The sequence below is a fragment of the Rugamonas sp. GW822-FHT03B10 genome, from assembly GCF_058801745.1.
Genome location: NZ_JBXANP010000007.1, coordinates 227,413 through 282,778, shown reverse-complemented (window position 1 = coordinate 282,778; position 55,366 = coordinate 227,413). Strand labels below are relative to the sequence as shown.

Genomic DNA, 55,366 nt, shown 5'->3' with positions numbered 1-55,366 from the left:
ATGAAGGTGTTGGCGATGCCGCCGCCGACGATCAGGTTGTCGACCTTGTCGGCCAGCGCCTTCAGGATCGACAGCTTGGACGACACCTTGGAGCCGGCCACGATGGCCAGCAGCGGACGGGCCGGGGCGCCCAGCGCCTTGCCCAGCGCATCGAGCTCGGCGGCCAGCAGCGGACCGGCGCAGGCGATGGGGGCGAACTTGGCGATGCCATGGGTCGAGGCTTCTGCGCGGTGGGCCGTGCCGAACGCGTCGTTCACGTAGACGTCGCACAGGGCGGCCATCTTCTGGGCCAGCGCGTCGCTGTTCTTCTTCTCGCCCGGGTTGACGCGCACGTTTTCGAGCAGCACCACCTGGCCATCCTGCAGCTGGTCGAGGCCGGCGCCGTCGACCCAGTTCTGTTTCAGTTCCACGCCCTGGCCCAGCAGTTCGGCCAGGCGCACGGCGACCGGCGCCAGGCTGTCTTCCGGCTTGAACTCGCCTTCCGTGGGACGGCCCAGGTGGGACGTGACCATGACCTTGGCGCCGGCGTCGAGCGCGGCGCGGATGGCGGGCACGGAGGCGCGGATGCGGGTGTCTTCCGTGATGCGGCCCGCATCATCTTGCGGCACGTTCAGATCGGCACGGATAAAGACACGTTTGCCGCGCAGCGCATCGCGCGCGACGAGGTCTTGCAGGCGGAGAAAGTTCAGAACAGCTTGCATGGCTACCCAAGGAGGAAAGTTGAAAGAAAGACCGCTATTTTACCGCAAGGCCGCGCCCACTTGACCGTTTATGAGAACACGTGCAACAAACGCAGGGCCGTGAAACAGCCCATGCCGAACACGATGGTTTGCAACATATTGCGGCGCAGCAAATAAAACACGATGGCGGCGATGCCGGCCACCAGCTTCAGGTTGGCCGGCGCCAGTTGCAGCTGCCCGTTGTTGAGCAACAGGTCGGGCGCGATGATGGCCGCCAGCGCGCAGGCGGGCGCGTAGCGCAGCATGTCCTGCACCCGGCGCGGGATGGTGATGTGGTGGCCGATCAGCCAGAACGAGCTGCGGGTGCAGGCCGTGGCCAGCGCCAGCGCGCCTATCGTGACCCAGATTTCCCAGTCGGCCATCATGGCTCCTTCTTGTCGGTCAGTTCTTCCGCCAGCATGGCGGCCGCCATGCCCAGCAACACGGCGGCCAGCAGGCCCAGCTTGTACGGCAGGCCGGCGGCCAGCACGGCCACCGCCCCGGCCACCAGCACCCCGCACAGGGCCGGGCGGCTGGCCACCAGCGGCACCGTGATGCAGATGATGGCCAGCGTGCCGGCGAAGCCGAGGCCCCATTCGGGCGGCACGGCGCTGCCGAGGAAGATGCCGGCGATCGAGCCGACCTGCCAGGCGGCCCAGTTCGGGTACAGCAAGCCCTTCAGGTAGGACAGCTTGCCCACCTGCGGCGCCTCGCTCGGGTATTTTTGCAGGAACAGCGCCACCGTCATGTCGCCGGCCACGTAGCCGAGCAGGAAACGGTTGCGCAGCGGCAGGTTGGCGAAATGGGGCGCCAGCAGCGCGGAAAAGATCACGAAACGCAGGTTGACCACCAGCGCGGTGGCGAAGATGACCCAGATCGGGGCGTGGGCGGCGATCAGCGGCAGCGAGGCCAGCTGGGCCGAGCCGGCGAACACGATCAGCGTCATGGCCAGCGCCTGCGGCACCGTCAGGCCGGTCTTGACCATGGCGATGCCCACCACCAGGCCCCAGGCGCCGATCCCGAACAGGGTGGGCATGCCCGTCTTCAAGCCTTCGCGCCAGGACGGCTCGTCATGCTCGGCGACGTAGGGGGTGGCGGCGCGGGTCAATTCGGTCATGTGGTTTTCTCGCCACAGCGGCGCCGGCGCGCCGGCCTGCGGCGCGCCGCGACCACGGCCATCGGCGGCGTGACGGGGATGGCGGTGGCGGTCGACAGGTCGGCTGGTGGCGTCATGTGGAGTGCGGCGCCGGCATTGTCTGAATGAAAACACGCGCCGGCGGCAGGGGAATAATGAAGGCGCTATTTTACCGATGAATTTTGTCCGTTGCGCGAATCCGTTAAAATCGCAGTTTGTTTGGCGGTTTCCAGCCGGGAGCCGTCGTGTCCCTTAGCCTCACGGAGAACCCGCAGATGACCCACGCCACCACCCCCGCCGCCGCCAACGCAGTCGAGCTCGAAGGCAAGGATTTGCCCGCCCACTGCCCCAACCCGGCCATGCCGCTGTGGTCGTCCCATCCGCGCGTCTTCCTGGAATTCAACCATGACGGCGTGGCCAAGTGCCCGTACTGCGGCACGGCCTACCGCCTGAAGCCGGGCACCGTCGTCCCGCACCACTGATCGCCCCCCATCCGCCCGGCCCGGAGCCCGCATGAAACGCAGCAAACAACTCAATGGCAGCGCCGCCGAAGTGGAAGCGGCGTTCTACGATGCGCTCAACCGGGCCGATCTCGACGCCCTGATGGCCCTGTGGGCCGACGACGAGGAGATCGTCTGCATCCATCCGGGCGGGCCGCGCCTGATCGGCCACGCGGCCATCCGCGAAGCATGGGCCGCCATCCTCGAACATGGCGGCCTGCACATCCGGCCCGCGCAGCTGCACGAAACCCATAACCTGATGAGTTCGGTGCACACGGTGGTCGAGGGCACCACGGCCGGCACCGGCGAGCCGGCCCATTTGCTGGCCACCAACGTCTACGTGAAAACGCCGCGCGGCTGGCGCATCGTGCTGCACCACGCGTCCGTGGCGCCGGGCGCGGCGCCGGCCGAGGCGCCGGGACAGATCCTGCACTGAGGCCGCATGCACTATCCCGCCCCGCGCTGGCTGCCCAACGGCCACCTGCAAACCATCTACCCGGCCATCTGCATCCCCAAGCCGGCCGTCGCGTTCCGGCGCGAACGGTGGGACGCGCCCGACGGCGACTTCATCGACGTCGATTTCGTCGATGGCCAGCCGGGCCGGCCGTTCGTGGTGCTGTTCCACGGCCTCGAAGGCTCGTCCGGCAGCCACTACGCGCGCGCCCTGATGGCGGCCGTGGCCGCGCGCGGCTGGTCGGGCGCCGTGCCCCATTTCCGCGGCTGCTCGGGGGAGCCGAACCGGGCGCCCCGTTTCTACCACTCGGGCGACGCGGCCGAGATCGACTGGATCGTGCGCAAGCTGCGCGCGCGCGGCAGCGGCAGGTTCTATGTGGCCGGCGTGTCGCTGGGCGGCAACGCCCTGCTGCGCTGGCTGGGCGAGTCCCAGCACCAGGCCGACTGGGTGGACGCGGCCTGCTCCGTGTCGGCGCCGCTGGACCTGGCCCAGGGCGGCATCGCCCTGTCGCGCGGCTTCAACCTGGTCTACACCCGCATGTTCCTGCAGACGCTCAAGCCCAAGTGCGAAGCCAAGCTCAGGCAGTTTCCCGGCCTGTTCGACCTGGACGCGCTGCGCGCCGCGCGCGACCTGTACGCGTTCGACAACGTGGTGACGGCGCCGCTGCATGGCTACCGCGACACCGACGACTACTGGGACCGGGCCAGCGCCCGCCATGTGCTGGGCGACATCACCGTGCCCACCCTGGTGCTCAACGCGCTCAACGATCCCTTCCTGCCGGGCCGCCACCTGCCGCGCCGGGCCGCCGCCTGCGTGCAATTGGACTATCCTGAACATGGCGGCCACGTCGGCTTCGCCGTGGGCGGGCTGCCCGGCCGGCTCGACTGGCTGCCGCAGCGCATGCTGCACTTCCTCGAAGGCAGCGCGGCGCCTGTCCCCGCCACCCACTGACTGAAAATATGGATGACATCGTCAAGCAAGCGATGGCCAAATGGCCCAATGTGCCGCACTGCTACGGCTGGCTGGCGCTCGACGCGCGCGGCCAGTGGCGCATGCGCGACGAGCGCGCCCAGCACCTGGACCTGCCCGGCGACAAGCTGCAGCACGCGGCCCTGATCGGCTTCATCGCGCGCAACTACGGCAGCGACGAACGCGGCTGCTGGTATTTCCAGAACGGCCCGCAACGGGTCTACCTGAACCTGGAGGCGACGCCCTACATCGTGCGCACCGATCCCGCGCTGGGCTGGCGTCTGCACACGGGCGAGGCGCTGGGGCCGCTCGACGAGGCGTTGATGACGGAACAGGGGGAGTTGATCGTGCGCAGCGGCGCCGTGCTGGCCCAGCTCGACGACCGCGACGGCGCCGACGTGCTGGCCCGCCTCGAATGGCCGGACCACGCGGCCGACGACGACGCCCTGCTGGCCTGGCTGCAGCAGTCCGGCGAGCCGGCCGGTCCCGGTCCCGCGCTGCGCGACCGTGGGCAGTTGCTGCCCGTGCAGCGCGTGGCGCGCTCGGCGCTGGCGCCGCGCTACGGCTTCGTGCCCCGCCCTGCGCCCTGAGACGCCGCGGGTCAAGGGTCGGCCCCCATGGGGCTGCCCCGGTTTGCGGGTTGGGCTTCGATATGGCCCGACAGCGCGCCGCCTAAAACCAGGGTCTGACCCGAGGGTCAGACCCTTATGCCCCTGATGGCCCTTGGGCCACTTGTTCTAGCGGCCCATCATCGGCGCCAGCGCCGTATGCTCGTGCCCGGCGGCGGCCTTGTTTTCCTTCTTGCCCCTGGCGCTCAATTCCTCGCGCCGGCGCGCCTGCAAGTCGCGCTCGCGCGCGTCGATCACGGCCTGGTCGTAGAACGAGGCGTCGGGCGCCTTGCGGGCGATCACCAGCTGGTCGAGCGCCGACAACACGCCGCCCTGCAACACATACGATTCGGCCAGCGCCATGTGCTGCAACGCCACCTTGCCCTGCTTGGCGTAGGTGCTGGCCAGCAGATCATACAAGGCCGGCTCCTCGCGGTATTGCTGCACCTGGTCGCGCAGGTAGGCGGCGGCCTGCTCCAGCTTGCCCGCCGCCACCATCGCCTGCGCGTACTGGCGCGCGATGCCGCGTGACAGCGGGAACTGCTGGTGCGCCGCGTCCGCCTCGGTCAGGGCCTGGGCGATCACGGCCGGGTTGTTGTCCTGCGCCAGTTTGATGTCCAGCGCCATGCTGACGAAGATGGGGTTCGGCACCGGCGCCGGCGCCGCGCCGTACACGCCGGCCGGCGGCGGCTTGCGCATGGCGCCGCGCGCCTCGTCCAGCAGGCGCTGGGCGGTGGCCGTGTCGCCGCGCTTGAGGGCGACGAACGCCAGCCCGTACTTGGCCGACGCCACCTGCTGCCGGTTCTCTTGTTCAAGCTGGGTCTGGAAGAAGGCGGTGGCCGCGTCCAGCCCCTGGGCCGATTCGTCCTGCAGCACGCGGGCGCGGGCCCGCACCAGGTGGAAGTCGAGGCTGTCGGGCCGCTGCTTGTACGGTTGCTCGCGGATGCGGGCCTGGATGTCGGCGATGCGCTCGCTCGTCAGCGGGTGGGTTTGCAGGTAGGCCGGCACCACGTCGCTGTAGTTGCGGGTGGCCGCCTGCAGCCGCTGGAAGAAGGCCACCATGCCCGAGGTGTCGAAGCCGGCCGCGCCCATGATCTGGAAGCCGATGCGGTCGGCCTCGCGCTCGGCGTCGCGGCTGAAGTTGAGCTGTCGCTGGATGGCCAGGCCCTGGCCGCCCAGGAACACGCCCATGGCCGCGTCGCCGCCGGCCTTGGACGCCAGCGCCGCCAGGATGATGGCGGCCAGCGGGATCAGCGCGTCCTGGCGCTGCTGGCCCAGCGAGCGGGCGATGTGGCGCTGCACCACGTGGCCGATCTCGTGGCTGAGCACGGAGGCCAGCTCGGCCTCGCTCTGGGCCGCCAGCAACAGGGCCGAGTGGACGGCGATGAAGCCGCCCGGCAGCGCGAACGCGTTGAGCTGCGGATCGCGCACGGCGAAGAAGTAGTAGTCGTAGCTGGCCTCGCCGCGCGCGCCGGGACGGGCCTCGACCAGCGCGTTGCCGAAATTGTTCAGGTATTCGAGCATGGGCGCGTCGTCGAGGAAATCATGGTCGCGCCGGATGTCGCGCATGATCTCCTCGCCCAGCTTGCGCTCCATCAGCGGCGACAAGTCCTCGCGCTCGGTGTCGCCCAGGTTGGGCAGGTTGGGGATTTTCGCGGGCGGCAACGCCGTCTGCGCCATGCCCAGCGGCAGCACGCACAGCAGCGCCACGGCCAGCAGGCGCAGGCGCGGCGCGCGGCGCGGCCGGCGCTCCTGGGTGGGGGGGAGGATTCGATCTGCGTTCACGGTGCTATCATACCCGCACTTGGCCCCCGCACGCAGCGGGACCACCACCAATTGACCCATGACGGGCCGCCCCGCGCGCGGCCCACTGACGAGCGCATCCTACCCATGACGACCAGCAAAACCACGCCGCCCGCCGACGGGCTGACCCATTTCGACGCCACCGGCCAGGCCCACATGGTCGACGTGGGCGACAAGCAGGAAACCCACCGCGTCGCCGTGGCCAGCGGCCAGATCCGCATGAAGCCCGAGACGCTGGCCATCATTGTGTCCGGCAGCGCCAAGAAGGGCGACGTGCTGGGCATCGCCCGCATCGCCGCCATCATGGGCGCCAAGCGCACCAGCGACCTGGTGCCGCTGTGCCACCCGCTGGCGCTGACGCGGGTGGCCGTGGACTTCGAAACCGACGAAGCGACCTCGACCGTGCACTGCCGGGCCCAGGTCGAAACCTTCGGCAAGACCGGGGTCGAGATGGAGGCGCTGACGGCCGTGCAGATCGGCCTGCTGACCGTGTACGACATGTGCAAGGCCGTGGACCGGGGCATGGTGATGGGCGAGATCCGCGTCATGGAGAAGCACGGCGGCAAGTCGGGCGACTGGAGCGTGACGAGCTGATGGCGCCCTCGCCTCTTGTTGTTGATGCAAGTCTGCGAGTATATAATCAATAACAACCGACAATTTTTCCTGTCGGTAGACAATAAGTGGCACCGACGGCGGACAGGGGACGGGACATCCATGCAGGCAAAGAGGACGCAAGAATGAGCAGCACGGCACCGCCGAGCGAAGCCAGGACGCAGGAATACGAATTCGAGCAGATGCATTTGCAGGTCGGTGGCCGGATCCAGTTCATCACCCACCGCACCATCAAGCCGGTACAGCATTTTTCCACGTTGATCGGCTGGGTCAAGGACGAGTACATGATCGTCAAGATCCCGATGGAGAACGGGGCGCCCATCTCCCTCAACGATGGCGACAAGCTGACCATCCGCGTGTTTTCGGGCGTCAACGTGTGCTCGTTCGCCTGCACCGTGCAGCGCGTGTTCCTGCGGCCGCTGTACTACGTCCACCTGTCGTTCCCGTCCGCCATCCAGGGCACCAGTCTGCGCACGGCGATGCGGGTCAAGGTCGACATTCCGGCCCAGGTCACCACGCCGGACGGCCACACCTCGGTGTTCCTCGTCAACCTGAGCGTGTCGGGCGCGCTGATCGAATCGACCAAGCCGCTGCCCGAGGACGAGCCGACGGTGGGCCTGTCGTTCTACCTGATCGCCCAGCCGGGCAACCGCCAGGTGCGCATCAATCCCAACGCCACCATCCGCAACATCAACGTGGTCAAGCCGGCCACGGCCGACAAGGCCGAGGTGTTCACCTACGGCGTGCAGTTCATCGACCTCGACCCCATGCACTACACCATGCTGCAGAACCTGACCTACGAAGCGCTGATCGCGGACCGCCAGAAGATCGTCTGATCCGGCGCCGCTTGTTTCGTTGCCTCAATAAAAAAACGATGCAGCCTTGCGGCTGCATCGTTTTTCCTGTTACCTGTCAGCCGAGACTATCAGGTTTTTGGACGATATTTGGCAGGCAGCGTGCTGGCCGCGTCAATCGTGGTCACGCAGCTCGAGCCGGTGGTGCAGGTGATGGTGTAGATGACGGTCTTGCCATCGAAGTTGGTGGTGTCGCCGGTGCCCTGCATCGTCACGGTGACCTTGCCGACGGTCACGCCACCAGCTGGATCGGTGCCGGTGACGGCAACGTCGCTCACATATTTGCTGGTGATGGCGTTGCTGGCGGGCAGGTTAAGGCTGGCATTGTTGGTCGCGGAGCTCAGCGAGCCTTCATTGAAGGCCTGCGCGACGGCGAGGCGGGCGGGAGCGGAGATGGAGTTCGCTTCGCTGGCCTTGGCCTTCATCGTGTAGTCGCTGTAGGCAGGAATAGCAACGGCGGCCAGGATACCGATAATTGCCACCACGATCATCAGTTCGATCAGGGTGAAACCGGCTTGGGCTTGTTTCTTGATCATTTTCATCGATTTCATTTTGCTGCTCCCGAGTGAGGTAAAAAGTTTGGTGCCACGGTTTTGTATGAGCAAAGGCCGTGCCAGACCATTTTCACGACGTTTTGGGCCAGAAATCGGCGCCGGGCGCCAAATTTTGTCGATCGCGGTGACTATTTTTGTCAGTTTTCATGCCGAAATCTGTCATCCAGGCCAAAAACGGCGGTGGGCTGACAAAATTTGTCAGCTGACGGGGTTGGCCAGGCGGAACGTCATCTGGGTGCCGCCCAGGTCGATCACGTCGCCGTGCTTGAGCCGCAGCGGCTGCCGCCCCACGGCCGCGCCGTTGACCAGCGGCGGCTGCGCGCCTTCCGCGTGGGCGATGGTGTAGCCGCCGGCGTCGCGGTTGATCACCACCACCTGCACGCCGGGCCGGCCCAGCGTGGTGAGCGGCTTGGTCAGCGCCATCTGCTTGCCCGCGTTATTGCCATTCAACACTTCGATCTGGCCCAGCGGCGCCTCGGCCGCCGCGGCCGCCGCCAGCGGACGCACGCCGTCGGCGATGAACTCGACCTGGAACTTGGCGATCTTGATCATGTCCAGGTGCTGCAGGAAATGCTTGCCGATGCGGTGGCCGTTGACGAAGGTGCCATTGGTGCTGTGCAGGTCCTCGAGGAAGGAGTCGTCGAGGATGGTGACGATCACCGCATGCTCGCCGCTCACGGACGGGTGGGTCAGCACGATATCGTTGTGCCGGTGACGGCCTATCGTCATGCGCTCCTTGCTGAGCTGCACTTGCTGTTCCACCACGCCTTCGCGCGATATGATGATTTTGGCCAATCTCGATCTCCGGGATGCGGTTGTTGCGGGTCGTGCCGTGGGCGCAAAAAAAAACGGGGAGCACCAGGCTCCCCGTCATTATTCACCAACTCGTTGCCAAATTACAGCATCGCCTTCAGCAGGCGCGCCATTTCGGACGGGTTCTTGGTGACTTTGATGCCGCACGCTTCCATGATGTCCAGCTTGGCTTGCGCGGTGTCGGCGCCGCCCGAGATCAGCGCGCCGGCGTGGCCCATGCGCTTGCCCGGAGGAGCCGTCACGCCGGCGATGAAGCCGACCACGGGTTTCTTCATGTTGTCCTTGATCCAGTAAGCGGCGTTCGCTTCGTCCGGACCGCCGATTTCACCGATCATGATGACGGCGTCGGTGTCGGGATCGTCGTTGAACATCTTCATGATGTCGATGTGCTTCAGACCGTTGATCGGGTCGCCACCGATACCGACGGCGGACGACTGGCCCAGACCGAGGGCGGTCAGCTGGCCCACGGCTTCATAGGTCAGCGTGCCCGAACGGGACACGACGCCGATGCGGCCTTTCTTGTGGATGTGGCCGGGCATGATGCCGATCTTGATCTCGTCGGGCGTGATCAGGCCGGGGCAGTTCGGGCCCAGCAGCAGGGTCTTGGAGCCGGCCTTGGCCATGCGGTCCTTCAGGGCCATCATGTCGCGGACGGGAATGCCTTCGGTGATGCAGATGGCCAGGTCCATTTCCGCTTCCACGGCTTCCCAGATGGCGGCGGCGGCGCCTGCCGGCGGCACGTAGATCACCGACACGTTGGCGCCGGTTTCTTTTTTCGCTTCCGTCACGTTGGCGAAAATCGGGATGCCTTCGAAGTCTTCGCCGGCTTTCTTCGGGTTAACGCCGGCGACGAAGCAGTTCTTGCCGTTGGCGTAGTCGCGGCAGCCGCGGGTGTGGAACTGGCCGGTCTTGCCGGTGATGCCTTGGGTTACAACTTTGGTGTCTTTATTGATCAGGATGGACATGTTGATTCCTTAATTAAGCTTGACCGGCAGCGGCGGCGACAACGCTCTTGGCTGCATCTTCCATGGTGTCGGCCGAGATGATGGGCAGGCCCGATTCGGCCAGCATCTTCTTGCCCAGGTCTTCGTTGGTGCCCTTCATGCGCACCACCAGCGGCACTTGCAGGGAAACGGCTTTCGAGGCCGCGATCACGCCTTCGGCGATCACGTCGCAACGCATGATGCCGCCGAAGATGTTGACCAGGATGGCTTTCAGGCCCGGGTTCTTCAGCATGATCTTGAACGCTTCGGTCACTTTCTCGGCCGTGGCGCCACCGCCCACGTCCAGGAAGTTGGCGGGCTCGCCGCCGAACAGCTTGATGGTGTCCATGGTGGCCATGGCCAGGCCGGCGCCGTTCACCAGGCAGCCGATGTTGCCGTCGAGCGAAATGTAGGCCAGGTCGAATTTCGACGCTTCGATTTCAGCCGGATCTTCCTCGTCCAGGTCGCGGTAGGCGACGATCTCAGGCTGGCGGAACAGGGCGTTGGCGTCGAAGTTGAACTTGGCGTCCAGGGCGATGACCTTGCCGTCGCCGGTCAGGATCAGCGGGTTGATTTCGGCCAGCGAGGCGTCCGTTTCCCAGTAGGCTTTGTACAGGCCTTGCAAGTTGGCGCGCGATTGCGGCAGCGAGGCGGCCGGCACACCGATCTTGGTGGCGATGGCATCGGCGTCGGCGTCGGTCAGGCCGACGGAAGGATCGATGGCGATCGAGTGGATCAGCTCGGGGTGCTTCTCAGCCACTTCCTCGATGTCCATGCCGCCTTCGGACGAGGCCATCAGCACGACGCGCTGCGAAACGCGGTCGGTGACCATCGACACGTACAGTTCCTTCTTGATGTCGGCGCCCTCTTCGACCAGCAGGCGGCGCACTTTCTGGCCTTCAGGACCGGTCTGGTGCGTGACCAGCTGCATGCCCATGATTTGGTTGGCGTATTCTTTGACTTGTTCCAGCGACTTGGCCACTTTCACGCCGCCGCCTTTACCGCGGCCGCCAGCGTGGATCTGCGCCTTGACCACCCAGACCGGGCCGCCCAGGGTTTCGGCAGCTTTGACCGCCTCGTCCACGGACATGCACGGAATACCGCGCGGTACCGTCACTCCGTATTTTCGGAGGATTTCTTTGCCTTGATACTCATGGATTTTCATGCTGGCTTCCCTTCTGATGCTGATGTGTAAAGATCGGTTGAGATCGGTTGATATTGCGGAAAATAACTCTTGAAAAAGCAGGTGAAGCTACGCGCTATCCTGGTGCTGCTTTGACCACCCAGCGCGGGTAAAACTCGGCCACGGCCCCGCCATCGGTGCGCAGGGCATGGCATTTGTCCAGCTGGAACGGCTTATGGTGCGGCAGGTCGGCGTCGGGACTGGCGGCATCGTTGGTCGACCACACGTCGTTGGCGAACGCTTGCACGGCGGCCGTGGGCAGGATCTGCGCCAGTTCCGTCAAATGGGTGCAACCGGCGATGCCGGCCAGGCGCTGCTTGAGTTCGTGTCGGAAACCTTTCAACAGGTTCAGGCCCACCAGTTGCTGGTAGGCATGGCCGTTGGTGTCGCAGTAACCGGGATAGGGCACGGCGTCGGAAGCGGCTTCGGCCGCCACGACGTTCAGGTCCAGGTCCACGGTCAGACGCAGGGAGAGGTCATGCAGATAGGTGCCACCAGGGCGCGGGCCGGAGGCCAGCATGGTGTCCATGGCTTTGATATCGGTGATACGGGCGTCGATGTCCCACAGGCCGTCGTCGCGCTTGAACGCTTGGACGTCGATGGCACGCGTGTGCCGCAGCGCACGTCGGGAAACGGGAGTTGACAAGGACATATACCGATGCCGCTTGCGCGGCGGAAATTAATAAGCAGCCATGTGCTTGACGCACGTTGCCGCAGCTTCTACGGACAACCACCGCACCCGCGGTGCTGCAAAACCACAAAAGTGTAGCACACCATGCCCGCCGTTGCGCCAAATCATGCGGTTTGCGGCGAAAAACGGGGCCGAACCGGGGGCTTTGGAGTCATTTTTGCAAGGATTCGATGCGGTGCGCGCTGATGGCGCCGGTAATTGTCTTCACTGGGAAATGGCCGCTGGCGCGGGCTGCGGGGCCGATCCTCGGCCCCCTCAGCATGCATCGTCGGGATCGCCGCCGCCCAGGGCCGCCTGCACGGCGCGCTGGGAGAAGCCGCGCTGCAGCAGGAAGCGCATCTGCTTGTTGCGCTCGTTGCGGTCGGCGGCCACGGCGCCGAACTTGCGGCGCCACACCTCGCGGGCGCGGGCCGTCTCGTCCCCGGCCAGCGTGTTCTTGAGCTCCTGCAGCGCCTCGCCGGCCACGCCATGGCTTTGCAGCTCGGCCACGATGCGGCTGTTGCCGTAGCGGGCCGCGCGGCGGTGGATCAGGGCTTCGGAGAACCGCTCCTGCGACAGCCATTTGTTCTGTTCCAGCCAGTCCAGCAGGGCGTCCACGTCGTCGCCCTCCTCCGCGTGGCGGGCCAGCTTGCGGCCCAGTTCCAGGCGGCTGTGCTCGCGCATGGACAGGTAGCGCAGGGCGCGCGCCTTCAGGCTGGGTTGCTGTGCTGCCATAAATTCCCCTGCACGATGAACAAACCACCGGCCGCTCGCGCGGGACGGTGGTTCAGGTTGTGGTCCGCGCCGGCCTCAAGCCGGCGCCAGGCCGCGCTTAGTCGACGGCCTTGAGCTTGGCCACCGGCGCGTCGTGCTCCTCGGCCAGCGGCGGCAGCGCGCGCACGCCCAGCGATTCGCGCACCTTGTTCTCGATCTCCCACGCCAGCTGCGGACGCTCCTGCAGGAAGGCGCGCGCGTTGTCCTTGCCCTGGCCGATGCGTTCGCCGTTGTAGCTGTACCAGGAACCGGACTTCTCGACGATCTTCGCTTCCGCGCCCAGGTCCAGGATCTCGCCCTCGCGCGAGGTGCCGGCGCCGTACAGGATGTCGAAGTGGGCTTCCTTGAACGGCGGCGCGATCTTGTTCTTGACCACCTTGACCTTGGTTTCGTTGCCGATCACCTCGTCGCCGGACTTGATCGAGCCGGTGCGGCGGATGTCGAGGCGCACGGAGGCGTAGAACTTGAGCGCGTTGCCGCCCGTGGTCGTCTCCGGGCTGCCGAACATGACGCCGATCTTCATGCGGATCTGGTTGATGAAGATCACCAGCGTGTTGGTGCGGTTGATCGAGCCGGTCAGCTTGCGCAGCGCCTGCGACATCAAGCGGGCCTGCAGGCCGGGCAGCGAGTCGCCCATGTCGCCTTCGATCTCGGCGCGCGGGGTCAGGGCCGCCACCGAGTCCACCACCACCATGTCGACGCTGCCGGAGCGGACCAGGGCGTCGCAGATCTCCAGCGCCTGTTCGCCCGTGTCCGGCTGCGAGATCAGCAGTTCGTGCAGGTTCACGCCCAGCTTCTGCGCGTAGCCCACGTCCAGCGCGTGCTCGGCGTCGATGAAGGCGCAGGTGCCGCCCAGCTTCTGCATCTCGGCGATGGTCTGCAGGGTCAGCGTGGTCTTGCCCGACGACTCGGGACCGTAGATCTCGACCACGCGGCCGCGCGGCAGACCGCCCACGCCCAGCGCGATGTCCAGGCCCAGCGAGCCGGTCGACACCACCTGCACCTCCTCGATCGGGGTGCTGGAGTCCATGCGCATCACGGAACCCTTGCCGAACTGCTTTTCGATCTGCGCCAGCGCAGCGGCCAGGGCCTTGGCTTTTTCAGATGCGGGTACTGCGCCTTTTTTGTCGTCCATAATGTTCTTTCAGCCTGATGCGCAAGGGTACGCGCGGGGTTGGTGTGTCGGTACAAGCGATACTGTATAAAAAAACAGTGCTTATTGCAAGCGCGATTTTACACGAGCGTTGAAACTGATCAAATCTTGACAGCGGCCGACACAAAAACTCGCTTCGCGGGGGGAAATGTCACACAATACAGGCTTCTGCAGCCGGAGTGACTCATGCGTATTTTACTTGCCGAAGACGATAGCGTGCTGGCCGATGGACTGACCCGCTCGCTACGCCAGTCCGGTTATGCCATCGATTGTGTGAAGAACGGCCAGGACGCCGACACCGCCCTGTCGACCCAGGAGTTCGATCTGCTGATCCTGGACCTGGGCTTGCCCAAGCTGTCCGGGCTGGAGGTGCTGCGCCGGCTGCGCGCGCGCGCCTCGCTGCTGCCGGTGCTGATCCTGACGGCGGCCGATTCGATCGAGCAGCGCGTCAACGGCCTCGACCTGGGCGCCGACGATTACATGGCCAAGCCGTTCGCGCTGTCGGAACTGGAGGCGCGCGTGCGCGCGCTGACCCGGCGCGGCGCCGGCGGCGGCGCCACCGTGGTGCGCCACGGCCCGCTCAGCTACGACCAGGTCGGCCGCAGCGCCTACATCAACGACCAGATGCTGGAACTGTCGGCGCGCGAGCTGGGCTTGCTGGAGATCCTGCTGGCCCGCACCGGCCGCCTGGTCTCCAAGGAGCAGCTGGTCGACCACCTGTGCGAATGGGGCGAGGAGGTCAGCAACAACGCGATCGAGGTCTATGTGCACCGGCTGCGCAAGAAGATCGAGGTGGGCGGCATCCGCATCGCCACCGTGCGCGGGCTCGGCTATTGCCTGGAAAAATACGCTGAACCGGCCGCCACCGAGGCCGGCAAGCCCGAGGCCAAGTGAGCCCGGCCGACGCGCCAGGGGCCGCCCCGGCCGCCGACGACTACCAGCCGCCGGCCGCCGAGCGCGACGAGGAGATCCAGCATTCGCTGTTCGGCGAGATCCTCGACTGGATGCTGGCCCCGCTGCTGCTGCTGTGGCCGATGAGCATCGCCATCACCTACCTGGTGGCCAAGTCGATCGCCAACCAGCCGTTCGACCACGCGCTCGAGGACAGCGTGACCATGCTGGCCCAGCAGGTGCACGCCGTCCACGGCACCACCATCAAGCGCCTGCCGGCCTCGGCGCGCGACATGCTGCGCGCCGACGACGTCGACAACGTCTATTTCCAGGTGCTGGGGCCGGGCGGGGTCTACGTCGACGGCGACCGCGACCTGCCGCCGCCGCAGGAGGAGGACTACTTCCGCGCCGGCACCGTCCACTTCCGCAACGACGCCATGCACGGCACCCAGGTGCGGGTCGCCTATTCCTACGTCAAGCTCGACCACGAGGACCCGGACGACACCCACCAGGCCCTGGTGCAGGTGGCCGAGACGCTGGAGAAGCGCGCCAAGCTGGCCAACGAGATCATCAAGGGCGTGATCCTGCCGCAGTTCATCATCCTGCCCATCGTGCTGGCCCTGGTGTGGTTCGCGCTGGCGCGCGGGCTGTCGCCGCTGGCCCAGTTGCAGGAGCGGATACGGGCCCGCAACCCGGACGACCTCAGTCCCATCGAGGCGCGCCAGGTGCCCGAGGAGATCTCGCCGCTGGTCAACTCCCTGAACGACATGCTGGGCCGGCTGTCGCAGTCGATCGACATGCAGAAACGCTTCATCGCCGACGCCGCGCACCAGATGAAGACGCCGCTGGCCGGCATGCGCACCCAGTCCGAGCTGGCGCTGCGCCAGACCGACCACGAGGAGGTGCACCGCTCGCTCGAGCAGCTGGCCAAGAGTTCGCAGGCCGCCACCCGCCTCGTCAACCAGCTGCTGGCCCTGGCCCGCACCGAGAACCAGCCGCAGGCCGGGGTGGCGTTCGCGCCGCTGGACCTGGGCGAACTGGCGCTGAACGTGGTCAAGGACTGGGTGCCGGCCTCGTTCGCCCACCAGATCGACCTCGGCCTGGAGCCGCCGCCGGAACCGGTGCAGATCGCCGGCGACGCCACCATGCTGCGCGAGATGCTGTCCAACCTGGTCGACAACGCGCTGCGCTACACGCCGGCCGGCGGCAGCGTCACCGTGCGCGTGCACGCGACGACCGAACACGCCTTCCTCGAGGTCGAGGACACCGGGCCCGGCATCGCGCCGGCCGAGCGCGAGCGCGTGTTCGAGCGCTTCTACCGCATCCTCGGCAGCAACGTCGAGGGCAGCGGCCTGGGGCTGGCCATCGTGCGCGAAGTGGCCCAGCAGCATGGCGCCGAGGTCGACATCTACAGCAACCCGCGCAGCCAGTCGGCCAAGCTGCCCGGCAGCCTGTTCCGGCTCACCTTCCCGCTGTTGCCGCCCGCGCCGCCGGCCACCATGGACGAGACGATTTACTATGGATGAACACGCCCCGCCGCCGGCCCACTGGCAACGCACGCGCCGCCTGACCGGCCTGCTGTTGCTGGTGTGGCTGCTGACCACGTTCTGCGCCACCTTCTTCGCCCGCGAACTGTCGGGTCTGAACCTGTTCGGCTGGCCGCTGTCGTTCTATCTGGCGGCCCAGGGCGGCTGCCTGGTGTACCTGGCCATCCTCGGCGCCTACGCCTGGCGCATGCGGCGGCTCGACCGGCAATGGCGCCGCCAGCACGGCCGGGAGCGCCCATGAGCCGCTCGCTGGCGCGCCGCCTGCGCAGCACCTACCTGTGGTTCACGGCCGGCTTCGGCTGCTTCCTGGTGGCGCTGGCCGTGCTGGAGCAGGAGGGCATGCCGCGCCAGTGGATAGGCTATATGTTCATGCTGGGCACCATCGTGCTGTACGCCACCATCGGCGTGCTCAGCCGCACCTCCAACGTGCTCGAATACTACGTGGCCGGACGGCGCGTGCCGGCCCTGTTCAACGGCATGGCCACGGCGGCCGACTGGATCTCGGCGGCCAGCTTCATCAGCCTGGCCGGCGGCCTGTACCTGCGCGGCTTCGACGGCCTGGCCTACATCATGGGCTGGACCGGCGGCTACGTGCTGGTGGCGCTGCTGATCGCGCCCTACCTGCGCAAGTTCGCCCAGTACACGATCCCCGACTTCCTGGCCGCCCGCTACGACGGCGGCGACGGCGGCCGCGCCGTGCGGCTGCTGGCCGTGGCGGCCACCATCGCCGTGTCGTTCATCTACGTGGTGGCGCAGATCTACGCGGTGGGGCTGATCGCCTCGCGCTTCACCGGCGTCGACTTCTCGGTCGGCATCTTCCTCGGGCTGGCCAGCATCCTGGTCTGCTCGTTCCTGGGCGGCATGCGCGCCATCACCTGGACCCAGGTGGCGCAATACATCATCATCGTGGTGGCGTTCCTGATCCCGGCCATGTGGCTGGCCGTCAAGCACAGCGACAACCCGGTGCCGCAGCTGGCCTACGGCAAGCTGCTGTCGCGCCTGAGCGCGCGCGAGGCCGTGCTGCAGAAGGACCCGAAGGAGGCGCAGGTGCGCGCCACGTTCCGCCAGCACGCCGCCGAGTACGACGAGCGCCTGCGGCAGTTGCCGGTGTCGTGGGAGGTGGGCCGCATCGAGGCGCAGCGCCACCTGGACCGCATCAAGCAGCGCAACGCCTCGCTGCTGGAGATCCGCGCCGCCGAGCGGGCCCTGATCGCCTACCCGAAGAACGTGGACGAGGCCAGCCGCGAATGGACCGAGGCGCGCGACCAGTACCTGGCGCGGGCCGAGCCGCTCACGCCGCACGCGCAGCCGTACCCGGGCACGCCCGAGCAGTCCGACATCAAGCGCAACAACTTCCTGGCCCTGGTGTTCTGCCTGATGCTGGGCACGGCCGGCCTGCCCCATATCCTGATGCGCTCCTACACCACGCCGTCGGTCGAGGAGACCCGGGTGTCGGTGTTCTGGACCCTGTTCTTCATCCTGCTGATCTATCTGACCATCCCGGCGCTGGCGGTGCTGGTCAAGTACGACATCTACCATGCGCTGGTGGGCAGCGACTACGCCCACCTGCCCAACTGGGTGTCGTACTGGGCCAATGTGGACAAGCTCAACCCGCTGCTCAGCATCACCGACATCAACCACGACGGCGTGGTGCAACTGGCCGAGATCGCCGTCGACGGCGACGTGCTGGTGCTGGCCACGCCCGAGATCGCCGGCCTGCCCTACGTGATCTCCGGCCTGGTGGCGGCCGGCGGGCTGGCGGCCGCCCTGTCGACGGCCGACGGGCTGCTGCTGGCCATCTCCAACGCCCTGTCGCACGACGTCTACTACAAGCTGGTCGACCCCACCGCCTCGACCCAGAAGCGGGTCACCATCTCCAAGCTGCTGCTGCTGGCGGTGGCCTTCATCGCCGCCTACACCGCGTCGCAGAAGCCGGCCGACATCCTGTCGCTGGTGGGCGCGGCGTTCTCGCTGGCCGGCTCGACGCTGGTGCCGGCGCTGGTGCTGGGCGTGTTCTGGAAGCGCGCCAACCACTACGGCGCGCTGGCCGGCATGGCCACCGGCTTCTGCACCTGCGTCTACTACATGGTGCACACCAACCCGGTGCTGGGCGGCAGCGCGGCCGGCCAGTGGCTGCACATCGCGCCGATCTCGGCCGGCATCTTCGGCGTGCCGGCCGGGATGCTGGCCATGGCCGTCGTCAGCCTGGCCACGCCCGCGCCGGCGCACCGCATCGCCGCCATGGTCGACTACATTAGAGCGCCCGAACCATAGCCATTTTGGCAAGTTGATGTTATTCTGCGGAAATTATTAATTTGGCAAAGTTAGCTCGCCGCATAATTTCCCCCCATGCGTTCCCCCCTCCCCCTGTTGCGCGTCGCCCTGCTGGGCGGCGCCCTGCTGGCCGGCCGCGCCGCCGAAGCCGCCGCGCCGCCACCGCTGGAAAGCTTCTTCGAAAACCCCGCCTTCACGGGCGCCAAGCTGTCGCCGAGCGGCAAATACCTGGCGGCCCGGGTGGCGCTGCCGGGCCAGCGCGACCGGCTGGCCGTGGTCGACCTGGTCACGCTGGAGGCGCGCATCGCGGCCAACTTCACCGACGCCGACATCGGCCAGTTCGTCTGGGTCAACGACCAGCGGCTGGCCTTCACGGCCACCGACCGCGACCTGGGGCCGGGCGACGAACGCTACGCGCCCGGCCTGTACGCGGTGGACCGCGACGGCAAGCACTACCGCCAGCTGGCCGAGCGGGGCGGCAGCTTCTTCACCAACGGCGACAGCCACAAAATCCTGCCATGGAATACCTATTTGCTGGGCCAGGACGGCGCCCAGGATTCCGAATTCATCTACGTGCTCCATCCCAGCGTCGAAGGAACGGCACAGCTGGGCGACTACGAGTTGCAGCGGCTTAACACGCTGACGGGACGGGCCAAGGCCATCGCCGCGCCTGAACACAACACGGGATGGCTGCTGGACCAGCACGGCGAACCGCGCCTGACCATCACGACCGAGCAAGGCAAGTCCACCGTCCACTACCTCGACCCGGCCAGCGGCCAGTGGCGCGCGATCAATTCCTACGACCCCTACACGGGCAAAGGCCTGCGTTTCAATCCGCTGGCCTTCACGCCGGACGGCAAACTGTACGTGAGCGCGACCGGCGCCCACAGCGACAAGGCGGCCCTGTACCTGTTCGACCCGGCCACGGGCAAGCTGGGCGACCAGCCCCTGCTGCGGGTCGAGGGCTACGACTTCGCCGGCCACGTCATCACGGACCAGCATCAGCTGCTGGGCGTGCGCTACGACGGCGAAGCCCGAGACACCAAGTGGCTGACGCCGGAAATGCAGGCGCTGCAGGATGCGGTGGACGCCAAGCTGCCCTCCACCGTCAACCTGGTGAGCCTGCCGGCACAGCCGGGCACGCCATGGGTGTTGGTGGAAGCGTATTCCGACCGCCAGCCGCACGCCTTCCTGCTCTACAACCGCGACAAGCACAGCGTGCACATGGTGGGCGAGAGCTTCGCCCATCTCGCCCCCAACGACATGGGGCGCCAGAAAGTGGTGCATTACACGGCCCGAGACGGGCTCGACATTCCCGCCCTGCTGACCCTGCCCAAGGGCCAGCAGGGCAAGCTGCCGATGGTGGTGCTGGTCCACGGCGGCCCCTGGGTACGCGGCAACCACTGGGGCTTCAACCCGGAAGCACAATTCCTCGCCTCGCGCGGCTATGCCGTGCTGGAGCCGGACTACCGCGGCAGCACCGGCTACGGCTACCGCCATTTCAAGGCCGGCTGGAAGCAATGGGGGTTGAAGATGCAGGACGACCTCGCCGACGGCACGCGCTGGGCCATCGCCCAGGGCTACGCCGACGCCGGCCGCATCTGCATCGCCGGCGCCAGCTACGGCGGCTACGCCACGCTGATGGGCCTGGTGAACGATCCCGACCTGTACCAGTGCGGGGTGGACTGGGTGGGCGTGACCGACATCAACCTGATGTACGACGGCAACTGGCGCTACGCGTCCGACCTGTCCGACGGCTACAAGCAATACGGCATGCCGCAACTGGTGGGCGACCAGGCCAAGGACGCGGCCCAGTTGAACGCCACCTCGCCGCTGAAGCAGGCGGCCCGCATCAGGCAGCCGCTGCTGCTGGCCTACGGCGGCGCCGACCTGCGCGTGCCTATCTACCACGGCAACAAGTTCTACGACGCCGTCAAGGCCGGCAACCAGCAGGTGGAATGGGTGGAATATCCGGAGGAAGGCCACGGCTGGAAGCTGCCCAAGAACCGCATCGACTTCTGGGGCCGGGTCGAGAAATTCCTCGACCGCAATATCGGTCGGCACTGAGCCGGCGCCGCGCGCCCGCATCACCAACACCACAACTATCAAGGACCATCATGCCACCTCTTTCCCATCCCATGCTGCGCGCCTGCGCATTGGCCTGCGCGTTGATCATGGGCGGCGCCGCGCTGCCCGCCGTGGCCGCCGCGGCGTCGGCGCCGCCGCTGGCCGCCTTCTTCGACAACGAAACCTTCAGCGACGCCAAGCTGTCGCCGGATGGCAATTTCCTGGCCGCCCGCCTGTGCACCAAGGGCGAACGGGCCTGGCTGTCCGTGCTGGACCTGAACACCAAACAACTGAAGGTGGTGGCGCAATTGCGCGACGCCGACATCGGCCAGTTCGAATGGGTCAACGACAAGCGCCTGGTGTTCAACGCCTACGACAGCCGCAGCGCCCAGGGCGAACAGTTCTACGGCCCCGGCCTGTACGCGGTGGACCGCGACGGCGGCAAGTTCCGCCAGCTGGCCGACCGCAGCGGCGATGTGACGGAAACCACCGACATGCGCAAGATGCTGCCCTGGAACACCTTCATGCTCGACGAAACGGGGCCGCAGGACAGCGATTACTATTACGCCGTCAACAGCAAGTACGACGAGCAATACCGCTTCAGCAACCTGAGCCTGATGCGCGTGAACACGGTCACGGGCCAGTCCAGCTTCGTGGAGCAACCGAGCAAATGGCGCGACATCTGGCTCGACCAGCATGGCCAGGCGCGCCTGGCCAGCATGAGCGACAGCGAGACGCAAACGCTGTCCTACCGCGACCCGGCCAGCGGCGCATGGCGCACGCTGGCCACGTTCAAGCGCTACGAGCCGGAGGCGGCCAGGTTCTGGCCGCTGGCGTTCGGCCCGGACGGCACGCTGTATGTGATCAGCGCCAACGGCAAGGACAAGAAGGCCTTGTACACCTATGATCCGGCGGCCGGCCGCCTGTCCGGCGAACCGCTGCTGAGCCTGCCGGACTTCGACTTCACGGGCAGCCTGATCATGGACCGGCACAAGCTGCTGGGCGTGCGCTACACCAATGACGCCGAGAACACCCTGTGGTTCGATCCCGGCATGAAAGCCATGCAGGCGGCCGTCGACGCGCTGCTGCCGGACACGATCAACCTGCTGACCCCGGCCACCCGGGGCAGCGCGCCACGGGTGCTGGTGCGCGCCTATTCCGACACCAAACCCGCCGCGTTCCACCTCTACGACGGCCAGGCCAAGACGCTCACGCGGCTGGGCCTGAGCCGTCCCGGCATCGAACCGTCCCAGATGGGCGAACAGAACCTGGTGCGCTACCAGGCCCGCGACGGCCTCACCATCCCCGCCTGGCTGACGCTGCCGGCCGGTAAGAGCAAGAACCTGCCGATGGTGGTGCTGGTGCACGGCGGCCCCTATGTGCGCGGCGGCCAGTGGGGCTGGCACCCGGACGCGCAATTCCTCGCCTCGCGCGGGTACGCCGTGCTGGAACCCGAATACCGGGGCAGCACGGGCTTCGGCACCCGGCACTTCCACGCCGGCTGGAAACAATGGGGCTTGAAGATGCAGGACGACATCGCCGACGGCACGCGCTGGGCCATCGCCCAGGGCATCGCCGACGGCAAGCGCGTGTGCATCGCCGGCGCCAGCTACGGCGGTTACGCGACGCTGATGGGTCTGGTCAACGACCCCGATCTGTACCGCTGCGGCATCGACTGGGTGGGCGTGACCGACATCAACCTGCTGTACACCGACAACAGCTGGTACGACGACAGCGCCATGAGCAGCGAATGGCGGCGCTACGGCATGCGCCGCCTGGTGGGCGACCCGGACCAGGATGCCGCGCAACTGCGCGCCACCTCGCCGCTGGCGCAGGCCGCCCGCATCAAGCAACCATTGCTGCTGGCCTATGGCGGCGTCGATCACCGCGTGCCGCTGGTGCATGGCAACAAGTTCCACGACGCCGTCAGCGCCACCAACAAGGATGTGGAGTGGGTGGTCTATCCCAAGGAGGGCCACGGCTGGGTGCTGCCGGAGAACCGCATCGATTTCTGGGGCCGGGTCGAGAAGTTCCTGGACCGCAATATCGGCCAGCACTGAGGCGGCAAGACGGCCGCTGCGGCCGGTTCTGGTGTAGGCTAGCGGCTGGCCGTTCATCCACACACGAGGAGCTGCGCATGTCGTCGGGAAAAATTCTGGTCGCACAGGGAGGCGGTCCCACCGCCGTCATCAACCAGTCGCTGGCGGGGGTGGCGCTGGAGGCGCGCCGCTTCCACAACGTCACGCGCGTGTACGGCGCGCTGCACGGGGTGCGCGGCATCGTCAACGAGGACTTCGTCGACCTGACCCGCGAAACCAGCCACAACCTGGAGCTGGTGGCGGCCACGCCCTCGTCGGCGCTCGGCTCCACGCGCGACAAGCCGGACCTGGCCTATTGCCAGGAGATCTTCCAGGTGCTGCGCGCGCATGAGATCGAGCATTTCTTCTACATCGGCGGCAACGACTCGTCCGACACGGTGCGCATCGTCAGCGAGCAGGCGCGGCTGGCCGGCTATCCGCTGCGCTCGGTGCACATCCCCAAGACCATCGACAACGACCTGGTCGGCAACGACCACACGCCCGGCTTCCCGTCGGCGGCCCGCTTCGTGGCCCAGGCCTTCGCCGGCGCCAACCTCGACAACGCCTCGCTGCCCGGCGTGTACGTGGGGGTGGTGATGGGCCGCCACGCCGGCTTCCTGACGGCCGCCTCGGCGCTGGGCAAGAAGTTCCCCGACGACGGGCCGCACCTGATCTACCTGCCCGAGCGCGTGTTCGAGCTGGACCGGTTCCTGGCCGACGTCAAGGCCGCCTACGCGCGTTACGGGCGCTGCGTGATCGCCGTGTCCGAGGGCATCCACGACGCATCGGGCGAACCGATCGCCGCGCTGCTGGCCAAGGACATCGAGCGCGACGCGCACGGCAACGTGCAGTTGTCGGGCACGGGCGCGCTGGCCGACCTGCTGTGCGAGGAGATCAAGTCCAGGCTCGGCATCAAGCGCGTGCGCGGCGACACCTTCGGCTACCTGCAGCGCTCGTTCATCGGTTGCGTGTCGGACGTGGACCAGCGCGAGGCGCGCGAGGTGGGCGAGAAGGCCGTGCAGTTCGCCATGTGGGGCGAGCGCGACGGCTCGGTGGCCATCAAGCGCACCGGCTTTTATTCCGTCGATTACGACTTGCTGCCGCTGGACGCCGTGGCCGGCAAGACGCGCGTGATGGAGGACGAGTTCATCAGCGCCAGCGGCACCGACGTGACGGACGCGTTCCGGCTCTACCTGCGCCCGCTGCTCGGCTCCGGCATGCCGGACGCGTTCCGGCTGCGGCCGGCGTCGGTCGAGAAAATCCTGAAGAAATAGGCCGCCACAGCCGCAGTCCTGCCATTGAGTCTGCTCAAGCGCTCGGCCGTCCGGCTTGCGCTATCATGACGCTTTCTCCCCCGACGGCAGGACTGCCATGAATTCGCGTGCACAGCAGATGGTCGACGCTCTCGCGGCCTTGTCAACCGGCGACCGAAACCGGCTGGGCCGCCTGGCCGAGCGGGCGGGAATGCGTGCCGAGGAAATTTGGCCCGATGTCTGGCGATATGGATTCGATGACACGGAAGCAAGTGTTCAAGCCAGTATCGAAGCCGACACCGATATCGCGGCGGGCCGCACGATCCCCAATGAACAAGTCATGGCCGACATGTGGCGGATTGTGAATTCTGGTCTGCAGAAGAAAAAAGCTGGCTAGCCACATGATCCGCTGGTCATGGACAGCGGCAAAGTCACTGGCTCAAACGCTTGAGCACATCAACACACAAGATCCCAACACTGGCCACCTTGTCGCGCAGCGCGTTCAAACCGCGCTGGATTTGATTTCATTGCGTCCAGCGATAGGCACGCCGACCACCCGACCTGGCATCCGCCGGTTTGCCATACCGAAAACCGGGCATCTCATTGAATACAGGTCGGATAAAACTGGCATCACCATTACCCGCTGGATGCGCGATGCACAGCTGCGCAAACGGTAACGCCCGCACTGGCACAAGAAAAAAGCGGACGCTGCCGGGGCAGGGTCCGCTCTCTGATCAATGCCGGCGCGCCGCGTGCGGCGCGCGTGGCATTTATTTCACGATGGTCTGGTGCTCGTCACCGACGCGGGCGCGGATCACGCCGATGCGCGAGACGGTCTCGCCGGCCGCCTGCAACTGGGCGAAGGCGGCGTCCGCGTTCTCTTTCGACACGATCACGGCCATGCCGATGCCGCAGTTGAACACGCGGTGCATCTCGGCGTCGGCCACGCCGCCGTGCTGCTGCAGCCACTGGAACAGCGGCGGCATGGTCCACGATTTCGCGTCCAGCTCGGCCACCAGGCCGTCCTGCAGCACGCGCGGGATGTTCTCCACCAGGCCGCCGCCCGTGATGTGCACCATGCCCTTCACTTCCATCGCGTCCATCAGCGCCAGCAGCGGCTTGACGTAGATGCGGGTCGGCTCCATCAGCACGTCGGCCAGCTTGCGGCCGTGGAAGTCCGCTTCCAGGTCCGGTTTTGCCACTTCGATAATCTTGCGCACCAGCGAGTAACCGTTCGAGTGCGCGCCCGACGAGGCCAGGCCCAGCACCACGTCGCCCGGGCAGATCTTCTTGCCGTCGATCAGTTTCGATTTCTCCACCGCGCCCACGGCGAAACCGGCCAGGTCGTATTCGCCGGCCGGGTACATGCTCGGCATTTCCGCCGTTTCGCCGCCGATCAGCGCGCAACCGGAGATTTCGCAGCCCTTGGCCACGCCCTTGATGACGTCGGTGGCGGTCGGCACGTCCAGCTTGCCGCAGGCGAAGTAGTCGAGGAAGAACAGCGGCTCGGCGCCCTGCACCAGGATGTCGTTGACGCTCATGGCCACCAGGTCGATGCCGACCGTGTCGTGGCGGTTCAGCTCGAAAGCCAGCTTGAGCTTGGTGCCCACGCCGTCCGTTCCCGACACCAGCACCGGCTCCTTGTACTTCTTGCTGATCTCGAACAGGGCGCCAAAGCCGCCAATGCCGCCCATCACGCCTTCGCGCATGGTGCGCTTGGCAAAGGGCTTGATCGCTTCGACTAAGGCGTCGCCCGCGTCGATATCGACGCCGGCGTCACGGTAGGACAGGGAAACATTAGAAGTTTGGCTCATGGTGTATTTCGCAGCGGAGGCGGTAAAATAGAAGGCGGAGACTAATTTTGCATGGTTTTTGCCACATTTGCGGCAAAACGGTCGTCGGACCCCATGCAAATCCGGTCAATCCGCTATTTTATCAAAATGCCCCGTCCACCAGCCCTTTTTTCGCGCAGCGTACCCCAATCCATGCCATTTCCCCTCTCGGTAGAGCAAAAGCAAACGGCTTTCTGGATCGCAATCTGGCTCGCATTCGTGCTGTTACTGGTGGCGCTGGGCCCCGTGCTCACCCCGTTCATCGCCGCCGCCATCCTGGCCTACGCGCTCAATCCGGGCGTCGATTACCTGGACCGGCTGCACGCGGGCCGCTTCGGCGTGCCGCGCGCGCTGGCCGTGCTGGTGGTGCTGCTGCTGTTTTTCGCCGCCATCGGCGCGCTGGTCCTGATCGTGGTGCCGGTGCTGCAAAAGGAAATCCCCCTGCTGCAGGCCCAGATCCCGGCCTTCCTCGACAAGTTGAACACCATGCTGGCGCCGCGCCTGCAGGAGATGGGCATCACCACCCAGCTGGACGGGGAGAGCATCCGCAAGCTGGTGTCGCAGCAGCTGGCCGGCGGCGGCGACGAGATCCTGTCCGCCGTGCTGGCCTCGGCCAAGGTGGGCGGCACGGCCGTGCTGGGCTGGATCGCCACCGTGGTGCTGATCCCCGTGCTGCTGTTCTACCTGCTGCTGGACTGGCACGCGCTGCTGGCGCGCGTGGCCGGCGCCGTGCCGCGCCGCTACATCGAGCGCACGCTGGCCATGGCCGGCGAGGTCGACGGGCTGCTGGCCCAGTACCTGCGCGGCCAGTTGCTGGTGATGCTGGTGCTGGCCGTGTACTATTCGAGCGCGCTGGCCATCGCCCACTTCGACGTGGCGCTGCCGGTCGGCATCATCACCGGCCTGCTGGTGTTCATCCCCTACCTGGGCTTCGGCCTGGGCCTGGTGCTGGCCCTGATCGCGGCCGTGCTGCAATTCCCCGGCTGGAACGGGCTGGTGGCGGTGGCCATCATCTACGGCTGCGGCCAGGTGCTGGAGGGCTTCTTCCTCACGCCGCGCCTGGTGGGCGAGCGCATCGGCCTCAATCCGCTGGCCGTGATCTTCGCCCTGCTGGCGTTCGGCCAGCTGTTCGGCTTCGTCGGCGTGCTGCTGGCGCTGCCCGCGTCGGCCGTGCTGATGGTGGCCTTCAAGCACCTGCGCCGCCACTACCTGGACAGCAGCTTTTATAATGCGTGACGTGATGCAGACAACATGGACGCAAATGACAGGAACTGGGCGTAAGCCATGAAGCAACTGGTGCTCGATTTAGGCGCGGAACAGGCGCACAGCCTCGAGTCGTTCGAGGTGGGACAGAACGCCGAGGCGGCGCAGCTGATGACGCAGTTCGCCGCCCGCAGCTCGCGCGAGCACTTCGCCTACCTGTGGGGCGAGTGCGGCGTGGGCAAGACCCACCTGCTCAAGGCGCTGGCCAGCACCGACAAGGCGCGCTACATCTCGCCGTTCTCGATCGAGTCGGAATTCGTGTATTCGCCGGAGGTGGACCTGTACCTGCTCGACGACTGCGAGAAGCTGTCGCCGGTGGCGCAGATCGACGCCTTCGCCCTGTTCAACGAGATCCGCGCCAACCACGCCTTCATGGTGTGCAGCGGCGCCGTGGCGCCGGCCGTGCTGCCGGTGCGCGAGGACCTGCGCACCCGCATGGGCTGGGGCCTGATCTACCAGATCCACGGCCTGACGGACGACGAGAAGGTGGCGGCCCTGAGCGCGGCGGCGGCCGCCCGTGGCTTGACGCTCTCGCCCGGCGTGTTACCCTACCTGCTGTCGCACTTCCAGCGCGACATGCGGTCGCTGTCCACGATGCTCGATTCGCTCGACCAGTATTCCCTTGAAACCCAACGCCCGATCACCTTGCCGCTGCTGCGCGAGTGGTTGCAGGCGGAAGCGAAAGAATGATGAATCTCGCCCTGTTTGACTTAGACCATACCCTGCTGCCGCTGGACTCCGACTACGAGTGGGGGCAGTTCCTGGTCCGCACCGGCGCCGTGGACGCGGCCGAATTCGACCGCCGCAACAAGGAATTCTTCGCCCAGTACCAGGCCGGCACGCTGGACCCGGTGCAGTACCTGGAGTTCGCGCTCGGCACGCTGGCGCGCTTCCCGCGCCCGCGGCTGGACGCCATGCACCGCCAGTTCATGGACGAGGTGATCCAGCCCGCCATCCGCCCGTCGGCGCTGGCCCTGCTGCGCCGCCACCAGGACGCGGACGACCTGACGGCCATCGTCACGGCCACCAACGAGTACGTGACGGCGCCCATCGCGCGCGCGCTGGGCGTGGAGCACCTGATCGCGGCCAAGCCCGAGACGGACGCGGCCGGCAACCTGACGGGCAGGCTGCTGGGCACCCCGACCCAGGGCGCGGGCAAGGTCGCGCACACGCGCGCTTGGCTGGAGAAGCTGGGCCACACGCTGGAAGGTTTCGAGCGCAGCCACTTCTACAGCGACTCGCACAACGACATTCCGCTGCTGTCCGTCGTCACCCACCCCGTCGCCACCAACCCCAACGCGACGCTGAAAACGCACGCCGCCGCCCACGGCTGGCCATCACTCGAACTGTTCAATGATTAAGAAATTTATCCGCAAAATTTTGGGTACCAAGACTAAAGGAAAGCGCGACGAGGGCACGCCCGTCGTACTGGGTCCGCAGGAGCACGGCATCGATCCGCGCCTGCTGTCGAACAACGCGATCCGCGTCACCAGCACGCTGCAGGAAGCCGGCTACGAAGCGTTCGTGGTGGGCGGCGCCGTGCGCGACCTGCTGCTGGGCGTGAAGCCCAAGGACTTCGACATCGCCACCAACGCCACCCCCGAGCAGGTGCGCAAGCTGTTCCGGCGCGCCTTCATCATCGGCAAGCGCTTCCAGATCGTGCACGTGATGTTCGGCCAGGACCTGCTGGAGGTGACCACCTTCCGTGGCACCGCCTCGGCCTCCGCGCCCAAGGACGAGCATGGCCGCGTGCTGCGCGATAACACCTTCGGCTCGCAGGCCGAGGATGCCGTGCGGCGCGACTTCACCATCAACGCCATGTACTACAACCCGGCCACCGAACAGGTGCTGGACTACCACGGCGGCATCGAGGACATCCGCGCCAAGACGCTGCGCATCATCGGCCAGCCCGAGGCGCGCTACCGCGAGGATCCCGTGCGCATGCTGCGCGTGGTGCGCTTCGCGGCCAAGCTGCATTTCCACATCGAGCCGACGACGGCCGCGCCGATCCGCGCCATGGCGCCGCTGATCGACAACGTGCCGGCCGCCCGCGTGTTCGACGAGATGCTCAAGCTGCTCATGAGCGGCCAGGCGCTGGCCTGCCTGCAGCAGCTGCGCAAGGAAGGCCTGCACCACGGCCTGCTGCCGCTGCTGGACGTGGTGCTGGAGCAGCCGCTGGGCGTGAAATTCGTGACCCTGGCGCTCGATTCGACCGACGCCCGCATCCACGCCGGCAAGACCGTCTCGCCCGGCTTCCTGTTCGCCTCGCTGCTGTGGCACCAGGTGCTGGAGAAGTGGACCGCCTACCGCACGGCCGGCGAGATGCCGATCCCCGCGCTGCACCTGGCGGCCGACGACGTGCTCGAATCGCAGACCGAGAAACTGGCCCTGCAGCGCAAGATCGGCTCCGACATGCGCGACATCTGGGCCATGCAGCCGCGCTTCGAGCGCCGCAACGGCAAGAACCCGTACAAGCTGCTGGAGCATCCGCGCTTCCGCGCCGGCTACGACTTCCTGCTGCTGCGCTGCGGCTCGGGCGAGATCGACGGTGAGCTCGGCCAGTGGTGGACCGCGTTCTACGAGGGCGACGAGGCCGAGCGCGAGGAACTGGTGGCCACCGCCGGCCGCGGCCCGGCCGCCGGCGCCGGCGGCGCCAAGCGCAAACGTCCGCCGCGCCGTGGCCCGCGCAACCGCGGCGGCCAGGAGGGTGGCCAGGACAGCGGCCGCGACGAGGGCGCGCCGCGCGCCACCGAAGGCGGCGGCGAATAAGTTCGCGTGACCGTATGAGCACCACCGAATGACCACCATCGCATGAACACGATCGCCTACATCGGCATCGGCGCCAACCTGGGCGACGCGCGCGCCAACGTGGCCGACGCCATCGAACGCCTGCGCCGCCAGCCCGGCTGCACGCTGCTGGCCGCGTCGGGCCAGTACCGCACGGCCCCCATCGACTCCAGCGGCGACGACTACGTCAACGCCGTGGCCAGCATCAGCACCACGCTGGACGCGGAGGCGCTGCTGCGGGCGCTGCACGGCATCGAGCAGGCGCACGGGCGCGAGCGCCCCTACCGCAACGCGCCGCGCACGCTGGACCTGGACCTGCTGCTGTACGGCGAGCAGCAGATCGCCAGCCCCACGCTGACCGTGCCCCATCCACGCATGACGGAGCGGGCCTTCGTGCTGGCGCCGCTGCTGGCGCTGGCGCCGGACGTCGTGATCCCCGGCCGTGGCCCGGCGCGCGACTACGCGGCGGCCGTGGCCGACCAGGCCATCAGCCTGCTTGGCTGAGGGGCGCATGGTCCGCATCATCATCCGTAGCTAGAGGACTAGCTCGAAAAAAATCACGCGCCCAGCGCGCCCACCGGCAAAGGTCTACACTAGCGCCGATGTCACTCTTACCATTCGAGGAATCCCATGTCTGGATATTTGCAAGGAACCGAAATGACGGCGAGCCAAAAGCCCGCCGCCACGCCCGCGCCGTCCAAGCCGGTCGTCACCAAGGCCGTCACCATCCCCTCGCTCAACGCGCTGCGCGCGGCCGGCGAGAAGATCACCATGCTGACCTGCTACGACGCCAGCTTCGCCGCGCTGATGGACCGCTGCGGCGTGGAAGTGCTGCTGATCGGCGACTCGCTGGGCATGGTCTGCAACGGCCACAGCTCCACCCTGCCCGTCACCGTCGATGAAATCGTGTACCACACGGCGGCCGTGGCGCGCGGCAGCAAGTCGGCCATGGTGCTGGCCGATATGCCGTTCGGCAGCTACGCCACGCCGGAGGCGGCGTTCAACAACGCCGTCAAGCTGATGCAGGCCGGCGCCCACATGGTCAAGATCGAAGGCGGCGCGTGGCTGGCCGACACCGTGCGCTTCCTGACCGACCGCGCGGTGCCCGTGTGCGCGCACCTGGGACTGACGCCGCAATCGGTGCACCAGCTGGGCGGCTACAAGGTGCAGGGCAAGACCACGGAGTCCGCCGACCTGCTCAAGGCCGACGCGCTCAAGCTGCAGGCGGCCGGCGCGGCCATGGTGGTGCTGGAAGCCATCCCCACCCAGCTGGGCAAGGAGGTGACGGACCTGCTGGCCATCCCCACCATCGGCATCGGCGCCGGCCCCGATTGCGCGGGCCAGGTGCTGGTGATGCACGATTTGCTGGGCGTGTTTCCCGGCCGCAAGGCTCGCTTCGTGAAGAACTTCATGGAAGGCCAGACCAGCATCGAGGCGGCCGTCGGCGCCTACGTGCAGGCGGTGAAAGACGGCAGCTTCCCGGCGCTCGAACACTGCTTCTAAACCCGGAACCCGGTCTGTCCACGACAGGCTGTTCCGCTGATTGTCCAGGCTGTTGCGTCCTGCAACAGCCGGAATAAATCATGCCAGGCCTCCCTCCCGGGGGGCGCATTCTTTTCCCTCCCCGCCCGCCCCTGCGCCACAGGCCATGCAAGCACAGGCATGAACCTTGCTCACCTTGATGGTAATCAAATTCACCAGGGCGTGGGTTCACTCTGCCGCCCAGCCTGGTTTCTCTCTATCGTTACCGTTGGCAGGATGGCGCAAGCCGGGAGAGCATCATGGACAAGGTCAAACAACCGAGCAAGGAACAGGTCAGGCAATACATGGAACAGCGCCGCGCGGCCAACGATCCGCCGCCGTCGATGGACGAAATCCGCCGCCAGCTGGGCTGGCAGATGATCGTGCTGCCGCCGCTGTCGGACTGGAAGGTGGCGTGACGCCCCGCGCGCTCAACCGATCTGGATCCACGTGGTCTTGAGCTCCGTGTATTTGTCGAACGCGTGCAGCGACTTGTCGCGGCCATTGCCGGACTGCTTGTAGCCGCCGAACGGCACGGTGATGTCGTCGCCATCGTACTGGTTCACGTGCACGGTGCCGGCCCGCAGCGCGCGCGCCGTCCGGATCGCCTTGCTCATGTCGGCCGTCCACACGGCCGCCTGCAGGCCATACGGCGTGGCGTTGGCCTGGCGCACGGCGTCGTGGATGTCGGTGAAGCTGAGCACCGACAGCACGGGGCCGAAGATTTCCTCGCGGGCGATCTTCATGCCGCTGTCCACCTGGTCGAACAGGGTCGGTTCGACGTAGTAACCACCGCTGGCCGTGCGCGCCTGCGCCCCGCCCGCCAGCAATGTGGCGCCGTCCGCCCTGCCCGCGTCGATATAGCCGAGCACCGTCTTGAGCTGGGTGGCATCGACAATGGCGCCCATCACGGTGGCCTCGTCCAGCGGGTCGCCCGGCTGGAAGTCCGGCATCATGGCCAGCGCCTTTTCCAGGAAGCGCTCGCGGATAGAAGCTTCCACGAACAGCCGCGACGGCGCGTTGCAGCTTTCGCCCTGGTTGAAGAAGATGGAACCGATGGCCGCCGCCACGGCCGCATCCAGGTCGGGGCAGTCGGCGCACACGATGTTGGCCGACTTGCCGCCCAACTCGGTCCAGGCCCGCTTCAGGTTGGACTGGCCGGCCATCTGCATGATCTGCTTGCCGACCCGGGTGGAGCCGGTGAAGCCGATGCAGTCCACGTCCATGTGCAGCGCCAGCGCGGCGCCGGCCTCGTGGCCGTAGCCGGGCAGCACGTTGAACACGCCGGCCGGAATGCCCGCCTCCAGCGCCAGCTCGGCCAGCCGCAGCGCCGTCAGCGGCGACTTCTCCGACGGCTTGAGCACCACGCTATTGCCGGCCGCGAGCGCCGGCGCGATCTTCCACGCGGCCATGATCATCGGGTAGTTCCACGGCACGATGGCGGCCACCACGCCGACCGCCTCGCGCGTGATCAGCGCCAGGCTCGATTCGGCCGTGGGCGCGATCTCGTCGTAGATTTTATCGATCGCCTCGCCGTACCAGCGCAGGCAGTTGGCCGTGGCGCCCACGTCCACGCTCTGGCTGTATTTGATCGGTTTGCCCATGTCCAGCGTTTCGAGCAGGGACAGTTCGGGGCCGTGCTGCTGCACCAGGTCGGCGAACTTGATCAACACCCGCTTGCGCTGCGCCGGCGACTTGCCGGCCCAGCGCCGGTCCTCGAACGCGGCGCGCGCGGCGGCCACGGCCAGGTCCACGTCGGCGCCGTCGCAGCGCGCCACCTCGCCCAGCTTGCGTCCGTCCACGGGCGACAGGTTGTCGAAGCGCTGTTCCGAACTGGCCCACACGCGCTGGCCGCCGATGAAGGCGCGGCCGTCCATTTTGAGCGCGGCTGCGCGCTCATGCCACAGAGTGCTGCTCATCGTTGCTCCTCCTGTATGCGACACTTCGCTATACCCAGCCGCGCTGCTGGATGTCGGCGTAGGTCAGGTCGAGGCAATGGCGGATCAGCGCCACCATCTCGTCGATCTGCGCGCGCGTCATCACCAGCGGCGGCGCGATGATCATGCGGTCGCCCACGGCGCGCATGATCATGCCGTTGTTGAACATATAGCCGCGGCACACCATGCCGACGCTGAGCGCCTCGTCGAACGGCACGTTCTCGTGCACGGTGGCGCCCTTGCTGCGCACCAGGTTCAGGCCCGCCACGAAGCCGCAACTGCTGGTGTAGCCCACCAGCGGATGGTCGCCCAGCGCGGCGAAGCGCTGCTTCAGATACGGCCCCGTGTCCCCGCCCACGCGCTGCACCAGCTGCTCGGCCTCGATGATACGGATGTTCTCCAGCGCGGCGGCGCACGCCACCGGGTGGCCCGAGTAGGTGAAGCCGTGGTTGAATTCGCCGCCCTTCCCGATCAGCACATCGGCCACGCGGTCGCCCACCAGCACCCCGCCCAGCGGCACGTAGCCGGAGGTGACCCCCTTGGCGAACGTGATCAGGTCGGGACGGATGCCGAACAGCTCGGAGGCGAACCACTTGCCGAGCCGGCCGAAGCCGCAGATCACCTCGTCGGCGATCAGCAAAATGCCGTACTTGTCGCAGATGCGCTGGATCTCGGGCCAGTAGGTGGCCGGCGGGATGATCACGCCGCCGGCGCCCTGCACCGGCTCGCCGATGAAGGCGGCCACCTTGTCGGCGCCCAGTTCCAGGATCTTGTCCTCCAGCCAGGAGGCGGCCTTGATGCCGAAGGCGTCCTCCGTCATGCCATGGCCCGCCTCCACGTAATTGGGCTGGCCGATGTGAACGATGCCGGGGATGGGCAGGCCGCCTTGGGCGTGCATGCCGTCCATGCCGCCCAGCGAGGCGCCGGCCATGGTGCTGCCGTGGTAGGCGTTGTGGCGGCTGATGATGGTGTGGCGCTCCGGCTGGCCCATCAGGTCCCAGTAGCGGCGCACCATGCGCACATTGGTGTCGTTGCCCTCCGAGCCGGAGCCCGTGTAGAACACGTGCTGGAAGCCGGGCGGCGCGATCTCGGCCAGCTTGGTGGCCAGCTGCACGGCCGGCACGTTGGTGGTGTTGAAGAAGCTGTTATAGAACGGCAGCGTCTCCATCTGGCGGTACACGGCTTCCGAGATGCTGGTGCGGCCGTAGCCCACGTTGACGCACCACAGGCCGGACATGCCGTCCAATACCTTCTTGCCCTGCGAGTCCCAAAGATAGATGCCGTCGCCGCGCACCATCACGCGGGCGCCGTGTTCGTTGAGCTGCTTGAAGTCGGTGAACGGGTGCAGGTAGTGGGCCGAGTCCTGTTGCTGGATCGCGGCCGTGTCGAACGGTTCGTTGCGGGTGGCGGCGGCCTTCACCGATGCCACCAGTGCGGCGCTGGGCGCCAGTGGATTTGAAGACATGATGGTCCTATCTCGAATGCGTTGGATGGGCGGGCGGCCTTACACGTGCAGCAGCAAGTGCTCGCGCTCCCACGGGCTGATGACGGTCATGAATTCCTGGTGCTCCAGATCCTTGATGGCCGCGTACACGTCGATGAAACGGTCGCCCAGCACGGTGCGCAGCTTGTCCTCGGCCCGCAACGCGAACAGCGCTTCGGGCAAGCCTTGCGGCAGCTCGAACTTGAGGTCGTAGGCACTTCCCTCGGTGATCGGGGTCGGCTCCAGCTGGTCCACCATGCCCAGGTAGCCGCAGGCCAGCGTGACGGCCAGCGCCAGATAGGGATTGGCGTCGGCGCCGATGATGCGGTTCTCCACGCGGCGGTCCTGCACGCCGGACTCGGGGATGCGGAAGCCCACCGTGCGGTTGTCCATGCCCCACTGGATGTTGATCGGCGCGGCCGTGTGGCGCACGATGCGGCGGTAGGAATTCACATACGGCGCCACGATCGCCATGGCCGACGGCATGTAGCGCTGCAGGCCGCCGATGTAGTGCTTGAAGATGGGCGCGGCCGAACCATCGGGCGCGCTGAAGATGTTCTGGCCCGTCTTGATGTCCACCACGCTCTGGTGCACGTGCATGGCCGAACCGGGTTCGCCCGCCATCGGCTTGGCCATGAAGGTGGCGTACATATCGTGCTTGAGGGCCGCCTCGCGCAGCGTGCGTTTGAAGAAGAACACCTTGTCGGCCAGGCCCAGCGGGTCGCCATGCAGGAAGTTGATCTCCATCTGGCCGGCGCCGATTTCGTGGATCAGCGTGTCCACGTCCAGGTTCATCATGTCGCAGTAATCGTAGATGTCCTCGAACAGGGGATCGAATTCGTTCACGGCGTCGATGCTGTAGACCTGGCGCGTGGTTTCGGCGCGGCCGCTGCGGCCCACGGGTGGTTTGAGCGGCAGGTCGGGATCGCTGTTCTTGGCCGTCAGGTAGAACTCCAGTTCCGGCGCCACCACGGGCTTCCAGCCACGGTCGGTGTACAGCTTGAGCACGCGGCGCAGCACCGAGCGGGGCGCGAAGTCGACCAGGCGGCCGTCGGCGAAATAGCAGTCGTGGATCACCTGCGCGGTGGGGTCGGCGGCCCACGGCACCATGGTGATGGTGGTGGGGTCGGCCTTCAGGACCATGTCGCGGTCGGTGCTGGAGATGGCGCGGTCGTAGGCCATGTCCTCGGTCGGGTAATTGCCGGTCACGGTCATGCCCAGCACGGCCTCGGGGATGCGCATGCCGCGCTCCTGTGTGAATTTACCGCGCGGCAGAATCTTCCCGCGCGCCACGCCCGTCAGGTCGGGCACCAGGCATTCGATTTCCGTCACCCGTTTCTCGTTGAGCCACAGGTCCATGTCCGTATAGGTGAAGTTCTCGCGTATTGCCATTGGATTCTCTCGTCAGTCTTGATCTTGCGCGGTGCCGTCTGGTTCGCCGCGCGCCTCTGGTCATGCGTGGCCAGCGGCACTAAGGAACCCGCCGCGACCACAGTTCGTAGGTCGTCATGCGCCCCTCCCTGCTTTGCTCTGGTAGTTCCGGCATGCCTGACCGAAGGCCAGGAATATTTTCTGAGAATCGCGGTTGTGCTCCAGGCGCCACTCCGGGTGCCACTGCAGCGCCAGCGCGAAGCCGGGCGCGTCGGCCACGCTGTAGGCTTCCACCAGGCCATCCCCGGCGCGTGCCTCCACTTGCAGGCCGGGCGCCAGCGTGGCAATGCCCTGGCCGTGCAGCGAATTGACGTCGATCTCGCTGGCGCCGTCCAGGATGCGCGACAGCAGGCCGTCCGGCGCCAGGCGCACGCTGTGCGACGGCGCGTACTGCTCGTCCAGCGACAGGTGCTTCGGCTCGCGGTGGTCGCGCATGCCTTCCACCTCATGCACGGCCTGGTGCAGCGTGCCGCCCAGCGCCACGTTCACTTCCTGAAAGCCGCGGCAGATGGCCAGCAGCGGCAAACCGCGCGCCAGCGCCGCACGGATCAGCGGCAATGTGGTGGCGTCGCGCGCCGGGTCCAGCGGCAGGCTGGGGTCGCGCAACGTCTGGCCATACAGGCTGGCGTGCACGTTGGAGGGGGAGCCGGTCAGCATGACACCGTCGGCCACGGCCAGCACGGCTGGCAGGTCGGTCGCCTCGCCCAGCGCGGGCAGGATCAGCGGCTGGCAGCCGGCGCCGGCGGCCACGGCGTCGACGTATTTGCGTTGCGCCGTATGGTTGGGATGAACGCCGATCTGGTTGATGCAGGCGGGGACGATCACAATGGGGCGATGCATAAGTCTTGTCTCGCTGGTTGTCTTCACACGGGCCGCATTACCGCTGCCGGATGCCCAGTGCACGGGGACCAATCTGCCGCAACTTCTTGTTCAAATCATACCCGTTGTGCCCTGTCTTACGGATGCCCGGTGAAAATTTCTCCGTTTCGCTGTCGTTTTCATGCATTTTTATCAATCATAGCACCGGCAAATCAACGGCGCGCGGTGCGCGGCGCGGGATGTCGCACCGTACACCGGTGCACCAACCGGGCGCGATGGGCGCGGTAGAATGCAATCAGCCGGGCGCGCGACGCCGCCCAACACTGAAAGGCTGCCATGCTTACTCTGAAAGATCCGGCGCTGCTGCGCCAGCAATGCTTCATCAACGGCGAATGGTGCGACGCGGACGACGGCGCCACCGTCAACGTCGTCAACCCGGCCACCGGACAGACGGTCGGCACCATCCCCCACATGGGCGCGGCCGAGACGGCGCGCGCCATCGATGCGGCCAACCGCGCCTGGCCCGCGTGGCGCAAGAAGACGGCCAAGGAACGGGCCGCCGTGCTGCGCAAATGGCACGACCTGATGCTGGAGCACGCCGACGACCTGGCCCTGATCATGACCACCGAACAGGGCAAGCCGCTGGCCGAAGCGAAGGGCGAGATCGGCTACGCCGCGTCGTTCATCGAATGGTTCGCGGAGGAAGGAAAGCGGGTCAGCGGTGACACCATGCAGTCGCCATGGCCGGACCGGCGCATCGTCGTCACCAAGGAACCGATCGGCGTGTGCGCCGCCATCACGCCGTGGAACTTCCCGTCGGCCATGATCACGCGCAAGGTGGGCCCGGCGCTGGCGGCCGGCTGCCCCATCATCGTCAAGCCGGCCGAGCTCACGCCGTTCTCGGCGCTGGCGCTGGCCGTGCTGGCCGAGCGGGCCGGCATGCCGGCCGGCGTGTTCAGCGTGCTGACGGGCGACGCGCGCGCCATCGGCGGCGAGATGACGAGCAATCCCGTGGTGCGCAAACTGAGCTTCACCGGCTCCACGGCCGTGGGCCGCCTGCTGATGCAGCAATGCGCGCCCACCATCAAGAAGCTGTCGCTGGAACTGGGCGGCAACGCGCCGTTCATCGTGTTCGACGACGCAGATCTGGATGCGGCCGTGGAAGGGGCCATCGCCTCCAAGTACCGCAACGCGGGGCAGACCTGCGTGTGCGCCAACCGCCTGTACGTGCAGGACGGGATCTACGACGCGTTCGCCGAAAAGCTGGTGGCGGCGGTGGCCAAGCTCAAAGTCGGCAACGGCGCTGAGCAGGGCGTGACGCAAGGACCGCTGATCGAGGAGAAGGCCGTGGTCAAGGTAGAAGAGCACGTGGCCGACGCGCTGGCCAAAGGTGGGCGACTGCTGACGGGCGGCCAGCGCCACGCGCTCGGCCACAGCTTCTTCCAGCCCACCGTGATCGCGGACGTGACGCCGGACATGCTGGTGGCGAAGGAGGAAACCTTCGGCCCGCTGGCGCCGCTGTTCCGCTTCAGGACGGACGAGGAAGTGCTGGCCATGGCCAACGACACGGAATTCGGTCTGGCCGCCTACTTCTATTCGCGCGACATCGGCCGCATCTGGCGCGTGGCCGAAGGGCTGGAGAGCGGCATGGTGGGGGTGAACACGGGACTGATCTCGAACGAGATCGCGCCGTTCGGCGGGGTCAAGCAGTCGGGCCTGGGGCGCGAAGGCTCCAAGTACGGCATCGAGGACTACCTGGTCATCAAGTACATCTGCATGGGCGGGATTTAAACAATTGCCGGCCTTCAAATGGCCGGCGCCTGATATACCCAACCACGCGAGCGCGCGAAGGCAGAAAGTAGCTTGGCCTTCTTTGAAATCCGGTCGCCGTCATAGACCGAAAGCCTGTTTTTATCTTTGGGCGTGGGCCGAAACGATTGCGACGATACCCTGCCCTGCTGAACGAACGCCGGATGAATCTGGCGCAGCAGCAAGGTCTGCGGCCTCATTCCGATATCGCGCCAATGACGCGCAGTTGCCGTTCAAGTTCCTTCCAATCTGGCTGCAGTTGCAGCGCCATTGTGCATTCTGCAATTTGCCCGGTATGAGAGTTGTAGGCCTGATACTCACCCGTCATGGAGGCGAGGTTCATCTCCAGGCTGACTTCCCAGTTGCCGACGCTCCATTCAGCCTGAAGCCCGCCTTCGGCGGTTGGATATAGATGGGGCAACAATAAATCTGCGGGGAAATACTGATCAAAAGCGGTGGCGAATCGCCGCAATTGTTCACTGTTGGGCGCAGTCCCGGCGCCGTCCAGCCATCCATCCTGCAAGGCGGCAAGCTCGGCTAACCTGGTGGTCATATCCGAACGTTCCAGCTGAACCACAGGCTCATCTGACAAACTATCGCTGGCTTGAATGTGCCTGTTTTTCACTTCGACCTCCCGCTTGCAGCGCCACCCTATGCCGTCCGAGTGTAGGCCGCCTCGAGTTCATTGGCAAGCGGGTAAATCAGCAGGAACGTCTATTCCGCCTTGGCGGCGGCCGCCACCTGCTTCTGGCGCTGCCGCTCCATGCGCGCCATCCAGAGGCTGGACGCGACCACGGCCACCGACACCACGAGGATGGTCAGCGCCGCCACGGCGTTCACGCGCGGATCGAGGCCCAGGCGGGCGCGCGAAAAGATCACGATCGGCATGGTCGAGGAACCGGGGCCGGACAGGAAGGCCGACAACACCACGTCGTCCAGCGACAGCGTGAACGTGAGCAGCCACGCCGATCCCAGCGCCTGCGTGATGTTGGGCAGCGTGACCAGGAAGAACACCTGGTGCGGTTTGCAGCCCAGGTCCATGGCCGCCTCCTCCAGCGACTTGCTCATCTCCTGCAGCCGCGACTGCACCACCACGGCCGCGTAGGCCATGCCCAGCAACGTGTGGCCCAGCCAGATCGTCATCATGCCCCGGTCCGGGTAGCCGAACACCTTCTGCACCGACACCAGCATCAGCAGCAGCGACAGGCCGATGATCACCTCCGGCATCACCAGCGGCGCGCTCACCATGCCGGTGAACAGCGTGCGACCGTGGAAGCGCTGGTAGCGGTTCATCACGAACGCGGCGAAGGTGCCGAGGGTGACGGAGGCGAACGCGGTGAGCACGGCGATCCGCAGCGACAGGCCGAAGCCGGAGATGATCTCCGTGTCGTTCATCAATTCGCCGTACCACTTGGTGGAGAAGCCGCTCCACACCATGTCCTGGCGCGAGCTGTTAAACGAGAACACCACCAGCACCACGATGGGCAGATACAGGAACAGGTAGCCCAGCGACAGCCAGCCGCGCCCGAACCAGCGTTGGATGAAATTCCGTCCGTTCATGCGCGCCCCGCCATCTGTTGTTCCGCCTTGTACTTGTTGAAGATCGCCATCGGCACCAGGATCAGCAGGATCACCACCACCGTCACGGACGAGGCCATCGGCCAGTCGTTGTTGGTGAAGAATTCGTCCCACAGCACGTGGCCGATCATCAGCGTCTCCGGCCCGCCCAGCAGCTCGGGGATCACGTATTCGCCCACGGCCGGGATGAACACCAGCATGGAGCCGGCGATGATGCCGGACTTCGACAACGGCACCGTGATGCGCCAGAACGTCTGCATGGGCGTGGCGCCCAGGTCGGCCGCCGCCTCCAGGAAACGCACGTCCATCTTCACCAGGTTGGCGTACAGCGGCAGGATCATGAACGGCAGGTAGGCGTACACCATGCCGATGATGAGCGAGAACTGCGTGTTCATCAGGTGCAGCGGCTCGGTGATGGCGCCCACGCTGAGCAGGAAGTGATTCAAGATGCCGTTGTTGGCCAGGATGCCCTTCCACGCGTAGATGCGCAGCAGGAACGAGGTCCAGAACGGCAGCATCACCATCATCATCAGCACCGGCCGCACGGTCGGCTTGGCGCGCGCCATGAAGTAGGCGAACGGGTAGCCGATCAGCAGGCACAGGGCCGTGGTGATGGCGGCGAACTTGATCGAGCTGAGATAGGTCAGCGCGTACAAATCGTCCTGCGCGATGAACAGGTAGTTCGAGATTTTGAGCTTGAACGTGATCACGCCGTCCACCAGCGTCATCAGCGTGCCGAACGGATTGGCGGCGTCCGGTTCCGTGAAGCTGATGCGCATCACGATCAGGAACGGCACCAGGAAGGCGCACACCAGCCAGAAGAACGGCACGGCGATCACCAGGCGGCGGCCCGTGATCCAGCGCAGCGTGAGCAGATGCAGCAGCTTGTTGAACAAGGTAGTCATGGCCACACTCCGCTTCAGCTGGTCAGCACGACGACGTCGGCGCCATCCCACCACACGTACACGCGCTGGTCGCGGCGCAGGGCGGTGTCGTCATGGCGGGCCGCGTTGGTGCGCGACACTTTCACCTCCATGCCGCTGTCGAGCTTCACGTGGTAGCGCGTCTCGTTGCCGAAGTAAGCGATGGCCGTGATCGTGCCCTGCACGCAGTTGTAACCATCTTCGTTGGGGTGGGCACGCTGTTCGCGGGTGGGCGCCTCCGATTGCAGCCCCATCTTCTCCGGCCGCACGGCCACCGACACGGGCATGTTGTCCGTGCCCGTGATGCCATGGGTGACGTAGTGCCGGCACTCCGGCGTGTCGATGATGACGTGGTCGGGATGGTCGTCGGCCACGCGGCCGTCGAACAGGTTGACGCTGCCGATGAAGTCGGCCACGAAGCGGCAATTGGGTGTCTCGTAAATCTCGTCCGGCTTGCCCACCTGGAGGATGCGACCCTCGCTCATGACGGCGATGCGGGTCGCCATGCTCATGGCTTCATCCTGGTCGTGCGTGACCATCACGCACGTCACGCCGACTTGCTCGATGATGTTGGCCAGTTCCATCTGCGTGCGCTCGCGCAGTTTCTTGTCCAGTGCGCCGAGCGGCTCATCCAGCAGCAGCAACTGCGGCCGCTTGGCCAGGCTGCGCGCCAGCGCCACGCGCTGCTGCTGGCCGCCCGACAGCTGGTGCGGCTTGCGCTTGCCGTAGGCCTTCAGCTGCACCAGGTCCAGCATCTGGTCCACGCGCTGCGCCACCTCGTCCTTGGGCAGGCCGTCGCGGCGCAGGCCGAAGGCGATGTTGTCCCACACGGTCAGGTGCGGGAACAGCGCGTAGGACTGGAACATCATGTTGATCGGGCGCTCGTAGGGCGGCACGTTGATGATGTCCTTGCCGGCCAGTTCGATCCGGCCCGAGGTGGGCGTCTCGAAACCGGCCAGCATGCGCAGCAACGTCGATTTGCCGCAGCCGGAGCTGCCCAGCAGCGCGAAGATCTCACCCTTGTCGATGGCGACCGACACATCGTTGACGGCCCTCACGCCATCGAATTCCTTGACCAGGTTGCGGATCAACAGAAAAGGCTGGCCGGATTCGCCTGTGGCGGCGGCAGGTCGGTCTATGGTCATAGTGTCAAAATATAAAATTTATAAGAGAGACAGCGTATGGCAGGCCGGTCGCGGGCCGCCGTTGTGGACAACCCGTGATTATAGATGGAGCGCGGGGGATGGGGAATCAGACATGCAACAACAAATGCTCGCGCTCCCACGGGCTGATGACGGTCATGAACTCGCGGTGTTCGAGCTCCTTGATGGCCGCGTAGACGTCGATGAAACGCTCGCCCAGCACGTCGCGCAGGCGCTCCTCGGCGCGCAGCCGCTGCAGCGCCTCGGGCAGGCCCTGGGGCAGCTCCAGCGGGTGGTTGTGGGCGCTGTCGACCGTCATCGGCGTCGGCTCGATCTGCTCGATCATGCCCAGGTAGCCGCAGGCCAGCGTGACGGCCATCGCCAGGTAGGGATTGGCGTCCGCGCCGATGATGCGGTTCTCCACGCGCCGCTCCTGCACGCCGGAGACGGGCACGCGGAAGCCCACCGTGCGGTTGTCCATGCCCCACTGGACGTTGATGGGGGCGGCCGTGTGGCGCACGATGCGGCGGTAGGAATTCACATACGGGGCCATGATGGCCATGCAGGCCGGCGTGTAGCGCTGCAGGCCGCCGATGTAGTGGCGGAACAGCGTGGACGGCGCGCCATCGGGATCGCTGAAGATGTTGCGGCAGGTGGCCGCGTCGGCCACGCTCTGGTGCACGTGCATGGCCGAACCGGGCTCGCCGCCCATGGGCTTGGCCATGAAGGTGGCGTACATCTTGTGCTTGAGGGCGGCCTCGCGCAAGGTGCGTTTGAAGTAGAACACCTTGTCGGCCAGCGCCAGCGCGTCGCCGTGCTGGAAGTTCAGGCCCATCTGGCCGGCGCCCACCTCGTGGATCAGGGTGTCCACGTCCAGGTTCATCATGTCGCAGTAGTCGTAGATGTCCTCGAACAGCGGATCGAATTCGTTGACGGCGTCGATGCTGTAGACCTGGCGCGACGTTTCGGCGCGGCCGCTGCGGCCCACGGGGGCCTTGAGCGGCAGGTCGGGGTCGATGTTCTGCTCGGTCAGGTAGAACTCCAGTTCCGGCGCCACCACGGGCTTCCAGCCACGGTCCGCGTACAGCTTGAGCACGCGGCGCAGCACGGAGCGCGGCGCGAAGTCGACCAGGCGGCCGTCGGAAAAATAGCAGTCGTGGATCACCTGCGCCGTGGGGTCGGTGGCCCATGGCACGGTGGTGATGGTGGTGGGGTCGGCCCGCAAGATCATGTCGCGGTCGGTGCTGGAGATGGCGCGGTCGTAGGCGGCGTCCTCGGTCGGGTAGTTGCCCGTCACCGTCATGCCCAGCACGGCCTCGGGGATGCGCATGCCACGGTCCTGCGTGAATTTGGCGCGCGGCAGGATCTTCCCGCGCGCCACGCCCGTCAGGTCGGGCACCAGACATTCGATTTCGGTGACGCGTTTATCGTTGAGCCACTGATCCATGTCGGCATCAGTGAAATTGTCGCGGATAGGCATGTGTGCTCTCGACAGGCATGATCTGGCGATCGATGAGCTAATTTACCATATTTCAAAAAGCCCGATTTCAGGAAAGTGCGTACGACTGCCAAAGCCACGAATCGCCCAATTCAACTGCGTGAGAATCTGAGCGTGTTTAACAAATGCAAACTGTTATGATGACATTTCCACAACGCTTAGTAGGGAGACTTAGAATGTTTTTTGGTGGAAGGTATTGATGAGCAAAGTCACGACCGGACTCATAGGAACATCCAGCGCCGCTATTACCCTCGTCGTTGCCTTTGCTAACTACGCGGGCCTTGAAAATTTCTCTGGAATTGTAAGGCTGGTGGCTATTGTGTTGTCGGCGTTGGCAATAGGACTGATTCAGGGATTTTTTATACAACGCGCCAGGCATAAAACCATAGGTATAGGCGCATTTTTCGGCCTATTGATACTGTGGTCACCAGTCGTTGTCGTGACCTACGGATTTGCTTTAATGGGGCTGCCGTTCCTGGCTGCCTTTGCAATCCTCGTATTCTCCGGGGCAAAGGCTGGTGCCAATTTGAGACTGAAGTCTCGCTGGCCCGTATAGCACTCAGGGAGTGTGCTACATTTGTCCCTCTAACGGAGACTCCCATGTCCACTACGACCACGATCCGCTTACCAAAGGAGCTGAAGGCGCGGATCGCCAGCGCCGCCGAGCGCACCGGCAAAACCACCCATAGCTTGATACTGGAAGCCATCACGGAAAAGGCCGAGCTGGAAGAACGACGGGCCGACATGGACACCGAGGCCGACGCCCGCTTCGCTCGGATCGCCGCCACAGGCGAAACCATACCGTGGGCCGATATGCGACGCTATCTTGAAGATCGCGTAGCGGGCCGGCCGGCAACGCCCCCCACGGCAAAGAAGAAACCTGGCTAAACGTGGCGCAAGTCGAGCTTGCACCTGAAATTTTCGAAGACTTCAGCCGCATCCTTGCGTATCTGGAGCGGCACCAGATCGCCGACGGCCCCGTGCGGATTGTGGAAATCATGCATGCCATCGACGTGCTGGCTCACAATCCGCTGATCGGCAGAGCAGTTGCCAACGGCAAGCGCGAATTGGTGATAGGTCGAAAAGGACAAGGCTACCTTGCCCTCTACCACTACCTGGACGCGGTTGACACGGTGTTCGTCCTGGCCGTGCGCAGCCAACGTGAAGCTGGCTACGCGCGGCACGCGCCCTGACGATATTCGTCCTCAGGCCGCCCGTTCCTCCGCCACCGCCACCCGCGTTTCCACCAGCAGCTTCTTGATCTCCGGGACGCAGGAGCCGCAGTTGCCGCCCGCCTTCAGGCAGGCCGTCACCTGCGCCACCGTCTGCAAATCCTGCTGCACGATGGCGCCGCAGATCGTGTTGCGGCCCACACCGAAGCACGAGCACACGGTCGGCCCGGTGTCGGCGCCCTTCTCCACCGGCTGGCCCACCAGCAGGCCCACGCGGTCGATCTCACTCAACTGCGGCTTTGAAAACAGGCCGGCCAGCCACGCGCGAGAGGGCATGTCCTGGCGCGGCGACAGGAAGATGCATTGGTCGATACGGTCGTCCACCAGGTGCACGGCGCGGTACACGCCGGCGCTGCGGTCTTCGTATTCGAGCCAGTCGGCCTGCTCGCCCTGCACGCCCAGCAGGTCGCGCGCCCAGCTGGCGAAATCGGCGATGTTCTGGCGGCCGGCCAGTTCGTAGCGGGCGAAGTCGCGGCCCTGGATGCGGGTCCAGTGGGCCACGCTGTCGAGGTTCAATTCGCTGCGGCTCAAAATGAAGCCGTGCCAGTTCAGGCGGAACTGCTCCACCCGCACCGGCGTGTGCTTGAATTCCGGTTCGCCCGACACGGGATCGACCTCGGGGTTCACCAGCGCCCCCACGCGCGCGTCGGACGCCGTCTGGCCGTTCCAGTGGATGGGGATGAACACGCTGCCGCGCGCGATGCCGCCGCCGTGCTGCACGCGCGCCACCATCGAGCCCCAGGCGGTGCTGATGCGCGCCAGCTCGCCGGCGCGCACGCCATGCAGCAGCGCGTCCTGCGGGTGCATGTCGACGAACGATTCGGCGATGTGGTCGGCCAGCTTGGGCGCCTTGCCGGTGCGCGTCATGGTGTGCCAGTGGTCGCGCACGCGGCCCGTGTTGAGCGCCAGCGGATAGTCTTCGCAAATCGTATTGACGGGCAGGCGCGGCGCGACGGCGATGAAACGCGCCTTGCCGTCCGCATGGGCGAATTGGCCATCGCCGAACAGGCGGGACTGGCCCAGCAGCTCACCGGAATCGAGCCGCGTCACTGGCCACTGCACCGGTTCCAGCGCATCGTAGCCCTGCTGGCCCAGCCCGGCCAGCGCGCCGATGTCGAACGCGCGCGGCACGTCGTCGGCCGTGTTGCGGTAGCTGCTCAGGCGCGCGTGCTCGTCGAAGATTTCATGCGCGCTGTTGAAGTCGAAACCGGTGTAGCCCATGCGCTGGGCGAAGCGGCAAAGGATCTGCCAGTCCGGCAGCGCCTCGCCCGGCGCCGGCAGGAAGACGCGCTGGCGCGAGATGCGGCGCTCGGAATTGGTGACGGTGCCGTCCTTTTCGCCCCAGCCCAGCGCCGGTAGCAGCACGTGGGCGCAGGCGTTGGTGTCGGTGTTCTGCATGATGTCGGTGGCCACCACCAACTCGCACTTCTCCAGCGCGCGGCGGGCCTGGTCGGCGTCCGGCAGGCTGACCAGCGGATTGGTGGCGATGATCCACACGGCCTTGACCTTGCCGTCCTCGATGGCGCGGAACAGGTCCACCGCCTTCAGGCCAGCCTTGTCGGCCATGCGCGGCGATTCCCAGAACGTCTGCACCAGTTCGCGATGCTCACCGCGCTCCAGGTCCATGTGGGCGGCAAGCATGTTGGCCAGTCCGCCCACTTCGCGCCCACCCATGGCGTTGGGCTGGCCCGTGATCGAGAACGGCCCCATGCCGGGCTGGCCGATGCGGCCGCCGATCAGGTGGCAGTTGATGATGCTGTTGACCTTGTCCGTACCGGCCGAGGACTGGTTCACGCCCATCGAGAACGCCGTCACCACCTTGGCGGTGGCCGCGAACGATTCGTAGAACTCCATCAGCACCGGCAGTTCGATGCGGCACTTGCGGGCCACAGCGGCCGGGTCGGCGCAATCGACGTCGGCCGCCGCCACCGCTTCGGCCATGCCGTTGGTGTGGCGCGCGACGAAATCGGCGTCCACCGCGCCGATGCGGGCCAGGTAGCTGAGCAAGCCGTTGAACAGCCACACGTCCGTGCCCTGTTTGACCGACAGGTGCAGGTCGGCCAGCTCGCAGGTGGCCGTGCGGCGCGGGTCGATCACCACCAATTTCACATGCGGGCGGGTTTCCTTGATGCGCGCGATGCGCTGGAACAGGATGGGATGGCACCAGGCCGTGTTGGAGCCCACCAGCACCACCATGTCGGCCAGTTCCAGATCCTCATAGCTGACCGGCACCAGGTCTTCGCCGAAGGCGCGCTTGTGGCCGGCCACGGCCGACGACATGCACAGGCGCGAGTTGGTGTCGATATTGGCGCTGCCCACGTAACCTTTCATCAGCTTGTTGGCGACGTAGTAGTCCTCCGTCAGTAGCTGACCCGACACGTAGAACGCCACCGCGTCCGGCCCGTGTTCGGCGATGATGTCCTGCCACTGCCCGGCCACCCGGTCCAGCGCCGCATCCCACGACACGCGGCGCAGCGCGCCATCTTCGCGCACTTGCGGGTGCAACAGGCGGCCCTCCAGTCCCAGCGTCTCGCCCAGGGCCGAGCCCTTGACGCACAGTTTGCCGAAGTTGGCGGGATGGCTGGTGTCGCCGGCGATGTCGATGCCGCCATCGCCCTTGGGCGTGGCCTTGACGCCGCAGCCCACGCCGCAATAAGCGCAGGTGGTGCGGACCGAGAGGGGTTCGAGTGACAGGTTCACGATGCTTTCCAGTTCAGGCGTTGCCAGTTCAGGCGGCGGCGCACAGCGCTTCGCCGAACAGCAGATGATGGCGGATAGGCCCGATGTCGGTGCCTTTCTGGATCAGGCCGAAGTACCACGGCCCGTCTTGCACGTCGCCGTAGAGCACAGCCCCGGCGATGCGGTTGTCCTTCAATACGAGGCGCTTGTAGACGCCGCGCTTGGCGTCGCGCAGCACCAGATCTTCGCTGCCTTCGCCGCCGATGAAATCACCGACCGAGTACAGGTCCACGCCCGTCACCTTGAGGCGGGTGGGCGAGGTTTGCTGCACATAGCGGCGGTGGCCGGCGCCGGCCAGGTGGGCGCCGCACACGCGCGCCTGTTCCCAGATCGGCGCCACCAGGCCAAAGGTGGCGCTGCGGTGCTGCACGCATTCGCCCACGGCGTACACGCGCGGATCGTAGGTCTGCAGTGTGTCGTCCACCACGATGGCCCGTTCGCAGTGCAGCCCGGAGGCCTTGGCCAGTTCGATGTTGGGGCGCACACCGGCCGTCATCACCACCAGGTCGGCGGGGATTTCGCTGCCATCCTTGAAGCGCACGGCCGTCACCCGGTCCGGGCCGACGATGGCCTCGGTCTGGGCGCTCAGAATGAATCGCAGGCCCTTCACCTCCAACGCCTTTTGCAGCAGCTGGGCGGCCGGCTTGTCGAGCTGCTGGTTCATCAGCGCGTCCGTCACGTGCACCACCGTCACCGTCATGCCCTGGCGCAGCAGGCCGTTGGCCGCCTCCAGACCCAGCAGGCCGCCGCCGATCACCACGGCGTGGCGATGGTTGCGCGCCGCCTCCAGCATGGTTTCCACGTCCTGGATGTCGCGGAACGCGATCACGCCCGGCAGGTCGTGGCCCGGCACGGGAATGATGAAGGGCTTGGAGCCGGTGGCCAGCAGCAGCCGGTCGTAGCGCACCTCCCGCCCGGAGGCGGCGCGCACCACGCGCTTGCGGCGGTCGATGTGCACCACCGGGTCGCCCGCGTGCAGCGTGATGCCGTGCTCGACGTACCACTGGCGCGTGTGCAGCATGATGTCGTCGATGCTCTTTTCGCCGGCCAACACGGGCGACAGCAGGATGCGGTTGTAGTTACCGTGCGGCTCGGCGCCGAACACGGTGATGTCGTACATGTCGGGCGCCAGCTTGTGCAGCTCCTCCACGGTGCGCATGCCCGCCATGCCGTTGCCGATGACAACCAGCGCCGGTTTCATAACCCGACCCAGACCTTCCCGCCTTCGACCCGGGCCGGATACGTGATCACCGAGTGCTCGGGCGATTCCAGGCATTCGCCCGTCTGCAGATCGAAGTGCTGCTTGTAGATGGGCGAGGCCACCACGATGCGTTCGCCCAGGCTGCCCACCAGGCCGCGCGAGAGCACGGCGGCCTGCGAGTTGGGGTCGTAGTTCTCGATGGCGAACACGCGCGGGCCGTTGTCCTCCACATGGAACACGGCGATCTGCGTGTCGTTGAGCAGGGCGCAGACGCCGGTGTTGGGCACGATCTCGTCGAGCGCGCAAACGGAAATCCAGTTATCGGTTTGAATGTCGCGGTGCATGGTGTTCTCCTTTGCTGGGACGGGTTAGGCTGCTTTGACTGCGATGGGGATCACGCGCTGGCGTTCTTCCGGCGTGGCGGGACGGATCTGGCCGCGCTCCTCCATGAACAACACGTTCTGGTCGGTCTGGTCGCTGTTGACGAAGTGGCGGAAGCGCTTGCGGGTTTCCGGATCTTCGACGGCGGCCTTCCATTCGCAGGCGTAGGTGTTGACCACGTGCTGCATGTCCGCTTCCAGTTCGGCGGCGATGGCCAGCTTGTCGCCGATGACGACGTCCTTCAGATAATCGAGGCCGCCTTCGAGGTTGTCGCGCCACACGCTGGTGCGCTGCAAGCGGTCGGCGGTGCGGGTGTAGAACATCAGGAAGCGGTCGATGTAGCGCACCAGCGTGGCCTTGTCCAGATCGGAAGCCAGCAGTTCGGCGTGGCGTGGCTTCATGCCGCCATTGCCGCACACGTACAGGTTCCAGCCCTTCTCGGTGGCGATGATGCCCACGTCCTTGCCCTGCGCCTCGGCACACTCGCGGGTGCAGCCGGACACGCCGAACTTGATCTTGTGCGGCGTGCGCAAGCCCTTGTAGCGGTTCTCCAGTTCGATCGCCAGGCCGACGGAATCGTCCACGCCGTAACGGCACCAGGTCGAGCCCACGCACGATTTGACGGTGCGCAGCGACTTGCCATAGGCGTGGCCCGACTCGAAGCCGGCCGCGATCAGCTCTTCCCAGATCAGCGGCAGCTGCTCGACGCGCGCGCCGAACAGGTCGACCCGCTGGCCGCCCGTGATCTTGGTGTACAGGCCGTACTTCTTGGCCACGGTGCCCACGGCGATCAGGCCATCGGCCGTCACTTCGCCGCCGGCCATGCGCGGCACGACGGAATAGGTGCCATCCTTCTGGATGTTGCCCAGGAAGTAGTCGTTGGTGTCCTGCAGGCTGGCGTGCTCTTTTTTCAGCACGAAGTCGTTCCAGCACGAGGCCAGGATGCTGGCCGCCAGCGGCTTGCACACGTCGCAGCCCAGGCCTTTGCCGTGCTGCTTGAGCAGGTCGGCGAAGGTGGTGATCTTGCCGACGCGGATCAGGTGGAACAACTCCTGGCGCGAGTACGGGAAGTGCTCGCACACGTGGTTGTTGACGGCCATGCCCAGCTTCTTCATTTCCGACTTCATGATCTGCGTCACCAGCGGCACGCAGCCGCCGCAGGCCGTGCCGGCGCCGGTGCACGACTTCAGCTCACCGATGCTGGTGGCGCCGCCGCCCACCGCGTCGCACAGCGCGCCCTTGGAGACGGCGTTGCACGAGCAGATCTGGGCGCTGGCCGGCAGCGCGTCCACACCCAGGCCGGGCTTGGCCTTGCCGTCGGACTGCGGCAGGATCAGGAATTCAGGCGACTCGGGCAGCTCTATCTTGTTGAGCATCATCTGCAGCAGCGTGCCGTATTCGCTGGCGTCGCCCACCATCACGCCGCCCAGCAGGTATTTGCCGCAGTCGGACACGACGATCTTCTTGTAGATCTGTTTGCGCTCGTCCGTGAACTGGTACGAGCGGCTGCCTTCCACCTTGCCGTGCGGGTCGCCGATGCTGGCCACGTCCACGCCCATCAGTTTGAGCTTGGTGCTCATGTCGGCGCCGGTGAACTCCGCCTCATGCTCGCCCATCAGGTGCTTGGCGGCGATGCGGGCCATGTCGTAGCCGGGCGCCACCAGGCCGAACACCTGGCCGTTCCACAGCGCGCATTCGCCGATGGCGTAGATGTCCGGGTCCGAGGTCAGGCACTGGTTGTTGATCGAGATGCCGCCGCGCGGGCCGGTGGCCAGGCCGGCTTCGCGCGCCAGATGGTCGCGTGGACGGATGCCGGCCGAGAACACGATCATGTCCGTGTCCAGGTGGCTGCCGTCGGCGAACTCCATGCGGTGGGTGCCCTCTTCGCCATCGACGATGGCGGTGGTGTTCTTGCCCGTGTGGACGGTCACGCCCAGGTCCTCGATCTTCTGGCGCAGCACGCGCGCGCCGGCGTCGTCCACCTGTACCGCCATCAGGCGCGGCGCGAATTCGACCACGTGGGTTTCGAGGTTCATGTCGCGCAGGGCTTTCGCGCATTCGAGGCCCAGCAGGCCGCCGCCGATCACCACGCCCGTTTTCGAACGCTTGCCGCAGGCGAGCATGCCTTCCAGATCCTCGATGGTGCGGTAGACGAAGCAGTCCTTGCGGTCCTTGCCCGGCAGTTGCGGCACGAAGGGGAAGGAGCCGGTGGCGATCACCAGCTTGTCGTACTCCAGCACTTCGCCGCTGCGCACGGTGACGGTCTTCTCCGCGCGGTCGATGGCGACCGCGCGGGTGTTCAGCTTGAGCAGCAGGTTGCCGCGCTCAAAAAAACCGGGCGGCACCAGCGACAGCTGTTCGGCCGTGGTTCCGGAGAAGTACTCGGACAGGTGAACGCGGTCGTAGGCCGGACGTGGCTCTTCGGACAGCACGGTCACGTGCAGATCGCTGCTGTCACCCAGCGTTTCCAGGAATTTTTGGCCGACCATACCGTGGCCGATGACGATGATTTTCATGATGCGGTTCCTTATGCTCGATTACATTTATGCTGCGATCTTGGATGGCATGGCCGCCGATTCCATGGCTTCGCTGGAGAAGCGGGCCGCCAGCGCGCACAGCGCGGAGATCGCCACCACCACGCCGAGGACGCTCAGGGTTTGCTGCGTGTTGCCCAGGCCCTTCATCAGGAAGCCCGCAGCCACGGCGCCCACGTTGCCGCCGGCGCCGATGATGCCGGCCACGCCGCCCAGGGCGCGCTTGTCGACGAACGGCACCAGCGCGTAGGTGGCGCCGCACGCCATGTGGGTGAACAGGCCGAAGGTCAGCATGGCGATCACGGCGTAGGTGGCGCCGTCGGCGTTGGCGAACCACAGCAGGCCGGCGCCTTCGCCGATCATCATCACGAACAGCAGCGTGACGCGGCTGTTCAGGTCACCGCGCATGGCGGCCTTGTCGGATACCCAGCCGCCCAGGGCGCGGGCGAACAGGGCCAGCAGGCCGAAGCTGCCGGCGGCCAGGCCGGCCGACTTGACGGAGAAGCCGAAGTGGTCGACGTAGTAGGTGGCGGCGATGTTGTGGATGAATATCTCGATGCCGAAGCAGGCGCCGTAGGTGACGAACAGCAGCCACACGCGGTGGTTGGCGGCGGCCAGTTTGAAGCTGTCCCAGCCACCTTTCTTGCCGCCCTCGATCGGGATGCCGGCGGCGCGCATCTCGCTGTAGTTGCCTTCCGGGCAGTCCTGGGTGTAGCGGTAGTAGAGGCCGGCCATGATGACCATCAGCACGCCCGGCACGATCAGGGCGGCGCGCCAGCCCATGGTCTCGCTCACGCCGGCCATCACCATGGCGCCCATCAGCAGCGGCATGGCCGCTTGCGCCGCGCCACCGCCGGCGTTGCCCCAGCCAGCCGAGGCCGCGTTGGCCGTGCCCACCACTTTCGGCGCGAACATGACCGAGGTGTGGTACTGGGTGATGACGAAGCTGGCGCCCACGGCGCCGATGCCGAGGCGGAACATCAAAAAGCTTTCATAGCTGTGGGCGAAGGCCACGCCGATCACGGGGATGGCGCCCAGTAGCAGCAGGCCGGTGTAGGTCTTGCGCGGGCCGTAGTGGTCGCACAGCGGGCCGACCACCAGGCGCACGAGAATGGTGATGGCCACGGCGGCGATGTTGATGTTGGCGATCTGCGCCACGCTGAGGTTGAACTCGCCCTTAATCACAGGCATCAGCGGCGCGCAGGCGAACCACGCGAAGAAGCAGACGAAGAACGCCATCCAGGTCAGGTGGAAGGCCCGCATCGCCGGCGTGGAGATCGAGAAAAGCTTGATGCTGTTAGCTTTGCTGGTCATTTTGATTTCCCGTTTAGAAAACGCAAACGGCGTCCGCCCCACTCAGGTCTCAAGACCAGGTTGGGCGGACGCCGTTGTCCTGCCGGTCCATCGTTAGACCGGCGAAATGTGAGGGGGGATCGCCTTTGATCCCTTACCCTACCTATTGCAAGAGCTGTGCCAGCTGTATCGGGAAGGTGCTGTAGGGGGGAACAGCGGGGAAAAGCGGGGAAAGCGGGAGGAAAGCGTTGCTTGAGGGCTAGTTTGGGCGGCGTTGGTGCGGATGCTGTGCGATGTTGCGGTGCAGCGACGCACGCTAACGGTGCGCGCGCTGCACCAGGCGCCGCTCAGCCGCAGGCGCGCGCGCCAGCGCTGACGCAGGGGCTGGCAAGCTCGTGCTGCGCCAGCATGGCCGGCCAGTCGTCGGCGCAACGCACCACGTCGCCGATGACGATGATGCTGGGGCTGCCCAGGCCGCTGGCGCGCAGCGCGCCCGGCAATTCGCCGAGTGTGGTCAGCAACTGGCGCTGCGCGCTGCGGGTGGCCGACTGCACCACGGCCACCGGCGTGGACGGATCCGCGCCGCCAGCGAGCAAGCCAGCCTGGATCGCTTCGCAACGGGCCACGCCCATGTAGACCACCAGCGTCAGCCGGCTTTGGGCCAGCGCGACCCAGTTCGGCTCGGACGCGGCGTCCTTGCCATGGCCCGTGACGAACACGGCGCCCTGGCTCCAGGCCCGGTGCGTGAGCGGCACACCGAGCGTACCGGGCGCGGCCAGCCCGCTGCTGATGCCGGGCACCACTTCGACGGCGATGCCGTGCGCCTTCAGCGTGGCGCGTTCCTCGCCGCCGCGGCCGAACAGATAGGGATCGCCGCCCTTCAGCCGCACCACGTGGTGGCCCGCGCGGGCTTCGGCCACCATCAGCCGCTCGATGAATTCCTGCGGCGTCGATTCGCAGCCGCCGCGCTTGCCCACCTCGATCACGCGCGCGTGGGGCGCGTGCACCAGGATCTCCGGGTTCACGAGGTCGTCGATCAGCACCACGTCGGCGCGGGCGATGGCTTTCACGGCCTTGATGGTCAACAGGTCCGGGTCGCCGGGACCGGCGCCCACCAGGGTGACACTGCCTTGATCATGCATGGTGCTCTCCTCAGAAAGTTGCGGTGTCGGCCGGGGCCTGGGCCCGGTGCCGGATAGGGAACGCGGCGGCGTAGGCGCGCGGGTCGCGACCATCCCAGACGATGCCGTCCATAAGCTTGGAACTGCGCAGCATGCTGTCGGGCACGGGCGTGCCGCTCATCTCGGCGGCCTGGCGGTACAGGCCGATCTGGTGCACATGGCTGGCCACGGCCAGGTATTCGGGGTCGCGCGTGATCAGGCCCCAGCGCCGCAGCTGGGTCATGAACCACATGCCGTCCGACAGATAGGGGAAGTTGGCCGCGCCGTCCGCATGGAATTGCAGGCAATACGGGTCTTGCCAGCTCTTGCCCAAGCCATTCTCGTAATGACCGAGCGCGCGTGGCGCGATCACGTCGCGGCTGGTGTTGACGTAGCTGTGGCCGGCCAGGATTTCCAGCGCGGCCAGCTTGTTGGCCGGCGACGCTTCGATCCACTTGCCCGCGTCCAGCACGGCCGCCACCAGCGCGCGGCAGGTGTTCGGATGGTGCTTGACGAAGGCGGCCGTGGTGCTCAGCACTTTCTCCGGGTGGTCGGGCCAGATCTGCTGGCTGGTGGCGGCCGTCACGCCCACGCCGTCGGCCACGGCGCGGTGGCCCCACGGTTCGCCGGCGCAAAAGCCGTCCATGTGGCCGGCGCTCAGGTTGGCCACCATCTGCGCGGGCGGCACCGTGATCACGCGCGCGTCGCGTATCGGATCGACGCCGTGCGCGGCCAGCCAGTAGTACAGCCACATGGCATGGGTGCCGGTGGGGAAGGTCTGGGCGAAGGTGTAGGTGCGCGGCGCGCCCTGCATCAGGGCCGCCAGCGAGGGGCCGTCCACGGCGCCCTGCTCGGCCAGCCGGCGCGACAGCGTGATGGCCTGGCCGTTGCGGTTCAGGTTCATCAGGA

Annotated in this window: 55 protein-coding genes (2 of these 55 running past the window's edge); 26 read left to right on the top strand and 29 right to left on the bottom strand. The window is 66.3% G+C overall.

Annotation, left to right across the window (positions count from 1 at the left end):
- From AC1RQG_RS14375 to AC1RQG_RS14365, 3 genes are all read right to left on the bottom strand, one after another.
- Positions 1–701: the 5' portion of a phosphoglycerate kinase gene (locus AC1RQG_RS14375; protein WP_493132434.1), read on the bottom strand. Its footprint begins 514 nt before the window's first position; 701 of the gene's 1,215 nt are visible here — the first part of the coding sequence; it begins with the start codon at positions 699–701; its stop codon lies off the left edge, out of view.
- A gap of 68 nt (positions 702–769) precedes the next feature.
- Positions 770–1,102 carry an AzlD domain-containing protein gene (locus AC1RQG_RS14370; RefSeq protein WP_493132537.1) on the bottom strand — a complete coding sequence of 111 codons (333 nt, stop codon included), beginning with the start codon at positions 1,100–1,102 and terminating at the stop codon, positions 770–772.
- The gene (locus AC1RQG_RS14365) at positions 1,102–1,836 is read right to left on the bottom strand and encodes an AzlC family ABC transporter permease (protein WP_493132432.1); all 735 of its coding nucleotides are present in this window, start codon (positions 1,834–1,836) and stop codon (positions 1,102–1,104) included. The genes AC1RQG_RS14370 and AC1RQG_RS14365 overlap by 1 nt, the downstream gene beginning before the upstream one ends.
- 293 nt (positions 1,837–2,129) lie before the next feature.
- Here AC1RQG_RS14365 and AC1RQG_RS14360 point away from each other — a divergent pair, with 293 nt between their 5' ends.
- The 4 genes from AC1RQG_RS14360 to AC1RQG_RS14345 are packed head-to-tail and all read left to right on the top strand — an operon-like array spanning position 2,130 to position 4,367.
- Positions 2,130–2,336, top strand: a complete 207-nt coding sequence (locus AC1RQG_RS14360) for a zinc-finger domain-containing protein (protein ID WP_493132535.1) — start codon at positions 2,130–2,132, stop codon at positions 2,334–2,336.
- 31 nt (positions 2,337–2,367) lie between these two features.
- Positions 2,368–2,790 carry a YybH family protein gene (locus AC1RQG_RS14355; RefSeq protein WP_493132430.1) on the top strand — a complete coding sequence of 141 codons (423 nt, stop codon included), beginning with the start codon at positions 2,368–2,370 and terminating at the stop codon, positions 2,788–2,790.
- A 6-nt stretch (positions 2,791–2,796) separates the two neighbouring features.
- The gene (locus AC1RQG_RS14350; protein WP_493132428.1) at positions 2,797–3,759 is read left to right on the top strand and encodes a YheT family hydrolase; all 963 of its coding nucleotides are present in this window, start codon (positions 2,797–2,799) and stop codon (positions 3,757–3,759) included.
- Positions 3,760–3,767: 8 nt separating this feature from the next.
- Positions 3,768–4,367, top strand: coding sequence for a DUF2946 family protein (locus AC1RQG_RS14345; protein WP_493132426.1), 600 nt, complete (start codon positions 3,768–3,770; stop codon positions 4,365–4,367).
- A 147-nt stretch (positions 4,368–4,514) separates the two neighbouring features.
- Here AC1RQG_RS14345 and AC1RQG_RS14340 read toward each other — a convergent pair whose 3' ends face one another.
- Complete coding sequence (locus AC1RQG_RS14340; protein ID WP_493132532.1) at positions 4,515–6,065, bottom strand: beta-barrel assembly-enhancing protease; 1,551 nt, start codon at positions 6,063–6,065, stop codon at positions 4,515–4,517.
- A gap of 210 nt (positions 6,066–6,275) precedes the next feature.
- Between AC1RQG_RS14340 and moaC the strand changes: the two genes are divergently transcribed.
- Together moaC and AC1RQG_RS14330 are read left to right on the top strand one after the other, a co-directional pair.
- Positions 6,276–6,782, top strand: a complete 507-nt coding sequence (moaC, locus tag AC1RQG_RS14335; RefSeq protein WP_493132424.1) for a cyclic pyranopterin monophosphate synthase MoaC — start codon at positions 6,276–6,278, stop codon at positions 6,780–6,782.
- Between the two features lie 143 nt (positions 6,783–6,925).
- Positions 6,926–7,636, top strand: a complete 711-nt coding sequence (locus tag AC1RQG_RS14330) for a flagellar brake protein (RefSeq protein ID WP_493132422.1) — start codon at positions 6,926–6,928, stop codon at positions 7,634–7,636.
- 89 nt (positions 7,637–7,725) lie between these two features.
- Here the strand turns inward: AC1RQG_RS14330 and AC1RQG_RS14325 are convergent, their stop codons facing one another.
- The 7 genes from AC1RQG_RS14325 to recA all read right to left on the bottom strand — a co-directional run bounded on the left by AC1RQG_RS14325 (position 7,726) and on the right by recA (position 13,766).
- Positions 7,726–8,205, bottom strand: a complete 480-nt coding sequence (locus tag AC1RQG_RS14325; protein ID WP_493132420.1) for a pilin — start codon at positions 8,203–8,205, stop codon at positions 7,726–7,728.
- Positions 8,206–8,406: 201 nt separating this feature from the next.
- Positions 8,407–9,003, bottom strand: coding sequence for an FHA domain-containing protein (locus AC1RQG_RS14320; protein WP_493132418.1), 597 nt, complete (start codon positions 9,001–9,003; stop codon positions 8,407–8,409).
- 101 nt (positions 9,004–9,104) lie between these two features.
- Complete coding sequence (gene sucD, locus AC1RQG_RS14315) at positions 9,105–9,986, bottom strand: succinate--CoA ligase subunit alpha (protein WP_493132417.1); 882 nt, start codon at positions 9,984–9,986, stop codon at positions 9,105–9,107.
- A gap of 13 nt (positions 9,987–9,999) precedes the next feature.
- Complete coding sequence (gene sucC / locus AC1RQG_RS14310) at positions 10,000–11,169, bottom strand: ADP-forming succinate--CoA ligase subunit beta (RefSeq protein WP_493132415.1); 1,170 nt, start codon at positions 11,167–11,169, stop codon at positions 10,000–10,002.
- 94 nt (positions 11,170–11,263) lie between these two features.
- A complete protein-coding gene (locus AC1RQG_RS14305) occupies positions 11,264–11,839 on the bottom strand; it encodes a DUF2889 domain-containing protein (RefSeq protein WP_493132413.1) in 576 nt (191 codons plus the stop codon).
- A 294-nt stretch (positions 11,840–12,133) separates the two neighbouring features.
- Positions 12,134–12,592 (bottom strand): recombination regulator RecX, encoded by a 459-nt coding sequence (gene recX / locus AC1RQG_RS14300; RefSeq protein ID WP_493132411.1) that lies wholly within the window; start codon positions 12,590–12,592, stop codon positions 12,134–12,136.
- A 97-nt stretch (positions 12,593–12,689) separates the two neighbouring features.
- Positions 12,690–13,766, bottom strand: coding sequence for a recombinase RecA (gene recA / locus AC1RQG_RS14295; RefSeq protein ID WP_493132409.1), 1,077 nt, complete (start codon positions 13,764–13,766; stop codon positions 12,690–12,692).
- Positions 13,767–13,970: 204 nt separating this feature from the next.
- On the opposite strand from recA, the gene AC1RQG_RS14290 reads away from it, so the two are divergent.
- The 9 genes from AC1RQG_RS14290 (at position 13,971) to AC1RQG_RS14250 (ending at position 24,571) form a co-directional block, all read left to right on the top strand.
- Positions 13,971–14,678: a response regulator gene (locus tag AC1RQG_RS14290; protein WP_493132407.1), complete on the top strand. Its 708-nt coding sequence runs from the start codon at positions 13,971–13,973 to the stop codon at positions 14,676–14,678.
- Positions 14,675–16,201 (top strand): sensor histidine kinase, encoded by a 1,527-nt coding sequence (locus tag AC1RQG_RS14285; protein WP_493132405.1) that lies wholly within the window; start codon positions 14,675–14,677, stop codon positions 16,199–16,201. Before AC1RQG_RS14290 ends, AC1RQG_RS14285 begins: the two co-directional genes overlap by 4 nt.
- Positions 16,194–16,463, top strand: a complete 270-nt coding sequence (locus tag AC1RQG_RS14280) for a DUF4212 domain-containing protein (RefSeq protein ID WP_493132403.1) — start codon at positions 16,194–16,196, stop codon at positions 16,461–16,463. Before AC1RQG_RS14285 ends, AC1RQG_RS14280 begins: the two co-directional genes overlap by 8 nt.
- Positions 16,460–18,496 (top strand): sodium:solute symporter family protein, encoded by a 2,037-nt coding sequence (locus tag AC1RQG_RS14275; RefSeq protein ID WP_493132401.1) that lies wholly within the window; start codon positions 16,460–16,462, stop codon positions 18,494–18,496. Before AC1RQG_RS14280 ends, AC1RQG_RS14275 begins: the two co-directional genes overlap by 4 nt.
- A 75-nt stretch (positions 18,497–18,571) precedes the next feature.
- Positions 18,572–20,563 (top strand): S9 family peptidase, encoded by a 1,992-nt coding sequence (locus tag AC1RQG_RS14270; protein WP_493132399.1) that lies wholly within the window; start codon positions 18,572–18,574, stop codon positions 20,561–20,563.
- Positions 20,564–20,613: 50 nt separating this feature from the next.
- A complete protein-coding gene (locus AC1RQG_RS14265) occupies positions 20,614–22,623 on the top strand; it encodes a S9 family peptidase (protein ID WP_493132397.1) in 2,010 nt (669 codons plus the stop codon).
- Between the two features lie 77 nt (positions 22,624–22,700).
- Positions 22,701–23,915 (top strand): 6-phosphofructokinase, encoded by a 1,215-nt coding sequence (locus AC1RQG_RS14260; protein WP_493132395.1) that lies wholly within the window; start codon positions 22,701–22,703, stop codon positions 23,913–23,915.
- A gap of 97 nt (positions 23,916–24,012) precedes the next feature.
- Positions 24,013–24,291, top strand: a complete 279-nt coding sequence (locus AC1RQG_RS14255) for a hypothetical protein (protein ID WP_493132393.1) — start codon at positions 24,013–24,015, stop codon at positions 24,289–24,291.
- 4 nt (positions 24,292–24,295) lie between these two features.
- Positions 24,296–24,571 carry a type II toxin-antitoxin system RelE/ParE family toxin gene (locus AC1RQG_RS14250; RefSeq protein ID WP_493132391.1) on the top strand — a complete coding sequence of 92 codons (276 nt, stop codon included), beginning with the start codon at positions 24,296–24,298 and terminating at the stop codon, positions 24,569–24,571.
- Positions 24,572–24,664: 93 nt separating this feature from the next.
- Here the strand turns inward: AC1RQG_RS14250 and purM are convergent, their stop codons facing one another.
- Positions 24,665–25,708 (bottom strand): phosphoribosylformylglycinamidine cyclo-ligase, encoded by a 1,044-nt coding sequence (gene purM / locus AC1RQG_RS14245; protein WP_493132389.1) that lies wholly within the window; start codon positions 25,706–25,708, stop codon positions 24,665–24,667.
- A gap of 171 nt (positions 25,709–25,879) precedes the next feature.
- Here purM and AC1RQG_RS14240 point away from each other — a divergent pair, with 171 nt between their 5' ends.
- The 7 genes from AC1RQG_RS14240 (at position 25,880) to AC1RQG_RS14210 (ending at position 31,716) form a co-directional block, all read left to right on the top strand.
- Positions 25,880–26,962 (top strand): AI-2E family transporter, encoded by a 1,083-nt coding sequence (locus AC1RQG_RS14240; protein WP_493132387.1) that lies wholly within the window; start codon positions 25,880–25,882, stop codon positions 26,960–26,962.
- Between the two features lie 48 nt (positions 26,963–27,010).
- Positions 27,011–27,679, top strand: coding sequence for a DnaA regulatory inactivator Hda (hda, locus tag AC1RQG_RS14235; protein WP_493132385.1), 669 nt, complete (start codon positions 27,011–27,013; stop codon positions 27,677–27,679).
- A complete protein-coding gene (locus AC1RQG_RS14230; RefSeq protein WP_493132530.1) occupies positions 27,679–28,350 on the top strand; it encodes a histidinol-phosphatase in 672 nt (223 codons plus the stop codon). The genes hda and AC1RQG_RS14230 overlap by 1 nt, the downstream gene beginning before the upstream one ends.
- Positions 28,343–29,758 carry a polynucleotide adenylyltransferase PcnB gene (gene pcnB, locus AC1RQG_RS14225; protein WP_493132383.1) on the top strand — a complete coding sequence of 472 codons (1,416 nt, stop codon included), beginning with the start codon at positions 28,343–28,345 and terminating at the stop codon, positions 29,756–29,758. The genes AC1RQG_RS14230 and pcnB overlap by 8 nt, the downstream gene beginning before the upstream one ends.
- A 42-nt stretch (positions 29,759–29,800) precedes the next feature.
- The gene (folK, locus tag AC1RQG_RS14220) at positions 29,801–30,280 is read left to right on the top strand and encodes a 2-amino-4-hydroxy-6-hydroxymethyldihydropteridine diphosphokinase (protein ID WP_493132381.1); all 480 of its coding nucleotides are present in this window, start codon (positions 29,801–29,803) and stop codon (positions 30,278–30,280) included.
- Between the two features lie 126 nt (positions 30,281–30,406).
- The gene (panB, locus tag AC1RQG_RS14215; protein ID WP_493132379.1) at positions 30,407–31,279 is read left to right on the top strand and encodes a 3-methyl-2-oxobutanoate hydroxymethyltransferase; all 873 of its coding nucleotides are present in this window, start codon (positions 30,407–30,409) and stop codon (positions 31,277–31,279) included.
- 278 nt (positions 31,280–31,557) lie between these two features.
- Positions 31,558–31,716: a hypothetical protein gene (locus tag AC1RQG_RS14210; protein ID WP_493132377.1), complete on the top strand. Its 159-nt coding sequence runs from the start codon at positions 31,558–31,560 to the stop codon at positions 31,714–31,716.
- A 12-nt stretch (positions 31,717–31,728) separates the two neighbouring features.
- Here the strand turns inward: AC1RQG_RS14210 and AC1RQG_RS14205 are convergent, their stop codons facing one another.
- The 4 genes from AC1RQG_RS14205 to AC1RQG_RS14190 form a co-directional block, all read right to left on the bottom strand.
- Positions 31,729–33,216 (bottom strand): aldehyde dehydrogenase, encoded by a 1,488-nt coding sequence (locus AC1RQG_RS14205; RefSeq protein ID WP_493132375.1) that lies wholly within the window; start codon positions 33,214–33,216, stop codon positions 31,729–31,731.
- A 28-nt stretch (positions 33,217–33,244) separates the two neighbouring features.
- Entirely contained in the window at positions 33,245–34,699 is a 1,455-nt protein-coding gene (locus tag AC1RQG_RS14200) for an aspartate aminotransferase family protein (RefSeq protein ID WP_493132373.1), read from the bottom strand.
- 39 nt (positions 34,700–34,738) lie between these two features.
- Positions 34,739–36,109 (bottom strand): glutamine synthetase family protein, encoded by a 1,371-nt coding sequence (locus AC1RQG_RS14195; protein ID WP_493132371.1) that lies wholly within the window; start codon positions 36,107–36,109, stop codon positions 34,739–34,741.
- A 114-nt stretch (positions 36,110–36,223) separates the two neighbouring features.
- A complete protein-coding gene (locus tag AC1RQG_RS14190; protein ID WP_493132369.1) occupies positions 36,224–36,988 on the bottom strand; it encodes a gamma-glutamyl-gamma-aminobutyrate hydrolase family protein in 765 nt (254 codons plus the stop codon).
- A gap of 315 nt (positions 36,989–37,303) precedes the next feature.
- On the opposite strand from AC1RQG_RS14190, the gene gabD reads away from it, so the two are divergent.
- Positions 37,304–38,758: an NADP-dependent succinate-semialdehyde dehydrogenase gene (gene gabD, locus AC1RQG_RS14185; protein ID WP_493132367.1), complete on the top strand. Its 1,455-nt coding sequence runs from the start codon at positions 37,304–37,306 to the stop codon at positions 38,756–38,758.
- A 14-nt stretch (positions 38,759–38,772) separates the two neighbouring features.
- Here the strand turns inward: gabD and AC1RQG_RS14180 are convergent, their stop codons facing one another.
- The 6 genes from AC1RQG_RS14180 to AC1RQG_RS14155 form a co-directional block, all read right to left on the bottom strand.
- On the bottom strand, positions 38,773–38,976 hold the full coding sequence (locus AC1RQG_RS14180; protein ID WP_493132365.1) for a hypothetical protein: 204 nt from the start codon (positions 38,974–38,976) through the stop codon (positions 38,773–38,775).
- Positions 38,973–39,401 (bottom strand): hypothetical protein, encoded by a 429-nt coding sequence (locus tag AC1RQG_RS14175; RefSeq protein ID WP_493132363.1) that lies wholly within the window; start codon positions 39,399–39,401, stop codon positions 38,973–38,975. Before AC1RQG_RS14175 ends, AC1RQG_RS14180 begins: the two co-directional genes overlap by 4 nt.
- Positions 39,402–39,490: 89 nt before the next feature.
- Positions 39,491–40,336: an ABC transporter permease subunit gene (locus tag AC1RQG_RS14170; protein ID WP_493132361.1), complete on the bottom strand. Its 846-nt coding sequence runs from the start codon at positions 40,334–40,336 to the stop codon at positions 39,491–39,493.
- On the bottom strand, positions 40,333–41,259 hold the full coding sequence (locus tag AC1RQG_RS14165) for an ABC transporter permease subunit (protein ID WP_493132359.1): 927 nt from the start codon (positions 41,257–41,259) through the stop codon (positions 40,333–40,335). Before AC1RQG_RS14165 ends, AC1RQG_RS14170 begins: the two co-directional genes overlap by 4 nt.
- Positions 41,260–41,273: 14 nt before the next feature.
- Positions 41,274–42,422: an ABC transporter ATP-binding protein gene (locus AC1RQG_RS14160; RefSeq protein WP_493132358.1), complete on the bottom strand. Its 1,149-nt coding sequence runs from the start codon at positions 42,420–42,422 to the stop codon at positions 41,274–41,276.
- Between the two features lie 106 nt (positions 42,423–42,528).
- The gene (locus AC1RQG_RS14155) at positions 42,529–43,899 is read right to left on the bottom strand and encodes a glutamine synthetase family protein (RefSeq protein ID WP_493132357.1); all 1,371 of its coding nucleotides are present in this window, start codon (positions 43,897–43,899) and stop codon (positions 42,529–42,531) included.
- Positions 43,900–44,116: 217 nt separating this feature from the next.
- On the opposite strand from AC1RQG_RS14155, the gene AC1RQG_RS14150 reads away from it, so the two are divergent.
- From AC1RQG_RS14150 to AC1RQG_RS14140, 3 genes are read left to right on the top strand one after another with little or no spacing between them, the layout of a single operon-like run.
- Entirely contained in the window at positions 44,117–44,473 is a 357-nt protein-coding gene (locus AC1RQG_RS14150; protein ID WP_493132355.1) for a hypothetical protein, read from the top strand.
- 44 nt (positions 44,474–44,517) lie between these two features.
- Positions 44,518–44,805: a CopG family ribbon-helix-helix protein gene (locus tag AC1RQG_RS14145; RefSeq protein WP_493132353.1), complete on the top strand. Its 288-nt coding sequence runs from the start codon at positions 44,518–44,520 to the stop codon at positions 44,803–44,805.
- A 2-nt stretch (positions 44,806–44,807) separates the two neighbouring features.
- The gene (locus AC1RQG_RS14140) at positions 44,808–45,110 is read left to right on the top strand and encodes a type II toxin-antitoxin system RelE/ParE family toxin (RefSeq protein WP_493132351.1); all 303 of its coding nucleotides are present in this window, start codon (positions 44,808–44,810) and stop codon (positions 45,108–45,110) included.
- 12 nt (positions 45,111–45,122) lie between these two features.
- Here the strand turns inward: AC1RQG_RS14140 and AC1RQG_RS14135 are convergent, their stop codons facing one another.
- The 7 genes from AC1RQG_RS14135 to AC1RQG_RS14105 all read right to left on the bottom strand — a co-directional run.
- The gene (locus AC1RQG_RS14135) at positions 45,123–47,849 is read right to left on the bottom strand and encodes a molybdopterin-dependent oxidoreductase (protein WP_493132349.1); all 2,727 of its coding nucleotides are present in this window, start codon (positions 47,847–47,849) and stop codon (positions 45,123–45,125) included.
- Between the two features lie 28 nt (positions 47,850–47,877).
- Complete coding sequence (locus AC1RQG_RS14130) at positions 47,878–49,089, bottom strand: NAD(P)/FAD-dependent oxidoreductase (RefSeq protein ID WP_493132347.1); 1,212 nt, start codon at positions 49,087–49,089, stop codon at positions 47,878–47,880.
- Positions 49,086–49,433, bottom strand: a complete 348-nt coding sequence (gene nirD / locus AC1RQG_RS14125; RefSeq protein ID WP_493132345.1) for a nitrite reductase small subunit NirD — start codon at positions 49,431–49,433, stop codon at positions 49,086–49,088. The genes AC1RQG_RS14130 and nirD overlap by 4 nt, the downstream gene beginning before the upstream one ends.
- Positions 49,434–49,457: 24 nt before the next feature.
- Complete coding sequence (gene nirB / locus AC1RQG_RS14120) at positions 49,458–51,986, bottom strand: nitrite reductase large subunit NirB (RefSeq protein ID WP_493132343.1); 2,529 nt, start codon at positions 51,984–51,986, stop codon at positions 49,458–49,460.
- A gap of 27 nt (positions 51,987–52,013) precedes the next feature.
- Positions 52,014–53,318, bottom strand: a complete 1,305-nt coding sequence (locus AC1RQG_RS14115; protein WP_493132341.1) for an MFS transporter — start codon at positions 53,316–53,318, stop codon at positions 52,014–52,016.
- Positions 53,319–53,644: 326 nt separating this feature from the next.
- Positions 53,645–54,439 (bottom strand): uroporphyrinogen-III C-methyltransferase, encoded by a 795-nt coding sequence (gene cobA, locus AC1RQG_RS14110; protein ID WP_493132339.1) that lies wholly within the window; start codon positions 54,437–54,439, stop codon positions 53,645–53,647.
- Between the two features lie 10 nt (positions 54,440–54,449).
- Positions 54,450–55,366, bottom strand: partial view of a CmpA/NrtA family ABC transporter substrate-binding protein gene (locus AC1RQG_RS14105; RefSeq protein WP_493132337.1) — the 3' portion only. It continues 259 nt past the right edge of the window; only the last 917 of its 1,176 coding nucleotides appear in the window; its start codon lies off the right edge, out of view — the gene reads right to left on this strand; it ends in the stop codon at positions 54,450–54,452.

Excerpts from the sequence above, each read along its gene's own strand:
- AC1RQG_RS14370 (WP_493132537.1), bottom strand. The coding sequence starts at position 1,102 with ATGGCCGACTGGGAAATCTGGGTCACGATAGGCGCGCTGGCGCTGGCC.
- AC1RQG_RS14365 (WP_493132432.1), bottom strand. The coding sequence starts at position 1,836 with ATGACCGAATTGACCCGCGCCGCCACCCCCTACGTCGCCGAGCATGAC.
- AC1RQG_RS14360 (WP_493132535.1), top strand. The coding sequence starts at position 2,130 with ATGACCCACGCCACCACCCCCGCCGCCGCCAACGCAGTCGAGCTCGAA.
- AC1RQG_RS14355 (WP_493132430.1), top strand. The coding sequence starts at position 2,368 with ATGAAACGCAGCAAACAACTCAATGGCAGCGCCGCCGAAGTGGAAGCG.
- AC1RQG_RS14350 (WP_493132428.1), top strand. The coding sequence starts at position 2,797 with ATGCACTATCCCGCCCCGCGCTGGCTGCCCAACGGCCACCTGCAAACC.
- AC1RQG_RS14345 (WP_493132426.1), top strand. The coding sequence starts at position 3,768 with ATGGATGACATCGTCAAGCAAGCGATGGCCAAATGGCCCAATGTGCCG.
- AC1RQG_RS14340 (WP_493132532.1), bottom strand. The coding sequence starts at position 6,065 with ATGGCGCAGACGGCGTTGCCGCCCGCGAAAATCCCCAACCTGCCCAAC.
- moaC (WP_493132424.1), top strand. The coding sequence starts at position 6,276 with ATGACGACCAGCAAAACCACGCCGCCCGCCGACGGGCTGACCCATTTC.
- AC1RQG_RS14330 (WP_493132422.1), top strand. The coding sequence starts at position 6,926 with ATGAGCAGCACGGCACCGCCGAGCGAAGCCAGGACGCAGGAATACGAA.
- AC1RQG_RS14325 (WP_493132420.1), bottom strand. The coding sequence starts at position 8,205 with ATGAAATCGATGAAAATGATCAAGAAACAAGCCCAAGCCGGTTTCACC.
- sucD (WP_493132417.1), bottom strand. The coding sequence starts at position 9,986 with ATGTCCATCCTGATCAATAAAGACACCAAAGTTGTAACCCAAGGCATC.
- sucC (WP_493132415.1), bottom strand. The coding sequence starts at position 11,169 with ATGAAAATCCATGAGTATCAAGGCAAAGAAATCCTCCGAAAATACGGA.
- AC1RQG_RS14305 (WP_493132413.1), bottom strand. The coding sequence starts at position 11,839 with ATGTCCTTGTCAACTCCCGTTTCCCGACGTGCGCTGCGGCACACGCGT.
- recX (WP_493132411.1), bottom strand. The coding sequence starts at position 12,592 with ATGGCAGCACAGCAACCCAGCCTGAAGGCGCGCGCCCTGCGCTACCTG.
- recA (WP_493132409.1), bottom strand. The coding sequence starts at position 13,766 with ATGGACGACAAAAAAGGCGCAGTACCCGCATCTGAAAAAGCCAAGGCC.
- AC1RQG_RS14290 (WP_493132407.1), top strand. The coding sequence starts at position 13,971 with ATGCGTATTTTACTTGCCGAAGACGATAGCGTGCTGGCCGATGGACTG.
- AC1RQG_RS14280 (WP_493132403.1), top strand. The coding sequence starts at position 16,194 with ATGGATGAACACGCCCCGCCGCCGGCCCACTGGCAACGCACGCGCCGC.
- AC1RQG_RS14275 (WP_493132401.1), top strand. The coding sequence starts at position 16,460 with ATGAGCCGCTCGCTGGCGCGCCGCCTGCGCAGCACCTACCTGTGGTTC.
- AC1RQG_RS14270 (WP_493132399.1), top strand. The coding sequence starts at position 18,572 with ATGCGTTCCCCCCTCCCCCTGTTGCGCGTCGCCCTGCTGGGCGGCGCC.
- AC1RQG_RS14265 (WP_493132397.1), top strand. The coding sequence starts at position 20,614 with ATGCCACCTCTTTCCCATCCCATGCTGCGCGCCTGCGCATTGGCCTGC.
- AC1RQG_RS14260 (WP_493132395.1), top strand. The coding sequence starts at position 22,701 with ATGTCGTCGGGAAAAATTCTGGTCGCACAGGGAGGCGGTCCCACCGCC.
- AC1RQG_RS14255 (WP_493132393.1), top strand. The coding sequence starts at position 24,013 with ATGAATTCGCGTGCACAGCAGATGGTCGACGCTCTCGCGGCCTTGTCA.
- AC1RQG_RS14250 (WP_493132391.1), top strand. The coding sequence starts at position 24,296 with ATGATCCGCTGGTCATGGACAGCGGCAAAGTCACTGGCTCAAACGCTT.
- purM (WP_493132389.1), bottom strand. The coding sequence starts at position 25,708 with ATGAGCCAAACTTCTAATGTTTCCCTGTCCTACCGTGACGCCGGCGTC.
- AC1RQG_RS14240 (WP_493132387.1), top strand. The coding sequence starts at position 25,880 with ATGCCATTTCCCCTCTCGGTAGAGCAAAAGCAAACGGCTTTCTGGATC.
- hda (WP_493132385.1), top strand. The coding sequence starts at position 27,011 with ATGAAGCAACTGGTGCTCGATTTAGGCGCGGAACAGGCGCACAGCCTC.
- AC1RQG_RS14230 (WP_493132530.1), top strand. The coding sequence starts at position 27,679 with ATGAATCTCGCCCTGTTTGACTTAGACCATACCCTGCTGCCGCTGGAC.
- pcnB (WP_493132383.1), top strand. The coding sequence starts at position 28,343 with ATGATTAAGAAATTTATCCGCAAAATTTTGGGTACCAAGACTAAAGGA.
- folK (WP_493132381.1), top strand. The coding sequence starts at position 29,801 with ATGAACACGATCGCCTACATCGGCATCGGCGCCAACCTGGGCGACGCG.
- panB (WP_493132379.1), top strand. The coding sequence starts at position 30,407 with ATGTCTGGATATTTGCAAGGAACCGAAATGACGGCGAGCCAAAAGCCC.
- AC1RQG_RS14210 (WP_493132377.1), top strand. The coding sequence starts at position 31,558 with ATGGACAAGGTCAAACAACCGAGCAAGGAACAGGTCAGGCAATACATG.
- AC1RQG_RS14205 (WP_493132375.1), bottom strand. The coding sequence starts at position 33,216 with ATGAGCAGCACTCTGTGGCATGAGCGCGCAGCCGCGCTCAAAATGGAC.
- AC1RQG_RS14200 (WP_493132373.1), bottom strand. The coding sequence starts at position 34,699 with ATGTCTTCAAATCCACTGGCGCCCAGCGCCGCACTGGTGGCATCGGTG.
- AC1RQG_RS14195 (WP_493132371.1), bottom strand. The coding sequence starts at position 36,109 with ATGGCAATACGCGAGAACTTCACCTATACGGACATGGACCTGTGGCTC.
- AC1RQG_RS14190 (WP_493132369.1), bottom strand. The coding sequence starts at position 36,988 with ATGCATCGCCCCATTGTGATCGTCCCCGCCTGCATCAACCAGATCGGC.
- gabD (WP_493132367.1), top strand. The coding sequence starts at position 37,304 with ATGCTTACTCTGAAAGATCCGGCGCTGCTGCGCCAGCAATGCTTCATC.
- AC1RQG_RS14180 (WP_493132365.1), bottom strand. The coding sequence starts at position 38,976 with ATGAGGCCGCAGACCTTGCTGCTGCGCCAGATTCATCCGGCGTTCGTT.
- AC1RQG_RS14170 (WP_493132361.1), bottom strand. The coding sequence starts at position 40,336 with ATGAACGGACGGAATTTCATCCAACGCTGGTTCGGGCGCGGCTGGCTG.
- AC1RQG_RS14165 (WP_493132359.1), bottom strand. The coding sequence starts at position 41,259 with ATGACTACCTTGTTCAACAAGCTGCTGCATCTGCTCACGCTGCGCTGG.
- AC1RQG_RS14160 (WP_493132358.1), bottom strand. The coding sequence starts at position 42,422 with ATGACCATAGACCGACCTGCCGCCGCCACAGGCGAATCCGGCCAGCCT.
- AC1RQG_RS14155 (WP_493132357.1), bottom strand. The coding sequence starts at position 43,899 with ATGCCTATCCGCGACAATTTCACTGATGCCGACATGGATCAGTGGCTC.
- AC1RQG_RS14150 (WP_493132355.1), top strand. The coding sequence starts at position 44,117 with ATGAGCAAAGTCACGACCGGACTCATAGGAACATCCAGCGCCGCTATT.
- AC1RQG_RS14145 (WP_493132353.1), top strand. The coding sequence starts at position 44,518 with ATGTCCACTACGACCACGATCCGCTTACCAAAGGAGCTGAAGGCGCGG.
- AC1RQG_RS14130 (WP_493132347.1), bottom strand. The coding sequence starts at position 49,089 with ATGAAACCGGCGCTGGTTGTCATCGGCAACGGCATGGCGGGCATGCGC.
- nirD (WP_493132345.1), bottom strand. The coding sequence starts at position 49,433 with ATGCACCGCGACATTCAAACCGATAACTGGATTTCCGTTTGCGCGCTC.
- nirB (WP_493132343.1), bottom strand. The coding sequence starts at position 51,986 with ATGAAAATCATCGTCATCGGCCACGGTATGGTCGGCCAAAAATTCCTG.
- AC1RQG_RS14115 (WP_493132341.1), bottom strand. The coding sequence starts at position 53,318 with ATGACCAGCAAAGCTAACAGCATCAAGCTTTTCTCGATCTCCACGCCG.
- cobA (WP_493132339.1), bottom strand. The coding sequence starts at position 54,439 with ATGCATGATCAAGGCAGTGTCACCCTGGTGGGCGCCGGTCCCGGCGAC.